General features: G+C 74.2%; 44 protein-coding genes and 1 riboswitch. Of the genes, 22 read left to right on the top strand and 22 right to left on the bottom strand.

Annotated features, from left to right (window positions below; translation table 11 throughout):
- Positions 1-216 (top strand): hypothetical protein (locus ACIP9H_RS41045; RefSeq protein WP_401964107.1); only part of this gene is annotated, 216 nt, incomplete at its 5' end.
- A 447-nt stretch (positions 217-663) separates the two neighbouring features.
- Here the strand turns inward: ACIP9H_RS41045 and ACIP9H_RS41050 are convergent.
- The 3 genes from ACIP9H_RS41050 to ACIP9H_RS41060 form a co-directional block, all read right to left on the bottom strand.
- A complete protein-coding gene (locus tag ACIP9H_RS41050) occupies positions 664-1515 on the bottom strand; it encodes a DMT family transporter (protein ID WP_401964109.1) in 852 nt (283 codons plus the stop codon).
- Between the two features lie 234 nt (positions 1516-1749).
- Positions 1750-2115 (bottom strand): hypothetical protein, encoded by a 366-nt coding sequence (locus tag ACIP9H_RS41055; protein WP_401964111.1) that lies wholly within the window; start codon positions 2113-2115, stop codon positions 1750-1752.
- Between the two features lie 123 nt (positions 2116-2238).
- Positions 2239-3225, bottom strand: coding sequence for a hypothetical protein (locus ACIP9H_RS41060; protein WP_401590129.1), 987 nt, complete (start codon positions 3223-3225; stop codon positions 2239-2241).
- Positions 3226-3686: 461 nt separating this feature from the next.
- Between ACIP9H_RS41060 and ACIP9H_RS41065 the strand changes: the two genes are divergently transcribed.
- Together ACIP9H_RS41065 and ACIP9H_RS41070 are read left to right on the top strand one after the other, a co-directional pair.
- The gene (locus ACIP9H_RS41065; RefSeq protein ID WP_401590126.1) at positions 3687-5039 is read left to right on the top strand and encodes a 6-phospho-beta-glucosidase; all 1353 of its coding nucleotides are present in this window, start codon (positions 3687-3689) and stop codon (positions 5037-5039) included.
- A 153-nt stretch (positions 5040-5192) separates the two neighbouring features.
- The gene (locus ACIP9H_RS41070) at positions 5193-6500 is read left to right on the top strand and encodes a glycoside hydrolase family 18 protein (protein ID WP_401964113.1); all 1308 of its coding nucleotides are present in this window, start codon (positions 5193-5195) and stop codon (positions 6498-6500) included.
- Positions 6501-6572: 72 nt separating this feature from the next.
- Here the strand turns inward: ACIP9H_RS41070 and ACIP9H_RS41075 are convergent, their stop codons facing one another.
- Positions 6573-7232, bottom strand: a complete 660-nt coding sequence (locus tag ACIP9H_RS41075; protein WP_401590120.1) for a CAP domain-containing protein — start codon at positions 7230-7232, stop codon at positions 6573-6575.
- Positions 7233-7680: 448 nt separating this feature from the next.
- Between ACIP9H_RS41075 and cobF the strand changes: the two genes are divergently transcribed.
- The 7 genes from cobF (at position 7681) to ACIP9H_RS41110 (ending at position 16309) form a co-directional block, all read left to right on the top strand.
- On the top strand, positions 7681-8436 hold the full coding sequence (gene cobF, locus ACIP9H_RS41080; RefSeq protein WP_401590117.1) for a precorrin-6A synthase (deacetylating): 756 nt from the start codon (positions 7681-7683) through the stop codon (positions 8434-8436).
- Positions 8437-8897: 461 nt separating this feature from the next.
- A riboswitch (cobalamin riboswitch) is annotated at positions 8898-8983 on the top strand.
- A 121-nt stretch (positions 8984-9104) separates the two neighbouring features.
- Positions 9105-10475 carry a prenyltransferase/squalene oxidase repeat-containing protein gene (locus ACIP9H_RS41085; RefSeq protein WP_401590114.1) on the top strand — a complete coding sequence of 457 codons (1371 nt, stop codon included), beginning with the start codon at positions 9105-9107 and terminating at the stop codon, positions 10473-10475.
- A complete protein-coding gene (locus ACIP9H_RS41090; protein ID WP_401590111.1) occupies positions 10472-11401 on the top strand; it encodes a hypothetical protein in 930 nt (309 codons plus the stop codon). Before ACIP9H_RS41085 ends, ACIP9H_RS41090 begins: the two co-directional genes overlap by 4 nt.
- Positions 11401-12582, top strand: a complete 1182-nt coding sequence (locus ACIP9H_RS41095) for an energy-coupling factor transporter transmembrane protein EcfT (protein WP_401590108.1) — start codon at positions 11401-11403, stop codon at positions 12580-12582. The genes ACIP9H_RS41090 and ACIP9H_RS41095 overlap by 1 nt, the downstream gene beginning before the upstream one ends.
- Complete coding sequence (locus ACIP9H_RS41100; RefSeq protein WP_401590105.1) at positions 12579-14213, top strand: ABC transporter ATP-binding protein; 1635 nt, start codon at positions 12579-12581, stop codon at positions 14211-14213. Before ACIP9H_RS41095 ends, ACIP9H_RS41100 begins: the two co-directional genes overlap by 4 nt.
- Positions 14210-15118 (top strand): ECF transporter S component, encoded by a 909-nt coding sequence (locus tag ACIP9H_RS41105; RefSeq protein ID WP_401590102.1) that lies wholly within the window; start codon positions 14210-14212, stop codon positions 15116-15118. The genes ACIP9H_RS41100 and ACIP9H_RS41105 overlap by 4 nt, the downstream gene beginning before the upstream one ends.
- Positions 15119-16033: 915 nt before the next feature.
- Positions 16034-16309, top strand: coding sequence for a hypothetical protein (locus ACIP9H_RS41110; RefSeq protein WP_401590099.1), 276 nt, complete (start codon positions 16034-16036; stop codon positions 16307-16309).
- A gap of 29 nt (positions 16310-16338) precedes the next feature.
- On the opposite strand, the gene ACIP9H_RS41115 is transcribed toward ACIP9H_RS41110, so the two are convergent.
- Positions 16339-16788 carry a hypothetical protein gene (locus tag ACIP9H_RS41115; protein WP_401590096.1) on the bottom strand — a complete coding sequence of 150 codons (450 nt, stop codon included), beginning with the start codon at positions 16786-16788 and terminating at the stop codon, positions 16339-16341.
- 656 nt (positions 16789-17444) lie between these two features.
- Between ACIP9H_RS41115 and ACIP9H_RS41120 the strand changes: the two genes are divergently transcribed.
- The 5 genes from ACIP9H_RS41120 to ACIP9H_RS41140 all read left to right on the top strand — a co-directional run bounded on the left by ACIP9H_RS41120 (position 17445) and on the right by ACIP9H_RS41140 (position 21947).
- A complete protein-coding gene (locus ACIP9H_RS41120; RefSeq protein ID WP_401590093.1) occupies positions 17445-17966 on the top strand; it encodes a hypothetical protein in 522 nt (173 codons plus the stop codon).
- Between the two features lie 81 nt (positions 17967-18047).
- Positions 18048-18890, top strand: a complete 843-nt coding sequence (locus tag ACIP9H_RS41125; protein ID WP_401590090.1) for a DUF4097 family beta strand repeat-containing protein — start codon at positions 18048-18050, stop codon at positions 18888-18890.
- A gap of 54 nt (positions 18891-18944) precedes the next feature.
- Complete coding sequence (locus ACIP9H_RS41130; RefSeq protein WP_401590087.1) at positions 18945-19934, top strand: ATP-binding cassette domain-containing protein; 990 nt, start codon at positions 18945-18947, stop codon at positions 19932-19934.
- Positions 19931-20716, top strand: a complete 786-nt coding sequence (locus tag ACIP9H_RS41135; RefSeq protein WP_401590084.1) for an ABC transporter permease — start codon at positions 19931-19933, stop codon at positions 20714-20716. Before ACIP9H_RS41130 ends, ACIP9H_RS41135 begins: the two co-directional genes overlap by 4 nt.
- Before the next feature lie 592 nt (positions 20717-21308).
- On the top strand, positions 21309-21947 hold the full coding sequence (locus ACIP9H_RS41140) for a nucleotidyltransferase domain-containing protein (protein ID WP_401590081.1): 639 nt from the start codon (positions 21309-21311) through the stop codon (positions 21945-21947).
- An 85-nt stretch (positions 21948-22032) separates the two neighbouring features.
- Here ACIP9H_RS41140 and ACIP9H_RS41145 read toward each other — a convergent pair whose 3' ends face one another.
- From ACIP9H_RS41145 to ACIP9H_RS41155, 3 genes are all read right to left on the bottom strand, one after another.
- Entirely contained in the window at positions 22033-22539 is a 507-nt protein-coding gene (locus ACIP9H_RS41145) for a hypothetical protein (RefSeq protein WP_401590078.1), read from the bottom strand.
- A gap of 65 nt (positions 22540-22604) precedes the next feature.
- Entirely contained in the window at positions 22605-23006 is a 402-nt protein-coding gene (locus tag ACIP9H_RS41150; RefSeq protein WP_401590075.1) for a VOC family protein, read from the bottom strand.
- A 57-nt stretch (positions 23007-23063) separates the two neighbouring features.
- Positions 23064-24080, bottom strand: a complete 1017-nt coding sequence (locus ACIP9H_RS41155) for a hypothetical protein (protein WP_401590072.1) — start codon at positions 24078-24080, stop codon at positions 23064-23066.
- 164 nt (positions 24081-24244) lie between these two features.
- On the opposite strand from ACIP9H_RS41155, the gene ACIP9H_RS41160 reads away from it, so the two are divergent.
- Entirely contained in the window at positions 24245-24820 is a 576-nt protein-coding gene (locus ACIP9H_RS41160; protein WP_401590069.1) for a TetR family transcriptional regulator C-terminal domain-containing protein, read from the top strand.
- Positions 24821-24833: 13 nt separating this feature from the next.
- Here ACIP9H_RS41160 and ACIP9H_RS41165 read toward each other — a convergent pair whose 3' ends face one another.
- Complete coding sequence (locus ACIP9H_RS41165; protein ID WP_401590066.1) at positions 24834-25835, bottom strand: alpha/beta fold hydrolase; 1002 nt, start codon at positions 25833-25835, stop codon at positions 24834-24836.
- Between the two features lie 195 nt (positions 25836-26030).
- Here ACIP9H_RS41165 and ACIP9H_RS41170 point away from each other — a divergent pair, with 195 nt between their 5' ends.
- Together ACIP9H_RS41170 and ACIP9H_RS41175 are read left to right on the top strand one after the other, a co-directional pair.
- Entirely contained in the window at positions 26031-27764 is a 1734-nt protein-coding gene (locus ACIP9H_RS41170) for an RNA ligase family protein (protein WP_401590063.1), read from the top strand.
- Between the two features lies 1 nt (position 27765).
- Positions 27766-30591 carry a poly(A) polymerase gene (locus ACIP9H_RS41175; protein WP_401964118.1) on the top strand — a complete coding sequence of 942 codons (2826 nt, stop codon included), beginning with the start codon at positions 27766-27768 and terminating at the stop codon, positions 30589-30591.
- 48 nt (positions 30592-30639) lie between these two features.
- Here the strand turns inward: ACIP9H_RS41175 and ACIP9H_RS41180 are convergent, their stop codons facing one another.
- From ACIP9H_RS41180 to ACIP9H_RS41190, 3 genes are all read right to left on the bottom strand, one after another.
- Complete coding sequence (locus ACIP9H_RS41180) at positions 30640-31803, bottom strand: alpha/beta hydrolase (RefSeq protein WP_401590057.1); 1164 nt, start codon at positions 31801-31803, stop codon at positions 30640-30642.
- Positions 31804-31919: 116 nt separating this feature from the next.
- Complete coding sequence (locus ACIP9H_RS41185) at positions 31920-33005, bottom strand: NAD(+)/NADH kinase (protein WP_401590054.1); 1086 nt, start codon at positions 33003-33005, stop codon at positions 31920-31922.
- Between the two features lie 939 nt (positions 33006-33944).
- Positions 33945-34349 (bottom strand): hypothetical protein, encoded by a 405-nt coding sequence (locus ACIP9H_RS41190; protein WP_401590051.1) that lies wholly within the window; start codon positions 34347-34349, stop codon positions 33945-33947.
- A 164-nt stretch (positions 34350-34513) separates the two neighbouring features.
- On the opposite strand from ACIP9H_RS41190, the gene ACIP9H_RS41195 reads away from it, so the two are divergent.
- Positions 34514-34918 (top strand): ACT domain-containing protein, encoded by a 405-nt coding sequence (locus ACIP9H_RS41195; protein ID WP_360916903.1) that lies wholly within the window; start codon positions 34514-34516, stop codon positions 34916-34918.
- Here the strand turns inward: ACIP9H_RS41195 and ACIP9H_RS41200 are convergent, their stop codons facing one another.
- From ACIP9H_RS41200 to ACIP9H_RS41235, 8 genes are read right to left on the bottom strand one after another with little or no spacing between them, the layout of a single operon-like run.
- Positions 34919-35329: a gas vesicle protein K gene (locus ACIP9H_RS41200; RefSeq protein ID WP_401590048.1), complete on the bottom strand. Its 411-nt coding sequence runs from the start codon at positions 35327-35329 to the stop codon at positions 34919-34921.
- Positions 35326-35565: a gas vesicle protein gene (locus tag ACIP9H_RS41205; RefSeq protein ID WP_401590045.1), complete on the bottom strand. Its 240-nt coding sequence runs from the start codon at positions 35563-35565 to the stop codon at positions 35326-35328. The genes ACIP9H_RS41200 and ACIP9H_RS41205 overlap by 4 nt, the downstream gene beginning before the upstream one ends.
- Positions 35562-36368: a GvpL/GvpF family gas vesicle protein gene (locus ACIP9H_RS41210; protein ID WP_401964121.1), complete on the bottom strand. Its 807-nt coding sequence runs from the start codon at positions 36366-36368 to the stop codon at positions 35562-35564. Before ACIP9H_RS41210 ends, ACIP9H_RS41205 begins: the two co-directional genes overlap by 4 nt.
- Positions 36361-36816, bottom strand: a complete 456-nt coding sequence (locus ACIP9H_RS41215) for a gas vesicle protein (protein ID WP_401590039.1) — start codon at positions 36814-36816, stop codon at positions 36361-36363. The genes ACIP9H_RS41210 and ACIP9H_RS41215 overlap by 8 nt, the downstream gene beginning before the upstream one ends.
- A gap of 21 nt (positions 36817-36837) precedes the next feature.
- Positions 36838-37089: a gas vesicle protein GvpG gene (locus tag ACIP9H_RS41220; RefSeq protein ID WP_401590036.1), complete on the bottom strand. Its 252-nt coding sequence runs from the start codon at positions 37087-37089 to the stop codon at positions 36838-36840.
- 25 nt (positions 37090-37114) lie between these two features.
- Entirely contained in the window at positions 37115-37828 is a 714-nt protein-coding gene (locus ACIP9H_RS41225; protein ID WP_401590033.1) for a GvpL/GvpF family gas vesicle protein, read from the bottom strand.
- Between the two features lies 1 nt (position 37829).
- Positions 37830-38303, bottom strand: coding sequence for a gas vesicle structural protein GvpA (locus tag ACIP9H_RS41230; RefSeq protein WP_401964123.1), 474 nt, complete (start codon positions 38301-38303; stop codon positions 37830-37832).
- Between the two features lie 22 nt (positions 38304-38325).
- Entirely contained in the window at positions 38326-38604 is a 279-nt protein-coding gene (locus ACIP9H_RS41235) for a gas vesicle protein (protein ID WP_360916879.1), read from the bottom strand.
- A 128-nt stretch (positions 38605-38732) separates the two neighbouring features.
- Between ACIP9H_RS41235 and ACIP9H_RS41240 the strand changes: the two genes are divergently transcribed.
- Positions 38733-39488, top strand: a complete 756-nt coding sequence (locus ACIP9H_RS41240; RefSeq protein WP_401964125.1) for a histone protein — start codon at positions 38733-38735, stop codon at positions 39486-39488.
- A 3-nt stretch (positions 39489-39491) separates the two neighbouring features.
- The gene (locus ACIP9H_RS41245) at positions 39492-40538 is read left to right on the top strand and encodes an SRPBCC family protein (RefSeq protein ID WP_401964127.1); all 1047 of its coding nucleotides are present in this window, start codon (positions 39492-39494) and stop codon (positions 40536-40538) included.
- 7 nt (positions 40539-40545) lie between these two features.
- Here ACIP9H_RS41245 and ACIP9H_RS41250 read toward each other — a convergent pair whose 3' ends face one another.
- Both ACIP9H_RS41250 and ACIP9H_RS41255 read right to left on the bottom strand, forming a co-directional pair.
- Positions 40546-40929 carry a DUF4259 domain-containing protein gene (locus ACIP9H_RS41250; protein WP_401964129.1) on the bottom strand — a complete coding sequence of 128 codons (384 nt, stop codon included), beginning with the start codon at positions 40927-40929 and terminating at the stop codon, positions 40546-40548.
- Positions 40930-40934: 5 nt separating this feature from the next.
- Positions 40935-41576 carry a DUF1349 domain-containing protein gene (locus tag ACIP9H_RS41255; RefSeq protein ID WP_401964131.1) on the bottom strand — a complete coding sequence of 214 codons (642 nt, stop codon included), beginning with the start codon at positions 41574-41576 and terminating at the stop codon, positions 40935-40937.
- Between the two features lie 119 nt (positions 41577-41695).
- On the opposite strand from ACIP9H_RS41255, the gene ACIP9H_RS41260 reads away from it, so the two are divergent.
- The coding region (locus ACIP9H_RS41260; RefSeq protein WP_401964132.1) for a GAF domain-containing protein at positions 41696-42102 on the top strand (407 nt) is incomplete at its 3' end.

Below are 42102 nucleotides of genomic sequence, written 5' to 3' on the forward strand. Positions count from 1 at the left end.
GGCACCACCACGACCCCCTTCGACATGGTGGTCCGCAACGACCTCGACCGCTACCGCCTCGTCATGGACGTCATCGACCGCGTCCCCGGCCTCGCGGTGCGCGCCGCCGCCGTACGGCAGCAGATGGAGGACGTACGGCTGCGGCACCACGCGTGGATCCGGGAGCACGGCGTCGACCTCCCGGAGGTCACGGACTGGACATGGCCGGGCCACTGACCGTGCCGGGGCGCGGGGTCAGGGAGGCGGGGCGGTCGCGTTCCGCTTCCCTGAATCGGGCCCCGGGCTGGGGCATTTGCCGTGTCGAGCGCGGCACCGGCCTGCGGTGCTGCCGCGGGCGTGCTGGGCGCGGCGTGGATCTGGCCGGGTCCTGACCGTCCCGGGGCCGGGCTCGGGGAAGCGGGGCGGTCGCGTTCCGCTTCCCTGAATCGGGCCCCGGGCCGGGGCGTTTGCCGTGTCGAGCGCGACACCGGCCTGCGGGGGCTGCCGCGGGCGTGCTGGGCGCGGCGTCGATCCGGCCGGGTTCTGATCCCGTCCCCGGGGCGGGTTCAGGCAGGCGGGGCGGTCGCGTTCCGCCTGCCCGAAATGGGCCTGGGCTGGGGCGTTCGCGGGTCGACGCGCGTGTGCGGGCCCCGGTCCCGCCGTCCTGGCCGCGTCACCGGCCTTTCAGGGAGGCGGGGCGGTCTGCTCCGCCTCTCCGAAGCGGGTGAGGGCTAGGGCGCCCGCGATGGACAGGGCGAAGCCCAGGACCGCCAGCGGTGCGCGGTCGTGGCGGGTGGTGTCGCCCAGCCAGACGACGCCGAAGACCGCAGGCCACAGCGACTCGGTGATCACCATGGCCGCGGTGGCGGCGGTCACCGAACCCGACTGGAGGGCGTCGACCAGGAAGACGAAGCCGGTGACGCCGGCCACGGCCACCGCGTACGCGGCCGGGTCGGTGAGGAGTTCCCGCGGCGTGAAGCCCACGAGCATCCGCACGGCCACCGCCACCACGCCGAAGCTGAGCCCGGCGACCGCGCCGAGGACGGCCGCGCGGTTGCGGGGCGCGGCGCGCTCGGTGACCCGGCCGGCGACGGCCAGCGCCAGGGCCACCACGAGGACCGCGAGCCGCAGCCGTTCGGTGCCCTCGCCGTGGCCGTCGCGTCCCGCGGAGACCGCCAGGACGACCAGGCCCAGGCACACGGCCGCGACCGCGGCCCACTCCTGGCGCCGCAACCGCACGCCCAGCAGGAGGGCCGCGGCGACCGCCGTCACGGCCAGGGAGGACGAGAGCGCCGCCTCCACCACGAACAGCGGCACCGACCGCAGCGCCACCAACTCCGCGGCGAAGCCCGCCATGTCGAGTGCTACACCGGCCACGAACGGCCATCGCCGCAGGGCCGCCACGAGCGTGCGGGCGCCCGATCCCGCGGCGCCGGGCGTCGCGGCCACGGCCCGCCGCGCGCCCATGGCCTGCAGGACCGTCGCCGTTCCCATGAACAGTGCTGCGCACAGCGCGAAGACGATTCCCGGTCCCATGCCCGGACCGTAGCCGCCCGGGGTGCCCGTGCCCGGGCACCGCCACGCGCCATCCGGCGCCGGACTGCGCGCCCGCCCCGTCCGACCGCACCGCCGGTCAGGTCCTGCCGGCCGGGCCGTTCCCCGCAGCGCCCGCGCGCCGCCCACGCGGGCGCTGCCACCCGTTCGCCGCACGGGCTGGCTCGCGCCTACCCGGCCCGGGCCCGGTGATGCCTGCACGTGCGCGCGGGGGCGTCAGGTGTCGAGGTAGCGGTGGTCGGGGCGGCCCGGCCGGATGTGCACCTCGCCGCCGCGGACCTGCCACTCGTCCATGCCGTCGACCTCATGGCTCACCAGGAACAGCCCGGTGACGTGGCACGCGTCCGTGTCGGGCGGGATTCGCGCGACGACGCGCATCATGTCCAGGACGTCGCCGAGGGCGCTCTCGCGGACGCCGGCACCGTAGAAGGCGTAGGACGTCCAGTTGTGGTGGACGGCGGGGAACCCCCAGCCGCCGACATAGGTGCGGACCACCTCGGGTGACGCGATGATCCGCTTCAGCTCGGCGAGTTGTCCGGTGTCGCACTCGACGAATCCCCGCACGCCCACGTACACGGCCACGACGGCCCCTCCCCTTGACGGCCTGTCACGCTGCGCGGCGCGACGCCGCACCGCTTCTGCGTTTCGCGGGCCGCCCCCGGGGCCCGTGCGCGAGCCGTCGTGGCCCGGGGAGATGCCGGGTGACTAACGGGTAGCGCCACGTCCCTGAGAACGGCCCTTGGCCGCACGCTGGGCGGCGCCGCCCCGGGCGACGGTGTACAGGTCGGTGGGGACCGGCCAGCCCTTCTGGCCGACGTGCTCGCCGTTGAGGGTGCGGGCCCACTTGCTGTAGTCGGTCTCCAGGCCGTTCCCGGTGATGCGGATACCGGGCGGCACCATCCGCGAGGCACCCGACGCCGGTTCGGCCACGGTGTGCCGCAGCGTGACGAATAGCGCCTGGTTCGCGGGGTGGTCGGGACCGGCGTCCAAGTGCTGGGCGATGACCTGCCGGCGTACCGGCAGCCACAGGCGGAGCGCGGACCGCGCGGAGCGGGGGAGCACGAACTCCTCCTGCACCGCGGTCGTGCGGCCGGGCAGGTTCACCGTCAGCCGGATGCGGGACTCCTCGTCGACCAGGTCCGTTGTATCGGCGCCGACCAGGCCCTCGCGGGGGACACCGGTGGCCCACAGGACCTCGAGCGCCGCGAGCATCCGCAGCCGGTACGGCTCGCGCCGGGCGGTCACCGGGGTGCTGAGGGCCCGGCGCAGCACGATGTGGCCGGTGACGTCCAGGGGCTCCTTGGTGTGCTTGGACCACGGGCGCATGCCGCGGGCCTCCCACCAGAACGGGGGCCGCCGGGCGGCGCGGTTGAGGTCCGCGATGCCGTCCATGATGTCGCGCCGGCTGGCAGCCGTGAGTTCCTTGCCGACGTCGGCGCCCCGGGTGCGGTAGAGGCCGGCCGCGATCCGGCCGAGGACGGTGTCAGGTCGCTCGGGATGGCCGAGGACGTCGTCGGCGAACAGGGTGTCCAGGCTGCGGAGCGACTCCCGGGGGACGTCGGCGGCCGCGCGTTCCAGCACGTTGGTGGCCTTCCGCAGCCGCTCCGCCCGGGACCGGGACGTGGCGATGCCCGGGTCCCCGAGGGCACGGTCCCGGGCGGAGCGGAGCTGTCGGATGGCGGGCTCGTCCATGGGAGCAGGGTAGGGGCGGGTCTGCCGGGCGTCCGGACCGGATGCCGAGCGCTTCTCGGGAGGTCGAGATCCGCGGGGCCGTTCCTGAGGGGCGCGACTGGCACGCAAGGTCGTCAGTCCGCGCCACGAGCGGTCCCGGCTGGTGCGCCTGGTCTTGGCGACCGCGCAGGTCCGGGGGCAGGGCGGGGAGCCTCCTGAGCTGGGTTTTCCGATCCGCTGGAAAAGTAATGCGAGGGTCGAGAACGACGGGGCCGGCTCCGCCTCGCGCGCGGCGCCCCGTGTCGTCACACCTTGCGCGCGCGCAAAAGCAGCCGGCTGCCCGGCCCGGGTCCCGGGATCTTGCCAACCCGTCACCCTCCGCGGCGCGACGCGTTCCGCGGGCCGTCCCCCGGTAGTGTCGGGCCGGTCGACGCGAGGACCCGGACCTCGTCCGAGGGGGCGGGGGTGGAGGATGCCGAGGTATGAAGCTCACGATTCTCGGCGGCGGCGGGTTCCGCGTTCCGCTGGTGCACCGGGCCCTGCTGCGGGACCGCGCCGAGGGCCGGGTCACGCACGTCACGCTGCACGACCTCGACGCGGAGCGCCTTGACGCCGTTGTGCGGGTGCTGCGCGAGATGTCCGAGGCCGAGGCCCCCGGAGGCGGCGGGCCCGCCCTGACCGTCACCACCGACTTGGACGAGGCCCTCACCGGGGCCGATTTCGTCTTCTCCGCGATCCGTGTCGGGGGACTGGCCGGCCGTGTCGTGGACGAGCGCGTCGCGCTGGACGAGGGGGTGCTCGGGCAGGAGACGGTGGGCGCCGGCGGCATCGCGTACGGGCTGCGCACGATCCCCGTCGCGGTCGACATCGCCCGCCGCGTCGCGCGGCTCGCGCCCGACGCCTGGGTCATCAACTTCACCAATCCCGCGGGCATGGTCACCGAGGCCATGGCGCAGCACCTGGGTGATCGTGTCATCGGTATCTGCGACTCCCCGGTGGGCCTCGGCCGGCGCGTCATCCATGCGCTCGGTGTCGATCCGGCGCGGGCCCGGCTGGAGTACGCGGGGCTGAACCACCTGGGGTGGCTGAGCGCCGTCCGGGTCGACGGTGTCGACGTGCTGCCGCGCCTGCTCGCCGACGACGCGGCGGTCGCGTCCTTCGAGGAGGGGCGGCTTTTCGGGGCGGACTGGCTGCGCGCGCTCGGCGCGGTCCCCAACGAGTACCTGCACTACTACTACTTCGAGCGGGAGGCCGTCACCGCGGCCCGCGCCGCGGAGCTGACCCGCGGTGCCTTCCTCCTGGACCAGCAGCGGAGCTTCTACGACCGTGTACGGGAGCCCGGCACGCCGCCGTTCGCGACCTGGGACGCGACCCGTCTGGAGCGCGAGGTCACCTACGGGGCGGATGTCCGTGAGGCGGCGGGCGCGGGCGAACGGGACGCCGCCGACCTGGAGTCGGGCGGGTACGAGCACGTGGCGCTCGCCCTGATGCGGGCCATCGCGCGGGACGAGCGTACGACGCTGATCCTGAACGTCCGCAATCGCGGCGTCCTGGAGTCGTTGGACGCCGACGCGGTCGTCGAGGTGCCGTGCTTCGTGGATGCCAATGGTGCCCGGCCGATCGCGGGCGACCCGCTGCCCGGTCACGCGGTGGGCCTGGTGACCGCCGTCAAGTCCGTGGAACGGGATGTGATCCTGGCCGCGGCCACCGGCGACCGCGCCGCCGCGCTGCGGGCCTTCGCCCTGCACCCGCTCGTCGATTCCGTCGCTGTCGCGGGGCGTCTGCTGCGGGGCTACCTGGACCGGGCGCCGGGGCTGGACCATCTGCGGGGCTGACGGCCCGTCGGGCGGCGACGGGTGCGGCTGACGCCCGGTCGCGGAGGGCTGGATTCCGTAATGGTGCAGACCATTGACCCCATTGGTCTAGTCCTCCTAGGGTGGCCCCGCACTCCCGCGCGTCTCCACCCGTCTCCGACCCGAGGTAACCGCATGCCCAGACAGCAGGGATCACGCGTCCGCAGAACCCTCGTCGGCCTCGTCGCCGCAGGCACCGCGCTGCTCACGGCGGGCCTGGTCACCGGCCCCGCCGCGGCCCAGCCCGCGACCGCCGCCGTGACCTCCCACGGATCCGCACACGCACAGGGCCAGGGCCAGGGGCACGGCCACCACGACAGCCACAGCCGGTCCAAAGTCGTCGGGTACTTCATCGACTGGGGCGTCTACGCCCGCAATTACCACGTCAAGGACATCGCGACCTCCGGCTCCGCGGCTCAACTGACCCACATCAACTACGCCTTCGGCAATGTGACGGACGGCAAGTGCGCCGTCGGCGACTCCTGGGCGGACTACGAGCAGCCGTACGACGCGGCGGGCAGTGTCGACGGCGTCGCCGACAGCACCGCCGAGGGCACGCTGCACGGCAACTTCGGCCAGCTGCGGAAGCTGAAGAAGCAGTACCCGGACCTCAAGATCCTCTGGTCCTTCGGCGGCTTCAGCTGGTCCGGCGGATTCGGCCAGGCCGCGGCCGACCCCAAGGCCTTCGCCGACTCCTGCTACCGGCTCGTCGAGGACCCGCGCTGGGCCGATGTCTTCGACGGCATCGACATCGACTGGGAGTACCCGGGCGCCTGCGGCTTGACCTGCGACACCAGCGCCCGTTCCGCGTATCCGCGTCTGATGCGCGCGCTCCGCGAGCGCTTCGGCCACAAGGACCTGCTGACCGCGGCCGTCACCGCCGACGCCTCGCCGGGCGGCAAGCTGGAGGCGGCCGACTACGGGGGCGCGGCGAAGTACGTCGACTGGTACAACCCGATGACCTACGACTACTTCGGCACCTGGTCGGCCACCGGCCCCACCGCCCCGCACTCGCCGCTCACCGCCTACCGCGGTATCCCGGAGCGGACCTTCAACGCCGTGGCGACCGTGGAGAAGCTCCGCCGGCTGGGCGTCCCGGCCCGCAAGCTGCTTCTCGGTGTCGGCTTCTACGGCCGCGGCTGGACCGGGGTGACGCAGTCGGCGCCCGGCGGCAGCGCCACCGGCCCGGCGCCCGGCACGTGGGAGGACGGCAGCGAGGACTACAAGGTGCTCAAGACGCGCTGCCCTGCCACCGGCACGGTCGCGGGCACGGCGTACGCCCGGTGCGGGGACGAGTGGTGGAGCTACGACACACCGCGCACCCTGCGCGGCAAGGCCGCCTGGGCCAAGGACCAGGGGCTCGGCGGTGCCTTCTTCTGGGAGCTGAGCGGGGACACCCCCGACGGTGAGCTGATCACGGCTCTGGGGCGCGGGCTGCGCTGACCGGCGCCGCGTACCGCGCGTACACGCCGAGGGGCCCGGCCGCGATCGCGGCCGGGCCCCTCGGGCGTCGTCTCAGCGGGAGGCGCCGAAGTCCTGGGTCCAGTAGCTGCCCGGCTGCGCCAGGCCGACTCCTATTTCCTTGAAGGAGCAGTCCAGTATGTTCCGCTTGTGGCCGGGGCTGTTCATCCAGCCCTTCATCACGGCGGAGGGGGAGGAGTAGCCGTACGCCACGTTCTCGCCGTAGGACCGCCAGTTGTAGCCGGCGGCGCTGATCCGGTCCGAGGGGGTGGAGCCGTCCGAGCCGGTGTGCGACATGGTGCCGGTGTCGGCCATGTCGGCGCTGTGCTCCTGGGCGGCGTCGGTCAGCTTGGCGTTGACCGTCAGCGCGGAGCATCCGGCCTTGGCGCGCTCCTGGTTGACGAGCTTGACCAGTGAGGTGAGGTTGCCGTTCAGGGTGCCGGACGGCGCGGAGCCGGGTGCCTGGGAGGGGGCGGAGGCCGGGGGTGCGGGTGCCTGGGGGGCGGAGGAGGGGGAGCCGGCCCAGTTGCCGTGCGACCACTGGCCGGCCCAGTGCCCGTTCTGCCAGTGCCCGCGGGACCAGGCGCCGTGGCGGACGTCGTGCCGGGGGCTGTCGATGGATGCCATGGCGACCGAGGGCACTCCCACGGCGGCGACGGCGAGGGCGGCGACGATGATCTTGCGATGGCGCGTCGTCCGGCGGTGGTTCGTCATTGCGTGACCTCACTCGGTGGTTCGGCGTCCGTGTTCACATCCCGCCTGAGCTGCTGTGACGCCGTGCGGGCTCGGCCATTGTGCGGACCGTCCCGAGAGCGGGGCAATGGAAGATCGTTACTACGCCGACTCGTAGCGAAGTCGATCCTTGCGCCGCAGAGCAGGGCATGCGTGTGCCCGTTCGGCGCCTTGTTGTGAAAATCTGACGTTCCTTCAGGATGCCGCCCGTGTCGGGCGGAGAGCGGGAAGCGACACGCGGATCGCGCGCAGTCCGTCCCCCTGTGCGCCAAATGTCCGATGCGGCAGAGATCGCGGGTAAATGCCGTTCGGGGTCCGTCTACTATGCGGTGCCGTAAGCGCTCGTCGCCGGGTGACGGAGTTCACAGGAGGTGCGGGAACAGGCCGGGCGGGGCGACGTCCCAGCGTCAACAGGCGGCACAATCACCCCATGCGACACATACACGTGATCGGCATCGGCGCCGGCGACCCCGACCACCTCACCCTCCAGGCGGTCAAGGCCATCGCCGGGACCGACGTCTTCCTCGTCCTGGGCAAGACCGGCGAACGCCAGGAACTGGTGCGGCTGCGCCACGGCATGCTGGAGGAGCACGCCCGCCCGGGCCACCGTGTCGTCGAGGTCCCCGACGCCGAACGCGACCGCACCGCCCCCGGCTACCCGGCCGCCGTCGAGGACTGGCGCCGCCGCCGGGCCGACGTGGTGGAACGCCTCGTCGCCGAGCAGGTCGGCCCGGAGGAGACCGCGGCCTTCCTCGTGTGGGGCGACCCGAGTCTGTACGACAGCGTCATCGCCGTCCTCGACGACGTCCGCGCCCGCCCGGACGCCACCCCCTTCACCTACGCGGTGATCCCCGGCATCAGCAGCGTCTCCGTCCTGGCCGCCCGCCACCGCACGACGCTCACCCGCGTCGGCCGCCCCCTCCAGATCACCACCGGCCGCCGGCTCGCCGAGGGCGGCATCCCCGAGGGCGTCGACGACGTCGTCGTCATGCTCGACGGCGAAGCGGCCTTCGCCGGGATCGACCCCGAGGGCGTCGCCATCCACTACGGCGCCTACCTCGGCACCGACGACGAGATCCTCGTCTCCGGCCCGCTCGCCGAGACCGCCGAACGCATCCGCGAGCTGCGGACCGAGGCGCGGGCGCGCAAGGGCTGGATCATGGACACCTACCTGCTGCGCCGCTGACCGGTTCCCCTCGGCCGGGACCACGCGTTGTCCGGGCGGCGCGGACCGTCGGCCGCGTCGGGGGGGGGAGTGCCGGCGGGGCGGACGGTGTGCTCCGGGCCGGGGGGCCTGCTGGTGCGGCTTGTGCGTTGACGGGCCCCGGCCGCGGGGCAGGCCCCGCGGGGTCCACCGCCCGGCGTGTGCCCGGTCGCCGGTGACCGCCGGATCCGCCGGACCGGTTCCGTGCCGTCACGGGGTGGGGACGGGGCGGCCGTGGAGCGCCGGCCGCCGAGCTCGAGCCCTCCCGGCGTCCACTGCCGGCACCGGCCGCCAACGTGGCCGAGGGGTCCGGGAGTTCGGCCTCCGCGAGCCGCGCGGACGGGCGTTGCCGCAGGTGACGGGCGCGTGGGCGTGGTCACACTCGCCGATGCCGCCTTGAAGCGGCGTGCCCCCGGGACGTAGCCTTCCCTGCGCCTCTGGTGGGGGAAGCCGGTCGAATTCCGGCGCTGGCCCGCAACGGTGGGCCGCGCGGCATCTCTGATGCCGTCCGCGGCGAGCCCGATGACCCGCCGGCGGCACCGGTTCTCATCCGTCGCGGTCACGGGACGAGGCCCACGGGCACGGCCGCCCGCGCACCGCGCGGCCGCTCTCCTGGGTGCGTCCCGAGGGCCGCCGTTCAGGAGGCTTCGTTGCGCATATCCGGCCGCACGGTCGCTCCCGCGCTCATCACCGCCACCCTTGTCGCCCTCCCCGCGACGCCCGCATGGGCCGAGCCGGACGCACCGGCCGTGCCGTCGGACGCCGCGGCCGCGGCCGGCTGGGCGGGCCGCCAGCTGAAGGACGGCGACCACGTCGAGGGCGACTTCGGCGCCGACGCCGGTCTGACGGCCGACGTCGTCCTGGCCCTGTCGGCCACGCGCACGGGCCGGGCCGAGACGGCCGCCGCGACCGACTGGCTGGCCGCGCACGCCGATTCCTACCTCACCGGCGACACGCCCGGCGACATCTACGCGGGCTCGCTCGCCAAGCTCGCGCTGGTGGCCGAGGCGGGCCACCGCGACCCGGGCGCGTTCGCGGGCCGCGACCTGATCGCGCAGCTCAACTCCCGTATGCAGCCCAGCGGCCGGTTCACCGACCACGCCACCTTCGGCGGCGCCGAGGTCAACGACTACTCCAACACGCTGACGCAGTCGCTGGCCCTGATCGCGCTGAAGCGGGACGGCGACGCCGTCCCCGCCCTGGCCGTGGACTTCCTCCTCGCCAACCAGTGCGCCGACGGCGGCTTCCCCGTCTTCTTCCCGGACGCCGGCGCGGAGTGCGCCTCCGACGCGGACGGCACCGGCATGGTCGTGCAGGCCCTGCTCGCCGCGGGCCAGGAGGAGGACGCCGCGGGCAAGGCACTGGACTGGCTGGAGAGCAAGCAGGGCAAGGACGGCGGCTTCGCCGGCACCGGCCCCACGGCCGTCGTGAACGCCAACTCGACCGCCCTGGCCACCCAGGCCCTGCGGGCCGGCGGGCGCGGGGCCGCGGCCGACAAGGGCGCGGGCTGGCTGCGCGCACGCCAGGTCGGCTGCGGCGGCGCGGCCGGGGACCGCGGTGCGGTGGGCTACCAGGAGGCCGCGGCGGACGGCAGCGCGCTGCGCGCCACCGTGCAGGCGGTGACGGCGCTGTCCGGGATCTCGTACGCGACGGTGGACGGCGCCGGCGCGACGGACGGACTGGCCACCCTGGACTGCTCGTCGCCGAGCCCCACCGGCAGCGGCTCCGCGACGGCCTCGCCCACCCCGACCGGTGAGCCCACGGAACCCGGCGGTTCCGCGACCCCCACCGACTCGGCGACCCCCTCCGCGTCCGACTCCGCCCCGGTCACCCCGAGCGCGGCGGCGCCGGCCTCCGACGGCTCCGCGGCAGCGGGTGGCACGGGCGGCACCGGCGGCGCGCTGGCCAGCACCGGCACCTCCGTGCTGGCCCCCGCGGCGGGCTCCGCGGCTCTCGTGGCAGCAGGTGCCGCGGTCGTGATCGCCGCACGGCGGCGCCGCTCCGCGGGAACCGGGGCGTGATCCGGCGGGTTTCGGCGGCGCTGGCGGTCTGCGCGGGCGCGGCCGCGGGGCTGCTGTGGCCCGCGGCCGCACCGGCCGCGGCGGCGGGGGGCTGCTCCGGTGTGCTGGTCGTCGTGGAGGACCGCGGTGTCCCGGACGCCCCCTACACGAGCCGGACCGGGTGCGCGCCCTCGCCGCAGAGCGGCATCCAGGCGCTCCAGCAGGCGGGTTTCTCGGTACGGCTGGGCTCCGGTCCGTACGGCGGCGGCTTCGTCTGCGCGCTGGACGGGGCCCCCGGCACGGGATGCGGGGCGGTGGACAAGGACACGTACTGGTCGTACTGGTACATGCTCCCCGGCACCAGCACCTGGGTGTACGGCGCGGCCGGACCGGCCGGCCGCACTCCCGCGAAGGGCGGCATCGACGCCTGGGTGTGGCAGGACTCCGGCGCCAACGAACCGCCGTCGCCGCGCAGCGCGGTCACGCCGAAGCCGACACCGACACCGACGCCCCGGCCGACGCGGACCACCGCGAAGCCGGGCGGCACGACGCACACACCGTCAGCCGGAGGCGCGGGCGGACCGGGCACCGGCGCTCCGGGCACCCGAGACACCACCTCGCCCCCGGCTGCCCGCCCGAGCGCGAGCGGCAAGGGCGCCACGCCGAACCCCACCGCGACCCGCGGCACCGCCGCCGCGACAAGCCCGGACCCGAGCCCGAGCCCGGGCCTGCCTGTCGGATCCCGCACCGAGCCGGCGGGCACCACGAGCAGCCCCGGCGCGGCCGCGACCGTCCGCGGGGTGCCGTCGGCCGGCGCCGCCTCCGGCGAACAGCGCTGGAACGGCTGGCCGCTGGTGGCCGGCACCCTCGCGGTCGCGGCCCTGGCCGGCGCCGCCGTCGTGCGGGCCCGCCGGCGCGACCGTACGCCGCCGGAGGTGTCGGGCTGATGCCGCGCCCCGGCGCGCGGCTGCTGCTGCCCCGCCAACTCCATCCGTTCGCGTGGTGGGCATGGGCCCTCGGGCTCGCCACCGCGGCGAGCCGCACCACCAACCTGCTGCTGCTGGCCCTCCTGGGCGCCGCGGCCGGCTACGTGGTGGCCGCCCGCCGCAGCGGCGCGCCCTGGGCGGCCGCCTACGGCGTGTTCCTGAAGCTGGCCGTCGCGGTGGTGGTGGTGCGGCTGGTGCTCCAGTCGCTGCTCGTCGGCTACGGCGGCACCACCGTGCTGCTCGACCTGCCCGCGGTCCCGCTGCCGTCCTGGATGAGCGGGGTCAGGCTCGGCGGGCCGGTGACCGCCGAAGCGGTGTACTCGGCGCTGTGCGACGGCGTGCGCCTGGGCGTCATGCTGCTGTGCTTCGGCGCCGCCAACGCGCTGGCCAGTCCCGCCCGGCTGCTGCGGGCGCTGCCGCGCGCCCTGCACGAACTCGGCGTCGCCGTCACCGTGGCGCTCAGTGCGGCGCCGCAACTGGTCGCCGCCGTCGGGCGGGTGCGCCGCGCCCGGCGGCTGCGGGCGCTGCCGGTCCGGGGGCTGCGCGGCACGCTCTCGATCGCCGCCCCCGTGCTGGAAGAGGCCCTGGACCGCGCCCTGGCCACCGCCGCCGCCCTCGACGCACGCGGGTACGGGCGGCGCGCCGCGGTGCCCGCCGGGCGCCGCGCCACCGTCCACGCGCTGCTGCTCGGCGGCCTCGCCTCCGTCGTTGTCGGCGTCTACGGACTCCTGGACTCCTCCACCACGATTCCCGTCGGCCCGCTGGGCGCGGTGACCACGGGCCGCGCCGGTCCGGTGCTGCTGGCGATTGGACTGCTCGGCTGCGTCGCCGGCATGCGGCTCGGCGGCGCCGCCGTGCAGCGCACCCGCTACCGCCCCGACCCGTGGACGCTGCCCGAGTGGGCGGCCGTCGCGAGCGGCGCCCTGGCCGCGCTCTGCTTCGTGCTCACCTCACCCGCGAGCGCGCTCGCCCCCGACCCCTGGTCCCTCCAGGCGCCGGGTCTGCCGCTGCTCGCCGCCGCCGGGGTGCTCTGCGCCCTGCTGCCCGCCCACCTGACCCCGCCACCGCCGGGCGACCACGACCGCACCCCCGTCCCCGACGGGCCGCAGCGGCCCACCGACCAGCCGAGGAAACAGCCGTGAACGCCGTCCACTGGGAGCAGGTCTCCTTCCGCTATCCGCGCGCGACCGCGCCGGTGCTCGCCGGGGTCGACCTGGCCGTGCCCGACGGGGAACTCGTGCTGGTCGTGGGGGCCACGGGCAGCGGCAAGTCCACGCTGCTGCGCACCATCAACGGGGCCGTCCCGCACGCGACCGGCGGCACGCTGTACGGCACGGTGACCACCGCGGGTCGCGACACCGCCGCGTACGCCCCGCGCGACCTCGCCGACGCCGTCGGTGTCGTGCCGCAGCGTCCCGCGGACGCCTTCGTGGCCGACACCGTCGAGGAGGAGATCGCCTACGGGCTGGAGTGCCTGGCGCTGCGCCCCGAGGCGATGCGCCGCCGGGTGGAGGAGACGCTGGACCTGCTGGGGCTGGCCGGCCTGCGGTCCCGGGCACTGGGGGCGCTCTCGGCCGGGCAGCAGCAACGGGTCGCGCTGGCCGCCGCGTTCGCGGCGCAGCCCGGGCTGCTGGTGCTGGACGAGCCGACCAGCGCCCTCGACCCGCCGGCCGCCGAGGAGGTGCTCGCCGCCCTGACCCGCCTCGTGCACGACCTCGGTACGACGGTGCTGCTCGCCGAGCACCGGCTGGAGCGGGTGGCGCAGTACGCGGACGCCGCGCTGCTGGTGCCCGGCGGTGGCGAGCCGGTGCGCTACGGCCCGACGGCGGACGTCCTGGCCGACGCGCCCGTGGCACCGCCCGTCGTCGAACTGTCCCGGCTGCTGGGCTGGCGGCCCGTCGCGCTGAGCGTGCGCGACGCCCGACGCAAGGCCGCCGGCCATGCGCTGCTCGCGGCGGCGCCCGTGCCGCGCGCCACGCCGGCGCAGGGCGAGCCGGTCGCCTCGCTGCGCGGGCTGGTGGCGCACCACGGACCGGTGCCCGCACTGCGCGGGGTCGACCTCACCCTCCACGAGGGCCGGATCACCGCGCTCATGGGCCGCAACGGGGCCGGCAAGTCCACCCTTCTGTCGTGCCTGGCCGGGCTGCACCGTCCCACCGCGGGCGAGGTGCGGGTGGGCGGCGAGAACCCCCTGAAGCTGAAACGCCGTCAGATCGCGGCGGCCGTCGGCATGGTCCCCTCGGACCCCGGCGACCTGCTGCTCACCGACCGCGTCGACCGCGAGTGCGCGAGCGCCGACCGCGAGGCCGGCGCCCTGCCCGGCACCACGGCCGCGCTGCTGGAGCGACTGGTGCCGGGCATCGACCCGCAGGCCCACCCGCGCGCCCTCTCCAGCGGCCAGCGGCTCGCCCTCGCGCTGGCCGTGCTCCTCGCCCGCCGCCCGAAACTGCTGCTGCTCGACGAGCCGACCCGCGGCCTGGACTACCCCGCCAAGGCCCGCGCCACCGCGATCCTGCGCCAACTGGCCGCCGAGGGGCACGCGGTGCTGCTGGTCACCCATGATGTGGAACTCGCCGCCGCGGCGGCCGACCGCGTCGCGGTCCTCGCCGACGGCGAGATCGTCGCCGACGAGGACGCCGTCGCGGCACTGGCCGCCTCGCCCGCCTTCGCCCCGCAGACCGCCAAGATCCTCGCGCCGGCGCCGCTGCTCACCGTCGACGAGGCCCGCGCTGCGCTCCAGGCGCTCGGCAGGGCTCAGGGGAGCCCGGCATGACCGGCGCGCCGACGCCCCCCGACGGCGGGCACGTCCTGCACCTGGCTGCCCGCACCCCCGGCCTGCCGCGCATCGGCCCGCGCTCCGCGGTCGCCCTCGTCCTGGTCTCGCTCGTCGGCCTCGCCGGCTTCGGCTGGCCCTTCCTCGCCGACGCGTCCTCCCCGGTCGCCCACGGCCAGGACGCCCCCTGGATGTTCGCCGCGCTCACCGCGCTGATCCTCGGCGTGGTCGTCAGCGCCCTGCTGGACGGCACCGCCGACGCGAAGTCCGTGGCCCTGCTGGGCGTGCTGTCCGCCGTGGGCGCCGCGCTGCGCCCGCTCGGCGCGGGCACCGCGGGCCTGGAGCCGATGTTCGTCGTCTTCCTGCTCGGCGGCCGGGTCATGGGCCCCGCCTTCGGCTTCGCCCTGGGCAGCACCGCTATGTTCGCCTCCGCCCTGCTCACCGCGGGCATCGGGCCCTGGCTGCCGTTCCAGATGCTCGCCGCCTCCTGGGTGGGACTGGGCGCCGGGCTGCTGCCGCGCCGGGTCACCGGCCGCCCGGAGATCGCCCTGCTGGTCGGCTACGCACTGGTCGGCGGCATCCTGTACGGCGTCGTGATGAACCTGTGGTTCTGGCCGGCCGGCCTCGTCGACCCGGCCGCCGCCACCGCGTACGACCCGCACGCCGGCGCCCTGGACAACCTGCGCCGCTACGCGGGCTTCTACCTCACCACCTCGCTCGGCTGGGACCTGCCGCGCGGCGTCCTCAACGCCCTGCTGGTGCTGCTGGCCGGACCCCGGCTGCTCGCGGCGCTGCGCTCCGCGACGGACCGGGCCGCGTTCGGGGCGCCCATCCGCGTGCTGCGGCCCCGCGAGGACGGGCTCCCCACCGCCGGGACGGACGGCGGTGCACCGGAGCGGAGCTGACGCATCATCAGTGCGGCCCGTCCGTGAACGCCGGGCCGGTGACGTGCCGCCCACGCGCCGCGTGTGGACCGCGTCGGGTGCCGCCGCCGTCCTGGGGACCGCAGCGGGCTACGCCGTGCAGTTCCTCAATTGAGAGCCGCCGCGGAAATGATCACTTGCCGCCCGACTTGATCCACCGCCACGCGAAGGTGCAGACCACGAAGGGCGCGACAACCATCGTCAACATCCACAGGCCCACACTTGCGGGCGAGTAAATGTAGTACTGCCACCGCTGTGGCAGAAACAGAGGCTCCAGCAACGACGCGACCAGGGCGGCCCACGTCGCAAGCACGGTTAGTGCCATCCGTGCCGCCAACACCGTTACAGCCCCCCGCGACCGCTCAAGCCCCTGACACCGAACCCTAGGGCTGGACCCCCAGCAGCCCGCAACGCCCCTGTACGGCTCGTCATGGTCGCACGGGGGGCGCCTTTCGTCGTCTTGGTCACACTCCGGATGACACCGGCCGCACATGCTGATGTCGGGCAGTTCGAGGGCAAGTTCGAACTCCGCACGGCTCAGCCACGCGCCGCCAGGGATCGAGCAGTCGGCCCGATGCAGTACGCCGCGCCCCGGCCGGTCTCCTCCCGGATCGGGCGCTCCGCATCCGCCGGCCTCGCCCCGCACGATGCTCGTCGGGCGACGTCGTCGAGGCCGCTGCCTGGCGGCCAAGGTCTGCGTCGCCGTCGGGACGGTCGGCCGTAGCGGTGACCGCGCCGCCACGGGTGCCCCCACCTGCGCGATCTTGCGGTCAACCGCGTCGAGCTGGAGTTGCAGGTAGGCCACGCGCAGACGTGTGCCGGGTGCGCGGACGACGACTGCCGGGTCGGCGCCGGCCTCCGCCGGATCCGGCGCGAGGCGCGCGGGCGGGTGCGGCAGTGACCACCATCGACGACACGCCGCTCCGGGGCACCGGGATCTGCGGTTCGTGCGGCCACCACACGAACGACGGCGCGATTCACCTGATCGAATCCGGATCGCGGCCGGGCGGCCGTGTGCTGGTGTGCGCCGACTTCATCGTGTGCCGTAAGAGGCAAAAGGACCGGCGGGAAGCGGCCATCCGCAGACTTGTAGTGCCAATCCGGACGACAGGGCCCCCGTCGGTTGCCGATCCGTCGGGGGCCCTGTTCGTGCACCCAATCAGTCGCGAGTGACTGGTTGAGGTCATGCAGTCGGCATGCGGTCAGGCGTGGCCCTGGTATGCGAGGCTGCAGTGCTCCGAGAGCCCCTGGACCGCACAGAGTTGCATGAAGACCAAGGTGCCTTCGTCCAGATTCCCGCTGTTCCAGCCACTGGTGTACTTGGCGTCGTGCCCACGCGTGGTGGCGGAGCGTCCCGTCGACGGGTCGACCATGCGCGCCTCCATGCCGAACCCGTCGCCAAGCCAGTCCGACACTCGAAACGCGTCGCCAGGGTTGTCATCTACGGGATCGGCGTTCCACTCCATGAGTCCCGCATAGGTGCCGTTGTTGTAGGCGGCGATGGTGAAGCTTCCAGAGGAGCTGACCGCGCTCTTGGAGAAGGTGAAGTTGGCCGCCGCCGCGTTGGTCGCTCCGAGGGTGAGAGAGGTACCGCCAACGAGGGCAGTAGCCGCCAGAAGCGTGACAACGCGGTTCCTCAGCTTCGTTTTCATGGAGTTGTCCTAAAGTTTGTTCCAATGTCGCTCAGTTGACCGACGATCATGAACTCTTCAACGGGTGCGGTCAATCTCTCGATGAGTATCTGGCTGGAACCAATCCGTCGTCGGCGGGCGAGTCACCTGTTTCGCGCGTCCTGTCCAGTGGCGGGGTGCCGGAGTATTTGAGCGATGCCCCGGGTGAACGTCCCCTTGCCTCGTGATCCACACCCCGGACACGGGCGGGGGTGCCGGGTACCCCGGATCGCGTCGGCACGGGCCTGTTCCAGCTTGCCGACCGTGTTGCGTCGCGGCGCGCGGGCTCGCGGCACGCGCGCCCATGTCGGCAGCGGATGGGGCTCTCGGGACTCCTGGAAGTCCTGGGGTGCGCGCACTCGGCGTCGCAGGGGCGGCGTCCGGGCCTGGGGTCCGCGCCGGGCGCACGAACGGGTACGCGGTGGACGTGGGATGACGGCGCACGCCCACCGGAGCGTTGTGGTGCCACGATGGCGCCACCGCCGGCACCAGAGCGGCCGATGGCCTCGGTGGTGCCGTGTTGGCGCATCTTGATGTCGGGCCGTTTGTGCAGGTCAGAGGCATGGTTGCCCACATCTCGACCGGCGGCACCTTTTGGGGCCTTGTATGTGGCACCACAGTGGTGCCATGATGGCGTCATGGACCTCACGCCCTATGTCGACAACCTCCGCCGCGAACTCGCGGTGGCCGCCGAGGCCGGCGGCGAAGAAGCCCGCGAGCTGGCCGAGCGGCTCACCGCCCCGCTGGAGTCGGCGACCCGCCTGACCATGCTCAACGTGCTCTCCGCCGCGATGGACGAGATCACCCGTGAACTCGCCCCCGGCTCGGTCGACGTACGGCTGCGGGGGCTCGACCCCGACTTCGTGGTGACGCCACCGCCGCGCGACGAGGTCTACGAGGACAGGAGCGGCTCCGCAGAGCCACTCATGGCACCGCCCCCGGCACCGGGCGACGCCGACGAGGGCGCCACCGCCCGCGTCAACCTGCGTCTTCCGGCTCACCTCAAGGTGCGCGCCGAGGAGGCCGCGAACCGCGAGGGCCTGTCGGTCAACGCCTGGCTGGTGCGCGCCGTGTCGGCCGCGGCCGACGGCGGGCCACGGCAGCGTCCGGCGGAGAAGACCCGGACCGTCGGTCAGAGCTTCACGGGCTGGGTGCGCTGACCGCACCACGCCCGCACCACGCCACCCACACCCCGTCCCACCGGCGGGGATGCCCCGAGGACTCACGAGGACGGTACAGCCATGCCTTCTTTCGACACTCCCGAACCGATCTCGGTGACCGCCCATGTCGGCGCCGGCGCCGTCTCGTTCACCGCGGGCGACCGCGCCGAGACCGTGGTCGAGGTGCGGCCCCTCGACCCGAAGCGGGACAAGGACGTGCGGGCCGCCGAGCAGACCGAGGTCGGCTACGCGAGCGGCGTCCTGACCGTCAGGACGAAGGAGCGCCGCCTCATCGGGCCGAGCGGCGCCGTCGACGTGACGGTGGAGCTGCCCGCCGGCTCCCGCCTGGACGTGACCGGCTCCTGGACCCAGGTGCTGGGCGAGGGCCGGTTCGGCGAGGTCCGGGTCAAGTCCTCCTCGGGTGACGTCCGCTTCGACACGACCGGGCCGCTCCAGCTGACCGTCTCCCACGGCTCGATCACCGTCGACCGCGTCGAGGGCACGGCCGAGATCACCACCAGCTCCGGCAATCTGCGCGTCGGTACCGTCGACGGCCCCGCCGTCCTGAAGAACTCCCACGGCAGCACGACCGTCGGTGCCGCGATCGGCGACCTGCGCGTGAGCGGCGCCAACGGCAACATCGACATCACGCGCGTCGAGGGCTCGGTCACCGCCACCACCGCCCACGGCACGCTGCGCGTCGCCGAGGCCGCCCGCGGAACGGTCCAGTTGGAGACCTCCTACGGTGCCATCGAGATCGGCATCCGGGAGGGCACCGCCGCCTGGCTCGACGCCAGCTCCGAGCGCGGGCGGGTGCGCAACCAGCTCGCCGACGCCGAACCGCCGCAGCAGACCGAGGACACCGTCGAAGTCCGCGCCAGGACGCGCTGGGGCAACATCGATGTCCGCCGCGCCCGGGCGTGAGCCCCGAACCCGCCGACCACCCCCGCCACTTCACTCCTCGAAAGGGAGGACTCCATGCCCTCATCTGTCATGCCCACGCCTAAAAGTGGGACACCCGCGGCCGTCTCCGTCGTCGGACTGCGCAAGTCCTACGGTGACAAGACCGTCCTGGACGGCATCGACCTGCGGATCCCCACCGGGACCGTGTTCGCACTGCTCGGCCCGAACGGCGCCGGCAAGACGACCACCGTGCAGATCCTCTCCACCCTCGTCTCCGCCGACGGCGGGCAGGCCCAGGTCGCGGGCCACGACCTGGCCGACGACCCGCAGGGGGTGCGCGCCGCCATCGGCGTCACCGGGCAGTTCTCCGCTGTCGACGGTCTGATCACCGGCGAGGAGAACATGCTCCTCATGGCGGACCTGCACCACCTGCCCAAGCAGGAGGGCCGCCGCACCGCCGCCGAACTGCTGGAGCGCTTCGACCTCACCGAGGCGGCCAAGAAGCCCGCCTCCACCTACTCCGGCGGCATGAAGCGCCGCCTCGACCTCGCCATGACCCTGGTCGGCAACCCGCGGATCATCTTCCTCGACGAGCCGACCACGGGACTGGACCCCCGCTCCCGGCACAACATGTGGCAGATCATCAGGGAACTGGTCACCGGCGGCGTCACCGTCCTCCTCACCACCCAGTACCTCGAGGAGGCCGACGAACTCGCCGACCGCATCGCCGTGCTCCACAACGGCCGGATCGCCGCCGAGGGCACCGCCGAAGAACTCAAGCGCCTCATCCCCGGCGGCCACGTCCGGCTCCGCTTCACCGACCCCGCCACCTACTTCGGCGCCGCCTCCGCACTGGCCCGGGCCACCCGGGACGACGAAGCCCTCACGCTCCAGATCCCCAGCGACGGCAGCCAGCGCGACCTGCGCACCCTCCTCGACGAACTCGACACCGCCGGCATCGAGGCCGACGAACTGACCGTGCACACCCCCGACCTCGACGACGTCTTCTTCGCCCTCACCGACACCGACACCGTCCCCGCCCAGACCAAGGAGACCGTCCGATGAGCTCCCTGCCCCTCGCCGTCCGCGACTCCACCACGATGCTGCGCCGCAACCTCCTGCACGCCCGGCGCTACCCGTCCCTCACCCTGAACCTGCTGCTGACCCCGATCGTCCTGCTGCTGCTGTTCGTCTACATCTTCGGCGACGTGATGAGCGCGGGCATGGGCGACGGGGGTGCCGACCGCTCCCAGTACATCGCGTACCTCGTGCCGGGCATCTTGATGATGACCATCGGCGGCACCGTCGTCGGGACCGCGGTGTCGGTCTCCAACGACATGACCGAGGGCATCATCGCCCGCTTCCGCACGATGGCGATCCACCGCGGCTCCGTCCTCATCGGGCACGTCATCGGCAGCGTCCTGCAGTCCATCGCCAGCGTGGTCCTCGTCGGCGCCGTCGCCGTCGCGATCGGCTTCCGCTCCACCGACGCCACCCCCCTGGAATGGCTCGCCGCCCTGGGACTCATGGCGCTGGTCGCCCTGGCCCTCACCTGGATCGCCGTCGGCATGGGCATGGTCAGCCCCAACGCCGAGGCCGCCAGCAACAACGCACTGCCGCTGATCGTCCTGCCCCTGATCTCCAGCGCCTTCGTCCCGATCGACTCCATGCCCGGCTGGTTCCAGCCGATCGCGCAGTACCAGCCGTTCACGCCGGCCATCGAGACGCTGCGCGGGCTGCTGCTCGGGACGGAGATCGGCAACAACGGGTGGCTGGCGGTCGGTTGGTGTGTGGCGCTCGCCGCGCTGGGCTACGCCTGGTCCAAGTCCCTCTTCAACCGCTCGTAGCCTCTCCCCGCCTGTGTGCCCTGTGAAGTCAGCTACCCCGGCGCCCGCTGTATGGGCGCCGGGGTAGCGGCCTCCGCGGCTGCCATTCCGGACAGCACATCTAGGTGCCTCAGGCACTGTCGGCTGCGTGCCCCGGGTTGTGCACCCAAATATCCTCCACAGTCCAGAACGCCACCCTCCCCCAGCTACCGCTGGGAGGTGCCCCCACCTCCCCCCGCCCCCTCCGCGCCTGATCCCCGGTGGGTGGGCATGGACGGCACCGTGCTCGGGCACCCGTAGGCGCCGCGCTGTCCAAGTGCGCAGCCGTCGCCGCCAACAGTCACCCCCACCGGCCGTAAGTCGCCCCAACGACCCCGGGAGGGGGTGCGCCGGGGTCCGCCCGCAGGGGACGAGCGGAGACCGCGTGGTCGATGCCGAACGATGTAGGGGTAAACCGCGAGCGCCGAGGACGGACTCCGGAGCGGCGCCGACCCCCACGACGCACGCAGCGCGGGGCCCGCACTTACCGCGCCGGGCACTCGGGCGGGAGGGCGGGGAAAAACGGGTCAGGCGCGCGGAGCGCGCGCCGCGACCGCGGCGGTACGTTGTCACGATGACCGAATCTCTGCCGCCCGGCGGCGCGGTACTCGACGCGGACGAACTGGAGGCCCGGTGGGCGGACGCCTGGCGTCCGGAACGCGTCGCGGAGCGGTTGGACGGGATCGGACTGCCGTGGTGCGTCGCGGCGGGATGGGCCCTTGATCTGTTCCGCGGGAAGCAGTCGCGGCCGCACGGCGATCTGGAGATCTCGGTGCCCGCGGCGGGGTTCCCGGAGATTCGCCGGCGTTTCCCCGAGTTCACTTTTCACGCCGTGGGTTCGGGGCGGGTCTGGTCGGGGGCGGGAGCCGAGGAGTTGGCGGCCACGCATCAGACCTGGCTTCGGGATCCGGTGAGCGGTCAGTTCCTCTTCGACGTCTTCCGGGAGCCGCACGAGGGCATGACGTGGATCTTCCGGCGGGACGAGAGGCTGCGCCTGCCGTACGACATGCTCATTGAGCGAACGGCCGACGGGGTCCCGTTCCTGGTGCCGGAGTTGGTGCTGCTGTTCAAGGCGAGGACGCCACGGCCCAAGGACCAGGCGGACTTCGACGGGGTGCTGCCGCTGCTGGGGCGGGCGCGACGGGATGTGCTCAGCGGCTGGCTGGATCTCGTGCACCCCGGGCATCCGTGGCTGGCCGACCTGGCGCGCTGATGGGGCAGGCCCGCGAGGCAGCGGATCCGGCTGCAACCCGCGGACGCTCCGAGTCCGGGGAGGCGCTGTGCCGGGGCGCCACGCTTCAGCACGCCGGAGCCGTCGCGGTGAAGATCAACTCCGTGTCCGCGTTCGTCGCCTCCTGGAGGCTGTACGAGACCGTCGCGCTCCAGCCGTCCTTCCCGAAGATCGTGTTCGCGTACGCCTCGTTGTCCTTGTGACGCAGTGTGGTCCAGCCCTTCCGGGTCAGGGCCGCCTCGATGGCCGCGTACGCCCGGGCGCCGGGCGCGGTGTCCGCGGACCAGGTGATCATGCACTCCGCGCTCGGCCGGTAGGAGCCGCCGGAGAACGAAAACCCCATGATGAAGCCGGTGGCCTCGTGGACACCGGCCTCCGCCGCGGCCGAGTGCAGTTCCCTGTCCACGGCCGCCCGACTCATCGGAACCGCCTTGGCGGCGGTGTCACTCCCCGGGCCCGCGGCGTACGCGGCGAGCACGCTGACGGCCGCGGCCGTCAGCTTCGCGCGCGCCGCTTTCCGGCGCGGTGCCGTTCCGGCGGGGACCGTTGGAGGGGGAAGGTTCGTCTCCTGCACGGCGGACACCCTTCCACACCCCCCGCAGACAGCCACCCCCGGCCCGAGGGCGGGGAAAGGCGGCGTCAGGACCACCCACGGGAGGAAAGCACCAGCCGGTACCCCTCAGGGTCGCGGACCGTGACGCCCCAGGCGTCCCAGTACGGGTTGTGCGCCGGCACCCGTACACCTCCGTGCGCTTCGAGGCGGGCCACGAGCTCCTCGGGAACCTCCTCCTCGAGGTAGACGACGAGGAGGTCCTCGACGGTCGGTGAGGGCTCGGGGACGTCCGGGCCCTGGACGAGTTCGAGGTGCCAGTGCGCGCCGGGCCAGCCGGCCATGAGCAGGGAGTGCTCACCCGGTGTGCCGTCGCCCTCGTGCCGGAAGAGCACGCTGAGGCCGAGCCCGTCGATCCAGAACCGCTCGGCGGCGGCGAGGTCGCGCACGGGGCGCGCGATGCGCAGGTGCGCGTTGGCGTCGGCGGGCACGGGCGGCTCCTCGCGTCGGGGGGATGTGCGCGGGGAGCCTACCCGTGCCGCGCCGTCTCAGATCGCCGGGGCAGTCCGCCGCAGCGGCAGCCGCCGTACCGCGTCCCGGAGCCTGGGCCGCAGGGTCACGAGCACCGCCGCGCCCCCCGCCCACAGCGCAAGCGTCGCCAGCGGCGTGAGCGCGTGGGCCCCGTCGAAGTACGTGAGGTCCGTGACCGCCCGTACGGCCGCACCCGGGGGCAGGGCCGCCGAGAGAGCGCGGCCCGCGCCGGGCAGCAGGTCGGGGCCGATCGTCGCGCCGCTGGTGGAGTTGCCGATGGTGAGCAGCAGGAGCGTCGCGACGGGCACACCCAGCGGCCCGAGGTACGTGCCCAGCAGTTTCGTCGTGAACGCCGCGGCCGCGGACAGCAGGGCCAGGGTGAAGGCCAGCGGCAGGAACGGCGCGGGGACGGCGCCGAGGAGGGGACCGGCGATGAAGGCGGCGAGCAGGCCGGAGACCGCGGAGAAGCCCGCGATGAGGGTCAGCCGGTGGCGCAGGTGGAGGAGTTGGCCGAGGCCCAGCGCGTTCTGGGCGAGGACGAAGCCCGCGAGGGACACGCCGAAGGAGACGTAGAAGCCCGCGAGGCCGCGGGCGTCGTACTGGTCGAGCGGTACGACGTCGCGGACGCTGACGTCCTTCCCGGCCCCGTGGCCGTAGGCCGTGACGAGGTTCTTGACCGCGGTGGTGGTCGACAGGCCGTTCGCGCCGGCGACGTCGAGCCGCAGCCTGTCGCCGTGGTCGGTGGCGCTGAGCGCCGCGACGACGTCGTGCCGCTCCAGCGCCAGGCGGGCGTCGGCGGTCGAGGCGGCGGGGCGGACGTCGACCGCGTCGCCGAGCCCCTGCTGGAGGCGGTCGGCCAGCAGGGTGCCGGAGACGGAGATCGGCAGCCGGTGCGGCTGGGGGTCGCGCTGCACCCCGATGTAGCAGCTGATGAAGGCCGAGACGATGACGAGGCCGATCAGGGCGGGCTGCAGCCAGGCCCTGACCGGAACGGCGCTCCTGCGGTGCGCGGCCTCGTGAGGGGTGGGGTGCACGAAGGGTCTCCAGATGTCCGGGGCGGTGAGGTCGGGGGCCCGGCGGCGCTGCCGGTACTGGACGTGGCGGCCTAATGTGACCGGTCGTCTTGGACAGGATAAGCGACCCGCCCGCCGTGAACATTCCCCGGAGCCGGTGTGAGACGACCGGTCATACTGAGGGCGTGACGACCAAAGAACGGATCGCCGAGGCCGGGCTCAGGCTGTTCCACGAGCGCGGCTACAACGGCACCAGCGTGCAGGACATCGTGGCCGCGGCCGGCGTGCCCAAGGGGTCCTTCTACAACCACTTCAGCAGCAAGGAGACGCTCGGCCTCGACGCCGTCGAGCGCTTCTCCGGCTCCCTGGCCCTGGAGACGCTGACCGGCGCCGCGCCCTCGCCGATCGCCAGGATCGAGGCCAACCTGCGCCACCGCGTGGCGCTCGCGGCCCGCAACGACTTCGCGCGCGGCTGCCTGCTCGCCAATCTGGCCGCCGAGATCCCGGCGCACAGCCCCGCCCTGAGCGAGGCGGTGCGGGAGCAGCTCCAGCGCTGGCAGGAGGCGCTCGCCGGGACGCTGAGGGAGGCGCAGGAGGTGGGGGAGGTGGCCCGGGCGGTGTCGGCGGAAGCGCTGGCGGACTACCTGGTGAGCGGTTTCGAGGGGGCGATGTCCCGGGCCAGGCTCGTTCGCGGCCGGCAGCCGCTCGACGGATTCCTCGACGTGACGTTCGCCACCGTGCTCGCCCGCCCCGCCGGCTGAGCCCGGCGCGCGGTCACCGGGGGCGGGTTTCGCGCCTGCGGGTGAGGGCGTACAGGGCCGTGCCGGTCGCCACCGAGATGCTGGCCGCCGCGGCCATCATCGCCACGGGCCGGGAGTTCGCGGCGGGGGCGAGCCGGGGGCCGGCCGCGCGGGCCGCCTCCAGGACCAGGTCGGTGACGGCCCGGGGCGCCGTGACGTGGACGGCGTGGGGCGCGTCCACCTCGACGACATGGCTGCCGGCCCGGAGGGCCATGAAGCGCTCGTTGGCGGCGCCGATGGCCTGGTCGGCGGTGGCGACCAGGTACCAGGAGGGGATGGTCCGCCATGCCGCGGCACGGGCCGCCTCGGTCACGACCCCCGTGGCGGCGGGGCGCTGGGCCGCCGCCAGCGAGGCCGCGGTGGCGGCCGGGACACGGCCGCTCAGCATGATCTCGTTGTACCGCTCGGGCCTGATCCACAGTTCGAGCCCGCCGCCGCCGCCGCCGCCGTCGCCGTCCTCCTCCGGCACCGGGACCGTGCGCAGCGCGGCGGGCACCAGGGACGAGGCGTCGGCCAGGTGGCTGCCCGGGTACTTCGCGATGAGCCGGCGGGTGTTCTCCCCGGCCTCCGGCGCGAAGGCCGCTATGTAGACCAGCGACTTGACGTTGGGGTTGCCCGCCGCGGCGTTGGTGATCACCGCGCCGCCGTAGGAGTGGCCGACCAGCACGACGGGGCCCTTGACCGTCTTGAGGACCGCCGTCAGGTACGCCGAGTCGGCGTTCAGCCCGCGCAGCGGATTGGAGGGCGCGAGCACCGTGTAGCCGTTCTTCTGCAGTCCGCGGATGACCGGGAGCCAGCCCGAGGCGTCCGTCCAGGCCCCGTGCACCAGCACGATCGTCGGCCTGGTGCCGCGTCCGCCGCCGCTCCCGCCCGCGGGGGACGCCGCCACCGGGCAGGAGACCGCCAGGGCGGCCACCGGCACGAGCAGCGCAAGGCAGCGTGCGCGGCGGGACATCGCGAGCGGATTCGCAGACATCGGCACTCTCTTCGCCTCGGGGCAGGCAGGACGGTTGGTGACGAGTCTGCGCGGAGGGCGGTCACGGGGCGCGACCGGTGCGGCCGTCGGAGTGACCCGCGCGGGGCACCGGCCGGCGCTAAATCGATGGAACGGGTGTCCGTGACGCTCCTACAGTGGCCGCGCACCAATGGAGCACGGGGGAGCACCGCAACCATGCGTACGCACTATCCGCGCACCCCTCATCTGCCCTGGTCACCGGGGGCCGCGTCGGACGACGTGCGGGCCCGGGACCTGGACGGGCTGCGCGGGCGCGAGGTCGTCGTCACCGAGAAGCTGGACGGCGAGAACACCACCCTCTACACCGACGGCCTGCACGCCCGGTCGCCGGACTCGGCCCACCACCCCTCGCGCGCCTGGGTGAAGGCGCTCCAGGGGCGGATCGGGTCCGCGATCCCGCCCGGCCGGCGGGTGTGCGGGGAGAACCTGTTCGCCCGGCACTCGCTCGCCTACGAGGCCCTGGACAGCTGGTTCTACGGGTTCTCGGTCTGGGACGGAGACCGGTGCCTGGACTGGGACGCCACGACGGGCTTCCTGCGCCGCCTCGGCGTCCCGGTGCCGCCGGTGCTGTGGCGGGGCACCTTCGACGAACGGGCGCTGCGGGCCCTGCGCGTGGACACCGCCCGCCAGGAGGGCTGGGTCGTCCGCACCACCGAGGGCTTCGCCCGCGAGGAGTTCGGGCGGCGCGTCGCGAAATGGGTGCGCCCGGACCATGTGCGGACCAGTACGCACTGGATGCACGCCGCCGTCGTGGAGAACGGGCTCGGCCCGGCCGCCGCGCTGTGGGCGGTCCGCTCCGGCGCGGCCCCCGACCCGGCCGCACTCGTGACGGCGCTCGGCCTGCCCGCGCAGGACACGCGGGACGCACATGCCGCCGCGGACGCGGCCGCCCGGCTGGACGTTCTCGGACGGACCGGGGACGCCCGGCTCGCGGGCGTGCTCGCCGCCCTGCTGCACGGCGCGCACCGCGCCCCGCTCGCCGCCCGGCTCGCCGGGCCGCTGGGCATGGCCACCGCCCGGCGGGTCGCCGACCTGGTCGGGCTGCACGCCGCCCTCCACCTGCCGTACCCGGACCGGGACCGCCGCGCCGGGCTCGGGCGTCTCTCCCTCGCCGCCGACCTGGGCGTCCTGCACGCCGTCGCGGCCGCGGTCGCGCCCGGCGACGCGGCCCGCGAGCAGGCCGAGTGGTCGGCGCTCCACGCCGACGCGGCGGGACTGCTCGCCGAGGAACCGTCCGCCCCGCTGCGCGACGGGCTGCGCGACGCCCTCGCCGGACTCGGCCGCGCCGCCGCCGACCGCTGCTGGACCGAGGCCCGGACCGCGTACGCCGCAGGTCGCCTCGGCAGCGCGGAGGAGGCCGTCGCGGCGACCTGGCGCTACCGCTCGGGCGACTTCCCCCGCCTGATCCACCTCGTGGGCCCTGCGGGCAGCGGCAAGAGCACCTTCGCCGCCGGCCTGGACGGCGTCGACACCCGGGTCTCCCTGGACGAACTGCGGACCGCCCGCGGGTCCCGGGCCGACCAGCGCGCCAACCAGGAGGTGCTGCGGGACGGCCTGCGAGGGCTGGACAGCGCCCTGACCGGACGTGCGACGGTGGTGTGGGACGCCACGTCACTGAGTCCCCACCAGCGGTCCCTGGTGCACGCGGTGGCCCGCCGCCGCGACGCCCTCGTCACCCATGTGGTGGCGCTGGTCGGGGAGGACGAACTGGCGCGCCGCAACGCGGTCCGCGACCACCCGGTCCCAGGCGCCGTGCTCACCGCGCAGACCCGCCGCTTCGACCCGCCGTACCCGGGCCACGCGCACCGCACCTGCTACCTGGGCGCGGACGGCACCGTCGAGGACACCGACGGCACGCTCGGCGCCGCGGCCCACGGACAGGAGGTGTGAGGTGCGCACCAGCGAGGAGATCTACCACCGGGTCCGCTGGGACGCCCGCTTCGACCCGGCCCGCTTCGTGCTGGGCGTCCTCCAGCGCGGCGCGGCGCCCAAGCGCGTCCCGCTGCCGGCCTTCGTGCCCGGCGGTGAGGTCCCCTGGCACCGCGTGCTGTTCGTCGAGGCCGACGGCGAACTCGTGTGGGACCGCGCCACCGGCGTCGACCGCATCGACGCCACCGACGCGGGCCGGGTGCGCGAACCCCGGCTGCTGCGCGCCCCGTTCTTCACCGCCCGCACCCCGCACGCCTGGGATCCGGCGGCCGACGGCTGGCGCCCCGGCGGCACGGCTCCGGCCGCGGCACCCGGCGGGGGAGAGGTGCGGGTCCTGACCTGGAACACCCTGTGGGACCGCTACGACGGGCACCTCATCGCCACCGACCGCCGCCGCCCCCTGCTGCTGCGCGCGCTGGAGCGGTCGGACGCCGACGTCATCGCGCTCCAGGAGACCGAGCCGCGCCTGCTCGCGATGATCGCCGCCGAGCCCTGGGTCCGCGAGCGGTACGTCCTCGGCACCCCGCCGGACGGCACCGGGACGCACGAGGTGGCGGAGCACGGACTGCTGCTGCTCAGCCGGCTGCCCGTGCGCGAGTCCGCGGCGCACACCCTCGGTCCGCACAAGGCCGTCGCCGCGATCACCGTGGAGACCGCCCAAGGCCCGCTCGTCGTGGTCGCCACCCATCTGAGCAGCGACCACTCCGAGGACGGCGCCGGCCGGCGGGAGGCCGAACTGGCCCGGCTGGCCGAGGGACTGGCCGGCGTCGACGCCCCCGGACTGGTCGTCCTCGGCGACTTCAACGACGGCGGCGACGCACCGGCCCGCGCGCTCGGCCTCCGCGACGCCTGGACCGACGTCCACGGCGCGTCCGACACGACCCCCACCTTCGACCCCGCGGCGAACCCGCTCGCCGCCGTGTCCTCCCTCACCGGCCGGGCCTCCCGCCTGGACCGCGTCCTCCTGCGCGACGCCGCGGGATTCCGCGCCACCGCCGCCCGGCTGCACGGCGAAACCCCCGCGGCCGACGGGCTGTTCGCCTCCGACCACTACGGGGTGGAGGCCGTCCTCACCCCGTCGGGCAGCACGGGCACGCGGACCCTGGACGAGGCGCCCACCGCCCGCACCGCGGTCGCCTGGCTCCCGCCGGAGGAACTGCGCCCCGCGCTCGACGGCGTCCGCCGGGAGCACGACCCGCAGATCCACCGCTGGCCCCCGCACGTCAACCTGCTCTTCGGCTTCGTACCCGAGCACGCCTTCGAGCGCGCCGCGCCCCTGCTCGCCGAAGCGGCGGCCGCCTCACCCGGTTTCAGCGCGCGACTGGACGGCATCCACACCTTCGGCCACCGCGAGGACGCCACCGTCTGGCTCGACCCCGCCGCTGCCGGCGCCGCCCCCTGGGCCGCCCTCCACCACGCCCTCGCCGAACGGTTCCCGCACTGCCGGGGCCGCGCCGGGGGATACACCCCGCACCTCACCCTGGGCCGCACCCCCGACCCGCTGCCCGTCGCGGCCGCGACGGCGGCCCGCCTCGCCCCGATGACCGCCCGCGTCGGGACGATCGTCCTGCTGTCGCGGCGCGGCGACGAGCCGATGCGGCCCCGCGCCGAGGTCGCCCTCGGCACGGGCACGCTGCGCTGGCTGGACGACGCACCCCCGCCGGGCGGCAGCCCCGCACCGGCCGCCGGGGACACCGAAGCGGCCCGTGTGCTGCGGCAGTTGACGCAGGCGCTCCGGCCCGGAGCGGTGCACCTGGCCGGGTCCCGCCGCATGGGATGCCATCTGCCCGGCGCCGATCTCGACGTGGTGGCGGCGCTGCCCGGCACGGCCGACATGGAGGACGTGGCGGCCCGCGTCGCTGCCGCCGTGCCCGGGGCCGTACGGCTGCGCGAGGTCACCGGGGCCCGGGTGCCGGGGCTGCGCTTCAGCGTGGGCGCCCTCGACGTCGACCTGGTGGTCGTGGCCACCGGGCCGCTCGCCCCCGGCGAGGCGGTGGACCGGCGCCTGGACCTGGGCGAGGCCGCCGCCGTCGCGCTGAGCGCCGTCAGCGACGCGGACGCCGTGCTTGCCCTGGCCGGCGGCGCCCACGACCGCTTCGCCGCACTGGCCCGCCAGGTGAAGGCCTGGGCCCGCGCGCGCGGACTGGACTCGGCACCGTTCGGCGGACTGCCGGGACTGGCCTGGGCGCTGCTGGCGGCCCGGACGGTGGGCGAGCACCCGGACACGCCCGCGTCCGGTCTGGCGCGCGAGTTCTTCGCGACCTGGGCCGCGTGGGACTGGCACAACCCGATCGGCACCGCCGGTGCCACCGCCCCGGCCGTGTCCGTCGCCACCCCGAGCGCCCCCGTCCGCTGGTGCACCGAGCAGACCGGCCCCGGCTTCCGCGACCTGCTGACCCAGGAGCTCTACCGCGCCTGGGAGTTGCTGGACGAGGGCGCCGACACGGCGGTGCTCCTCGCGCCCCCGCCCCTGCACCGGCGGCACGCCGCCTGGGCCGTCGCCACGGTGCGCCCCGCCCCGGGCGAGGACCTCGACCGGACCGTGGGCCGGTTCCGCGGCCGCGTGCGCGCCCTGCTGACCGCGCTGGAGGCGGCGGGCGCCGTCGACGTCCACGCGTGGCCGCGGCCCTTCGCGGCCGGTGCCCACGAGGCACGGTGGGCCATCGGCCTCGGCAGCACCCCACCCGACGCCGGCGCCCTCGACCGTGCCGCCGCGCGCTGGCTGCGCGCCGTGCCCGGTGTGACGCTCGCCCGCGTCGACGGCGGGGCCGTTCCCACACTGCGCTGACGCGAGGGGGCGGCCGGTGCACGGCCGCCCCCTCCTCCGGTACGCGGGCTACTTGCCGCCGCCCGAGTCCGCGCCGTGCAGGGCGTCGCGGAGCACGGCGCTCGCCTCCGCGACGGCCGCCTTGTTGGACTCGGTGTCCCTCAGGGCGTTGAGCATCATGAAGTCGTGGGTGATCTTCTCGTAGTGCGAGAGGGTCACCGGGACCCCGGCGCCGCGCAGCTTCCGCGCGTACGCGGTGGCCTCGGAGAAGAGCACGTCGGAGTCCGTGATCACCAACGCCGGGGGCAGACCGCGCAGTTGACCGGTGGTGGCGCGCAGCGGCGCCGCGAGCGGGTTGGAGCGGTCCTTCAGGTGCGGGGCGTACGCGTCCCAGAACCACTGCATCGCGGGCCGGGTGAGCCAGCAGTTCTCCGCGAAGCGGTGGTACGACGGCGTGTCGAAGTCGGCGTCGGCCACCGGGTAGAGCATGACCTGCTGGCGGAAGTGCGGGCCGCCGCGCTGCTTGGCCATCATCGTGACGGCGGCGGTCATGTCACCGCCCACCGAGTCGCCGGCGACGGCCAGGCGCGAGGTGTCCACGCCGATTCCGGCGCCGTTGGCCGCGACCCACTTGGCCACCGCGTACGCCTGCTCGATCGGCACGGGGAACTGGGCCTCGGGCGACGGGGTGTAGTCGACGAACACCACGGCCGCCTTGGCCCCGTTGGCGAGTTCGCGGATCAGCCGCTCGTGGGTCTTGAAGTTGCCCAGCACCCAGCCGCCGCCGTGGATGTAGACGATGCCGGGCAGCGCGCCCTTCGCCCCCTCGGGCCGTACGACGTGCACGGAGACCGGCCCGGTCGGACCGCCGGGCACGTCCCGCTGCTCGACCGTGGCGGGCAGCATGTCCACCGGCCCGGCCTGGAGCTTGTTCAGCACCTCGCGGGCGTCGCTGTACGACATCTTGTACAGCGGTGTCCCGTCGGCCGCCGCGAGCCCGTTGAGGAAGTCCTGGGCGATCGTCTCGAGTTTCACCGGCGGGTCGCCGCAGGGCACGTACTTCGCCGGCGCCCCGTCGGCCACGGCCACCCTCGTCGCCGCCGCGCCGTGGACGTCGGCGGAGCGGCCGGCCCGGCCCGCGCAGCCGGCGCTGAGCGCGGTGGCCACCACGAGTGCGGCGGCCAGGGCCCAGCGGCTGTGACGCGCCGTGGACGGGTCTCGAGGACAGGTCATGTCGGTCTCCCGGGTGTGGTCGCGTCCCCCAGAACAGCCTGCGGAGGCCCGCCGCGCCGGACAACCGGGGATAGGCCGCCGGAGTGGAAGGCACGCCGGCCCGACCGGGACCGCCGTCAGTGCTTCGGGCCGGCGTCCGCGCTCTTGTCCGGGGGCGGCGGCAGCCGCAGTCCGGCCAGGTCCGGCGGGACGGGCTGGTCGGGCCGGATGAGGGGGGCGGCCATGCCGTCGGCGACCGCGGCGGGCGCGTCGCTCAGCCGGAAGCGGTCGCGGACCCGGCGGTAGAAGTCCGTGGGGCCGAGCCGGATCAGGCGCAGCCGGTGCCGGCCGCGGTACACGGCGACCCAGTCCCCGGGGTCCACCACGCCGCGCAACTGGCCGTCGATACTGACCGCGACACGCCCCGAACGGGCCAGCACGCGGATGGCGACGGACTCGTCCGGAGCCGCCACCATCGTCCGGTCGAACGCCATGTGGGGCGCCACCGGCGTGAAGACCACGGCGTCCATGTGCGGGGAGACGACGGGGCCGCCGGCGGCGAAGCTGTACGCGGTGGAACCGGTGGGCGTCGCCGCGATGATCGCGTCGGCGGAGTACGAGGCGAACAGCCGCCCGGCCAGGTACACCGCCACGCTCGCCTGCCGGTCCCGGGCGAGCTTCTCGAAGACGATGTCGTTGACCGCGTTGATGTTCATGGGCACGCCCCACCCGACGTCCACGGGGTCGCCCGGCCGCACGCTCGGCGAGGGCAGCGTCGGCCCGCGCCCGTACCGCAGCAGCGACTCGATGCCCTCGGGGACCTCCAGCGGGCGCGAGGCGCGGAGCGTGAGCGTCATCCGGTCCTCGACGGTGGCCCGGTCCTCGGCGACCGCGTCCAGCGCCTCCGTGACGTCCTCCACGCAGACCTCGGTGAGAAAACCGACCCGGCCCAGGTCCACGCCGAGCACGGGGGCGCCGCAGGCCGCCGCCACCCGGGCGCCGCGCAGGAAGGTGCCGTCGCCGCCGAGCGTGACGATGAGGTCCGGATAGCCCGCCGTCTTCGCCTCCTCCCGGCCGCTGTGGCGCGGCCGGTCCTGCCGCCAGATGTCGATCTCGACGGCGGGCACGTCGCGCTCCGCGCACCAGCGGTGCACCGTCGCGGCCGCCTCGACGGCCTCCGGACGCCCCTCGTGGACGATCATGCCGACCCGGCTCACCGGCATTGCGCACTCCTTCGGCTGGCTCGGCTCGTGCGCCCCGGTGCCCGGGTCCGCGCGAAGCGACCGCCGGGTCCGCGGTGGCGGTGCCCACCGGGGTGGTGCGCACCGCTTCCAGCATGGCGACTCCCGGCCCGATCGGCAGCGGGAGAGCGGCGGGCCGCCGCGCGCGCCGTGGGCGCCTCCGAGCTCACCGGCAGCCCGTACCTTCGTGCGGGCCCGATCGGAGGCCGGAGCGGTCGCGGTGTCCTGCGCTCCAGCGGCGCGGTGTGCTCGCCGTCTCTGCGCGCCGACCCGGTGCGCGGGCGTTCCGCACTGTCGGGCACCGCTGCGGGCGTGGTGACTTCTGGCCTGATCGGCAGGGGGAGGGGTGGCGCAGTGCAGCCGGGTGTGGTGCGGGGGCGTCCGCCGCCGGGCTGACCTTGTGCGGGTGGCAGGGCGGCGGGAGCGCCGGCGGCGCATCGTGGGGGCCGCCTCGGCGACCCGTGGACGCTCGGGTCGACCCGGCTCGCTGGCATTCCGTGCACAAGCGGGTCCCGGCGCCCGCCGGGGTGGTCCCCCCCCGGCCGTTGGCATCGCGCCTCGTGGCCTGCGGCGGCGTGCTCGCGCGGAGCGCTCCAGCGTGTCGATCCCGACGGCGCGCGCGTCGCACGCCGGCGGTGCAGCGTGGCGTCCGCGTCGACGTGCCCACCGGCTTGACGGTGTTCCGCACCCAGGTGCCGGCGGTGGGGGTGCCGCCAGGGCGGCGGGCGACCGGGTGTCGATCCCGACGGCGGGCACGTCGCGCTCCCCCCGCCGGTGGCGCATGGTGGGGGCCGCGTCGACTTGCCGGCCCGGTTCACCGGGGTTCCGCGCCCACGTGGGTCCCGGTCCGGGCGGTGCGGGGCGGCCACCGGGGTCGCCCCGACATATGCCGGCCCGGTTCACCGGCATGCATGCCGCCCGCTAGAAGGTGACGCTCCGCCAGGAGACCGGTACGCCGTCGCCGTCGGACCAGCCCAGGACCAGGCGCCGGTGCTCGGTGTGCGTCAGCATCTGCGTGCGGGTCCACGCCGAGCCGCACTGCGCGCCGATCTGCTGCCCCGGCTCCAGCACCGTCTCCCGGGTCCGGGACGGGGCGTCGTCGGCCTGGAGGAACACGCATCCCGGGTCGTTCACCGTCTTCGTGACCAGTGCGTCCACGTCCCAGCCGGTGCCCTGCGGGGTGACCGTGATCGTGGCGAAGCCGACCTTGTCCGGTTCGGTGAGTTCGAGGCGGGTGGTGCCGCCGCCGCCCGACCGCGGCTGCCATCCGTCGGCGGCCCCGGCGGCCGGCGCCAGCGCGAGCAGCCCCGACGACACGATCGACACGACAGTCCCAGCGACCCGGCTTCTGCGCACAGCGGCCCTCCATTGCGTCCGTCCGGCCGCCGTGCGGCGGCAGGCCCCTCATCCAAACCCGCGGGGCGCCCGGGCCCGGGGGCGCGGCGCGCGGACCGGCCGGTGCGATCACCCGTCCGGCATAGGGTGTGATCATGAGCGGAGAGACGGATCTGCGGAAACTGCTGAGCGGTATGCGCCCGGAGGCGGGCCGGGAACGGCATGTCTTCACCACCCTGCCCCCCGGGAGTGCTGTGCCGGACGGTGTGACGCCGGTCGTCACCGTCGCCGAGGAGGAGGGACTGACCCTCGTCCTGCCGCAGGAGCAGGCGGACGCGGCGGGCCTCGGCTACGGGTACGTGGCGGGAAGGATCACCCTGCGCGTGCACTCCGCGCTGGAGGCGGTCGGGCTGACGGCGGCCGTCGCCCGGGAGCTCGCCGACGCGGGCCTGAGCTGCAACGTTGTGGCGGGCTTCCACCACGACCACCTCTTCGTGCCGTACGAGCGCCTGGACGAGGCGGTCGCGGTGCTGGCGGACCTGGCGCGGCGCTCGGGCTGATCACTCCTCGGCGTCCGGCGGCAGCAGCGTGCCGAGCGGACCGAGGTCCAGGTTGAGGTCGCGCATCGTCAGGCCGTACTGGGCGCACAGATCGGTCATGCGGTCGTGGAGGATCATGAGGGTGGCGCCGAGGCGCTCCTCCTCGTCCTCGGTGAGGTCGCCCGCGTCGACCCGGCGCAGCGCCTGGCGCTCCATGAGCTGCCGCAGCAGTTCGACGAGGGTGAGCACCAGCCGCACCAGGTCCCGCTCGACGGTGTCGGGGTCGGCGCGCACCCGCCGGGCGGGGCGTGGCGGCGCGCCCGGCGCGGGCGGCGGGGGCGTGTCCTCCGGCAGCGCGGGCAGCAGCCGGAAGGCGCGGGCGGCCGCGTCGGCGACCTCGCCGAGCCGGTCGGAGGGCACCCCGGAGCTCACGGCCGCGTCCCGTCGGCCGGCGGCGGCGGTGCGGAACCGGCAAAGGGGGAGGGGTTCTTGGCGCCGATGGAGACGACCAGTGCGCGCAGCGAGACGCGTACCAGGTCGATGTCGGCGATGGACAGCACCACGTCCCCGGTGAGCACCACGCCTCCGCTCAGCAGCCGGTCCAGCAGGTCGATGAGCGCGACCTGCCGCTGCGGCAGCGGGTCCCCGCCCCGCGCGGGAACGCTCATGACGGCGCGCCCTCGGGGACGGCGGCGAAGGAGTACGGGGCCCAGGGCCCGGTGATGTCGACCCGCACGCCGGTCAGCCCCGCGGCGGCGTCCTGGACCCGGACGCGGAAGGACTCCGCCCGGTCCCGGGCGACCAGATAGGCGTCGTTGACCACGTTCTCCCCGGCGTCGCCGGCCAGTTCGCCCTGCTGGACGCGGTGCCGCGCGTGGTCGGCGGCCAGTTCGCGGCCGATCGCCGCCACGCGCTGCTCGGCCCGGCGGGCGTTGCGGTGGGCGTCCTCGCGGGCGTGCCGCTGTACCCCCCGGGCCCGCAGGTAGGCGCGTCCGGGGCTCAGGTCCGCCGCGGGCGCCGTGCCGGCATCCGCTGCCGGGTCGTCCTCCACGTAGATCTTGACGCCCCACTCCAGGTGCCCGTCGAGCCGGTCCAGGCACGCCGTGAACATCGCGCCGCAGTCCCCCAGTACGTCCCGGACGCGGGCCTCGTCGAGGTACACCGTGGCGAGTCGCAGCGGGAGCACCGTCGCCGCCGCGGACAGCTCCTCGATCACGGTGTGATGAGCGCGCGCGACGGACTCCAGCCACTCCAGGTCCTCCAAGTGCCGCCGCAGCGCGCCCTCCTGGAAGTCCGCCGCGGGCACCGCGCTGACGGCCGCCGCCAGTTGGGCCCCGAGCGGCCCGGAAACCAGGCGCACCGGGGCACCCGCCACCCCGGTCAGGTCCGCCCGTACGCGCTCCGGCGGGACGGAGTCCTCGCGCAGCACGGCGTACGCGTACTCCACGCGGTCGTGCCCGGCGTCACTCATCGTCGGTCGCTCTCCTGCGGCGCGCGGTGGCCGGCCGCTCGGCTGCCGTTCGGCGCGGGCGGGCGGCGGGCTTCCGTTCGCGTGCGGCGGCGGGCGCGGCGGGCAGTTCCCGCTCCTCCCGCAGCGCCTCGATCTCCGCGCGCAGGCGCCTGTTCTCGTCCGCGAGGGACTTCTCCCCGCCGGCGCGGGAGGACAGCGAGGGATCGTGCTCCCACCAGTCGATCCCCATCTCCTTGGCCTTGTCGACCGAGGCGACGATCAATCGGAGCTTGATGGTGAGCAGTTCGATGTCGAGCAGGTTGATCTTGATGTCCCCCGCGATGACGATGCCCTTGTCGAGGACGCGCTCCAGGATGTCGGCGAGGTTCGCGGAGGAGCCCTGGCCGTACGGGGCGTAGGGCGACTGCGCCCGCGTGGGGTACGAGCCGAGCCTGTCGGGGTCCGTCATACGGCCACCTCCGTCTCCGCCTCAGTTCCCGGCGCCCCTGCGGTGTGCGGTGATCTCCTCGAGGCGGTCCAGCAGTTCGTCCTCGCGGGCCTCGAAGGTCTCCTCGTCGATCCGTCCGGCGAGCAGTTCCTTCTCCAGCGCGCCGAGTTGCCGTTCCACCGGCCCGGGGTCGTAGTACTCCTCCTCGGCCGCCTCCTTGACGCGTTCCACGACCCAGACCACGCCGCGGACGGGCGCCAGGGGCAGGCCGAACAGTCCGGTGACGAGTCCCACGGCACACCCCTTTCCTGCGCGTTCCTCAGACGAAGCTGTACGGCGGCAGCGGCCCGCGCAGCCGCAGGTCGCACTCGTCGCCCAGCTGGTTGGCGAGGCTGAGCTGCGTGGCGAGGAACATCTCCTCCTGGCCCTCCTCCACCAGGAAGGACACGCTGAGGAAGTCCTGCCCGGTGGGCGGTACCGAGTCGTCCTCCCGGGCGAACGGGCGCAGCGCCTCGACGATGCCCGCGCCGAGCGCGCGCTGGCGCGCCTCGACCTCGCGGCTGATCAGCTCGCCGAGGGCGAGCGGCATCTCGGGGGTGCCGGAGCCGTCCCGGATCTGCTTGTTGAGCCGTGCCGCCTCCTCCGACTCGACCAGGATGCGGCGCAGCAGCGCCTCCTCCTCCCAGGAGACCTTCAGGTGGTACTCGGCGCATCCCTCCAGCGCATCGAGCCGGCCGCGGTACTCCTCGGCGCGCTCGTCCAGCGCGGTGCGCACGGTGTCGTCGTCGGGGGCGGTCAGGCCGAACCGCAGCGGCAGGACGGGGCCGTCGGCCATCAGCCGCTCCTGGACCTCCTGATGGGCCAGGACGTCGCGCCGGCGGGGACGCAGGTCCTCGGGCGCGTCGCTGACGACGGCGCTCAGCGCGGCGGTGGTCACGGTGCGCAGCTCACCGGGCGGCTTGCCGACGCCGTGGAGGCCGTCGAGGTTCGTCGGATGCGCCTTCGAGATGATGGAGTAGACGTAGACGGACATGTCATTCCCTCTCCCGGTGGGCGCTCCGCTTGGCCGGGCGGCGCCGCCTCGCTCGGGGTTCCTCCTCGTACTCGGCCTCCTCCTGGGCCGCGTCCCCGTCGTCCTCCTCGTCCTCGTCGCCCCCGCCGCCCTTCAGCGTGTCGGTGACGGCTTCGACGGCACCGCTCAGGGCGCCCTTGGACTTGCCCTTGGCGCCGCCCTCGGTGATCTCGCCCACGATGTCGGTGAGCTGGGTCGGCTGCTTGCGGCCGGACTCCAGGTCGAGGCGGTTGCACGCCTCCGCGAAGCGCAGATACGTGTCCACGCTGGCGACCACGATGCGGGCGTCGATCTTGAGGATCTCGATGCCGACGAGCGACACCCGGACGAAGACGTCGATGACGAGGCCGCGGTCGAGGATCAGCTCCAGGACGTCGTACAGACTGCCCGAGCCGCCGCCCGACACACCGCCGGCGCCCTGCGGCACCACGGTCATGGTGCCTCCCTTCAGCGCCCCCTCAGACGCGTCGGTCGATCTGCCCGCGGGCGTAACGCCGTGTCCGCTCGTACGAGACGAGCCCGCCCTCCTCGTCGAGGCTCACGTGGTAGGTCGCCATGACGCTGGTGGTCGCCGGAACGCGTTCCAGTTCCAGGACCTCGACGTCGGCCTCCCAGCCGTCCTCGGTCGGTTTCACCGCGGACACCGACTCGGGCTGCCGCCCGAGGAGTTCGGTGAGCTGCTCGGCCGCCGAACGCATGGCCCACGCGGCGGAGGGCTTGCGGGGCCGTCGGGTCATGTCGTCCCCTTCGGTCGTTGCCGCCGCCGTGCTTCGAGCGGCGCCACCCCGGCAAGCAAACGTACTATTTCAGCATATAGCCACAGTCGTGCGCGGCGACACGATCGCCGACCGGAAGGGAACGACTGATGAAGGATTCGACCAAGATGGCTCTCGCCGCCGGGATGGCCGGTGGTTATGTGCTCGGCCGGACCAAGAAGGCCAGGCTCGCCTTTGGACTCGCGACGTATCTCGCGGGCCGCCGCTTCGGTCTCGAACCGCAACAACTGCTCACCGAGGGTGTTCGCCGGCTCAAGGAACTGCCTCAGTTCGAGGACCTCAACGACCAACTGCGCGGCGAACTGATGGACGCGGGCCGCCAGGCGCTGTCCGCGGCCGCCGACCGCCGGCTGGCCGATCTCGCGGAGTCACTGCACGACCGCACCGCGCGCATCGGCGGGAAGTCCGGTCCGTCCGGCAAGGGCCGCCGCGACGAGGACGAGGCCGAGGACACGGACACGGACGAGGAAGCGGAGGAGGAGTACGAGCCCGAGGAGGACGAGGAGGAAGCCGAGGACCGGGAGGACGAGGAGCCGGAGGGCGCGGAGGAATCCGCCAAGAGGCCCGCCGGCAAGCGGGCACCGGGGCGCAGCCGCCACCGCCGTCCCGCGAAGCGGCCGGCGGCGAAGCGCGCACCGGAGGAGAAGTCCGGGGCCAAGAAGGCGCAGCCGGCGCGGAAGTCCACCGCCAAGAAGGCCGCGCCGCCCCCGCGCAAGCAGGCGGCGAAGAAGCCGGCCGCCAAGAAGGCGGCGGCGAAGAAGACCGCACCCAGTCGCGGCGGCGCCAAGAAGACGGCCGCGAAGAAGACGCCGGCCAAGAAGGCGTCGTCGGCACGGCGGAGGTAGGCCATGGCCAGGACGGCACAGCACAGCCCGAACGGACATGCCTCGGGTTTGGACCAGTTGCGCGAGGAGATGGTCCATTTCCTGGGCGCGCAGGTGGAGAACCTGGCGGAGAAGGCGGGCGACAAAGTCGCGGGTCTCACCGACCAGTTGCGCGACGTGGCCGAGAACGACGGTGTCCTGCCCAAGGCCGGGCTGCGCATCCTCCAGGGGGAGTCGCCGCTGAAGGCCTTCGTGGGCGAGAAGGCCAAGAGCATGGGGGGAGGCATCCTCGACAAGGCCAAGCAGGCCTTCGGCATGGGCAAGGGGCGCAAGTCGGGGACGACGAAGGTGATGAACATCGTCGAGTCCCTCGACGTCGGCGTACCGGTCCGCTTCGCCTACGACCACTGGACGCAGTACGAGAAGTTCAGCACCTTCACCAAGGGCGTGCGCAGCGTCTCCAAGGGCGAGGACGCCACCAGCGACTGGAAGGTCAAGGTGGGTCCGTCCACGCGCGGCTGGAAGGCCACCGTCCAGGAGCAGGTCCCGGACGAGCGCATCGTCTGGAGCTCCGAGGGCGCCAAGGGCACCACGCGCGGCTGCGTCAGCTTCCACGAGATCACTCCGACGCTGACCCGCATCGTGCTCGTGGTCGAGTACTACCCCTCCGGCTTCTTCGAGAAGACCGGCAACATCTGGCGCGCCCAAGGCCGCCGTCTGCGGCTCGACTTCAAGCACTTCCAGCGGTACGTCACCCTCACCGACGAGGAGCCCGAGGGCTGGCGGGGCGAGATCCAGGACGGGGAGGTCGTGCGGACCCACGAGGAGGCGCTGGAGGACGAGGAGGCGGAGTCCGACGAGGCCGCCGACGAGTACGACGACGGCGAATACCCCGAGGACGACGAGGAGTACGACGAGGACACCGAAGCCGAGGACGCCGACGAGGCCGACGACTACGAGGCCGACGAGGCCGACGAGGCCGACGAGTACGAGGACGACGGCGAGGAAGCCGAGGACGAGTACGAGGACGAGGAAGAGGAGGAACCGGAGTACGAGGAGGCCCGTCGCTGACGTGCCGTCACCTGGTGTGCCCCGACCGCCGTTCCGCCACCTCCACCAGCGCGTCGAACGTGCCCACCAGCACCTCCCGCCGCCGCGCGCGGTAGTCCGCCCCCGGCTCCAGGTCGTCGACCGCTTCGTCCCACACGGCGAGGTAGCGGGCCTTCCACGTCCGGAGCGTCGCCGCCTCGGGCAGAGTCGTCCCCGCCCAGCCGCGGGTGGCGAGCAGGTGCAGCAGTTCCAGGTTGCAGGGCACCGCCACACCCCAGTACTCGTCCGGTTCGAGCTCTGACGGGTCGCCCTCCATGGCCTGGGCGGCCTCGGCGGCCAACCGGTCGGTGAGCAGGCCGAGATGGTCCGCCGCCGTGTCCTCGTCGAAGTTCCCCGTGCCCCAGCTCCCCACCGCCCTCAGCTCTCCGCGTCGGCGTGCAGCGAGGCGTCCGCGGGCCCCTGGACGAACCGGGTGAACCGTACGCGCAGTCCGGCCCGCTCGGGCGAGCAGCAGAAGGGGCCCGCCGAGGCCTCCGCCTCCGGGGCGAGCGGTGCCAGCCGCACCATGCGCCACGGCTCGGCGTCGCACCGCGCCCTGATCGTCACCGCGTCGCCGTCCCGGCTGGCCCGCACGGTGACCTCGCGGCCCTTCCACTCGGGCACGGGGGCCAGGGACCAGTCCGACCGGCCGTGCGTGACCACGGCGCCGAGATGCGGTACGCCGTCCGACATCTCCACACCGGCCTTGATCCACGTCGCGGCGTCGACGCGGATCATGAGGCCCGCCTGGTCGTACAGGGTGTCGAAGTCCGCGACGAAGGTCACTTCGACGGCGCCGGAGCCGGGACCCGGACCCGGACCCGTACCGGTACCGGGGTCACGGGGGAAGGGAGCCAGCAGCGCGTGTCCGTCGTCGCGGACGAAGCCGTAGCTCGTGGTGCGCCAGAAGTCGCTGCGGTCACGCGTGGTGACCAGCAGTCCCTCGGCGTCGGATCGGGCCTCCAGCGGCGGGTTGAGCCACACGGCCTCGTCCCAGCCGATCGCACGGTGATCGTTCATGGGGTGAGTCTGCCCGTACCGCCCCGCCCGGGGCCAGGGGTCGACGCCGCGCCGCCGGACGCCGAGGTGAGGACAATGGCTGTGGGGAGCCACCGTGCCTGATGGAGGAATCCATGGGGATGGAGCCCGACAAGGGTCAGGAGCGCCTGCCGCGGCTGCAGCTGGACGAACTGCTGGACGAGTTGCAGATTCGGATCGATGCCGTGCGCGGGACGCGGGACCGTGTGCACAGCCTGCTGCAGGCCGTGCTGTCGGTGGGGCGCGAGCTGGATCTGCCGCAGGTGCTGCGCCGGATCGTGGAGGCCGCGGTCGTCCTCGTGGACGCGGAGTACGGCGCGCTCGGGGTCATCGGGGGCGAGGACCGGCTGTCGCAGTTCCTTCCGGTGGGTGTCGCGGACGCGGACATCGAGAAGATCGGCCCGCTGCCGTCCGGCCACGGCATCCTCGGCGAGCTGATCCGCCACCCCGAGCCGCTGCGGCTGGAGGAGATCTCCGAGCACCCCGTCTCGTACGGCTTCCCGGCCGA

The organism is Streptomyces sp. NPDC088732, assembly GCF_044751205.1.
Classification (GTDB): Bacteria; Actinomycetota; Actinomycetes; order Streptomycetales; family Streptomycetaceae; genus Actinacidiphila.

What these genes read in the sequence shown, in the direction of transcription:
- cobF (WP_401590117.1), top strand. Translation starts at nt 7,681, where the DNA reads ATGCGACACATACACGTGATCGGCATCGGCGCCGGCGACCCCGACCAC.
- ACIP9H_RS41060 (WP_401590129.1), bottom strand. Translation starts at nt 3,225, where the DNA reads ATGGACGAGCCCGCCATCCGACAGCTCCGCTCCGCCCGGGACCGTGCC.
- ACIP9H_RS41210 (WP_401964121.1), bottom strand. Translation starts at nt 36,368, where the DNA reads ATGAGTGACGCCGGGCACGACCGCGTGGAGTACGCGTACGCCGTGCTG.
- ACIP9H_RS41185 (WP_401590054.1), bottom strand. Translation starts at nt 33,005, where the DNA reads ATGCCGGTGAGCCGGGTCGGCATGATCGTCCACGAGGGGCGTCCGGAG.
- ACIP9H_RS41235 (WP_360916879.1), bottom strand. Translation starts at nt 38,604, where the DNA reads ATGACCCGACGGCCCCGCAAGCCCTCCGCCGCGTGGGCCATGCGTTCG.
- ACIP9H_RS41205 (WP_401590045.1), bottom strand. Translation starts at nt 35,565, where the DNA reads ATGAGCGTTCCCGCGCGGGGCGGGGACCCGCTGCCGCAGCGGCAGGTC.
- ACIP9H_RS41240 (WP_401964125.1), top strand. Translation starts at nt 38,733, where the DNA reads ATGAAGGATTCGACCAAGATGGCTCTCGCCGCCGGGATGGCCGGTGGT.
- ACIP9H_RS41225 (WP_401590033.1), bottom strand. Translation starts at nt 37,828, where the DNA reads ATGTCCGTCTACGTCTACTCCATCATCTCGAAGGCGCATCCGACGAAC.
- ACIP9H_RS41050 (WP_401964109.1), bottom strand. Translation starts at nt 1,515, where the DNA reads ATGGGACCGGGAATCGTCTTCGCGCTGTGCGCAGCACTGTTCATGGGA.
- ACIP9H_RS41215 (WP_401590039.1), bottom strand. Translation starts at nt 36,816, where the DNA reads ATGACGGACCCCGACAGGCTCGGCTCGTACCCCACGCGGGCGCAGTCG.
- ACIP9H_RS41075 (WP_401590120.1), bottom strand. Translation starts at nt 7,232, where the DNA reads ATGACGAACCACCGCCGGACGACGCGCCATCGCAAGATCATCGTCGCC.
- ACIP9H_RS41165 (WP_401590066.1), bottom strand. Translation starts at nt 25,835, where the DNA reads ATGTCTGCGAATCCGCTCGCGATGTCCCGCCGCGCACGCTGCCTTGCG.
- ACIP9H_RS41130 (WP_401590087.1), top strand. Translation starts at nt 18,945, where the DNA reads ATGCCCTCATCTGTCATGCCCACGCCTAAAAGTGGGACACCCGCGGCC.
- ACIP9H_RS41180 (WP_401590057.1), bottom strand. Translation starts at nt 31,803, where the DNA reads ATGACCTGTCCTCGAGACCCGTCCACGGCGCGTCACAGCCGCTGGGCC.
- ACIP9H_RS41255 (WP_401964131.1), bottom strand. Translation starts at nt 41,576, where the DNA reads ATGAACGATCACCGTGCGATCGGCTGGGACGAGGCCGTGTGGCTCAAC.
- ACIP9H_RS41195 (WP_360916903.1), top strand. Translation starts at nt 34,514, where the DNA reads ATGAGCGGAGAGACGGATCTGCGGAAACTGCTGAGCGGTATGCGCCCG.
- ACIP9H_RS41105 (WP_401590102.1), top strand. Translation starts at nt 14,210, where the DNA reads ATGACCGGCGCGCCGACGCCCCCCGACGGCGGGCACGTCCTGCACCTG.
- ACIP9H_RS41140 (WP_401590081.1), top strand. Translation starts at nt 21,309, where the DNA reads ATGACCGAATCTCTGCCGCCCGGCGGCGCGGTACTCGACGCGGACGAA.
- ACIP9H_RS41135 (WP_401590084.1), top strand. Translation starts at nt 19,931, where the DNA reads ATGAGCTCCCTGCCCCTCGCCGTCCGCGACTCCACCACGATGCTGCGC.
- ACIP9H_RS41095 (WP_401590108.1), top strand. Translation starts at nt 11,401, where the DNA reads ATGCCGCGCCCCGGCGCGCGGCTGCTGCTGCCCCGCCAACTCCATCCG.
- ACIP9H_RS41070 (WP_401964113.1), top strand. Translation starts at nt 5,193, where the DNA reads ATGCCCAGACAGCAGGGATCACGCGTCCGCAGAACCCTCGTCGGCCTC.
- ACIP9H_RS41115 (WP_401590096.1), bottom strand. Translation starts at nt 16,788, where the DNA reads ATGAAAACGAAGCTGAGGAACCGCGTTGTCACGCTTCTGGCGGCTACT.
- ACIP9H_RS41125 (WP_401590090.1), top strand. Translation starts at nt 18,048, where the DNA reads ATGCCTTCTTTCGACACTCCCGAACCGATCTCGGTGACCGCCCATGTC.
- ACIP9H_RS41245 (WP_401964127.1), top strand. Translation starts at nt 39,492, where the DNA reads ATGGCCAGGACGGCACAGCACAGCCCGAACGGACATGCCTCGGGTTTG.
- ACIP9H_RS41065 (WP_401590126.1), top strand. Translation starts at nt 3,687, where the DNA reads ATGAAGCTCACGATTCTCGGCGGCGGCGGGTTCCGCGTTCCGCTGGTG.
- ACIP9H_RS41170 (WP_401590063.1), top strand. Translation starts at nt 26,031, where the DNA reads ATGCGTACGCACTATCCGCGCACCCCTCATCTGCCCTGGTCACCGGGG.
- ACIP9H_RS41230 (WP_401964123.1), bottom strand. Translation starts at nt 38,303, where the DNA reads ATGACCGTGGTGCCGCAGGGCGCCGGCGGTGTGTCGGGCGGCGGCTCG.
- ACIP9H_RS41120 (WP_401590093.1), top strand. Translation starts at nt 17,445, where the DNA reads ATGGACCTCACGCCCTATGTCGACAACCTCCGCCGCGAACTCGCGGTG.